This is a genomic window from Halopseudomonas salina (assembly GCF_008641105.1).
In genome coordinates this window covers 56,954-97,525 of sequence record NZ_VTTI01000012.1, presented here as the reverse complement: position 1 = coordinate 97,525, position 40,572 = coordinate 56,954, and the positions used below count along the sequence as shown (strand labels likewise).

Sequence of the window (40,572 nt, the reverse complement as noted above, 5' to 3'; positions counted from 1 at the left end):
TCACGCCGATCGTCAAGTCCTGGCCGTCCGAGTTCTGCCTCAAGGCTAACGAACACGCTATCCAGATTCTCGGTGGTGCCGGCTATACACGTGAATATCCGGTCGAGCAGTATTACCGCGACAACCGTCTCAATCCGATTCACGAGGGCACCCACGGCATCCAGTCTCTGGATCTGCTGGGCCGCAAGGTGGCCATGAACAAGGGCGCCGCACTTAAGCAACTGTCCAGCCTGATCCAGGATACCTGCAGCAAGGCCCGTGAGTACGATTCGCTGAACGCACTCCGCGAACCGCTGGAGAAGCTGCATGCCCATCTCGGCAAGGTCACCCAGGCGCTGCTCGGCGACATGATGCAGGGCAAGGTCAACGAGGCGCTGGCAAACTCGGCCCTGTATCTGAATACCTTTGGCCACATGGTTATCGGCTGGCGTTGGCTGGAGCAGGCAGTGCATGCCCAACGTGGCCTGGATTCGGGCAAGGCAGCAGATGCCGACTTTTACCAGGGTAAGTTGCAGGCCGCGCGGTTCTTCCTGACCTGGGAAATCCCAGGCTGCCACCACGCACTGCAGATTCTCGAGAGTCGTGATGTGACCTGCCTGGAAATGCAGGACGGCTGGTTCTGAACCGAACCCAGTTGTGGCCCAAGGGCCCGGATCGTCCAACACCAATGTGACCTGACTCACGTTGTCAGCATCAGAAAAGGCCGCCATATGTGCGGCCTTTTCTGTGGTTGCTTCACAAGCCTCGACAGGAAGGCTACGCTGCTCCCAGCTCCCCTCCGGAAAAAGCCCCATGCTGCGCTACTTTAGCCCTTTGCTGATTTTCATTCTGATCACCCAATTTTTTCTTGCAGGGGCGACTGCAGCCGCGGATGAGCTGACTGACGCGCTGAAAGAAGCCGAAGCAAAACTTGAAACCCTTGCCACCAGCAGCACGCCAGATGCTGAAAAACAGGAACTGCAGGAGATATATCAGAATACGATCGATTATTTACGCAAGAGCAAGGCCAAGGCTGCGGAGCTAAAGGAGCTACAGGATTTGCTGGCAAGCGCTCCCGAAGAAATTCGGCGGCTCCGCCAGCGCGTGGACACTATCAAGCCCCGGGAAATCGACAGCATTCGCACCGCGTTCGAGAGCCAGAGCCTTGAAGTGCTCGAAACAAGATTGACCGAGAAAGTCACCACCATGTTCGACTGGCAGAACCAACTGACAGCGATCAACAGCAACCTGATTGCTTCCCAGACCCGCCCGGAGCGAACTCAAGCCGAAGTGACCGCCAACCAGGCACGTAATCAGGCTATAGCCGAGGAATTGCGCAATCTACAGCGGCAGACCGACGGCCCTCAGAAAGCCGCTCGCATGGCCATGCTGAAAGCCGAACAACGGAGTCTGAAAGACACCAGCGACCTGTTACGTCAGGAGTTGGCGGTGAACAGTGTGCTGCAGGACTTGTCCAGCCAGCGCCGTGCCCTGATGAGCCAGCAGATTGCCGATATTGAACTCGAGATCCAGGCATTGCAGGATGTCATCAATGACAAACGTTTGAGTCAGTCTGAGCAAACTGTCAGTGATACCACCGCACAGGCCCTGCGCGGCGCGACAAACCATGACTTGCTCAAGACACAGGGCAGCCTGAACCGCCGCCTTAGTGAGGAACTGCTTGCCGCGACGACCGAAATGGGTGAATTGACCCGCAAGAACATCATTACCAAGCAGCAAATCGACAGTGCGACGCAAATCGAAAACGCCCTTGAGCAGCAGATCAATGTGCTGGAAGGCAGTGCCCTGCTTTCCCGTATCCTCCATCAGCAGAAACAGGCTCTGCCAACGGTGCGACTGGATACACGTATCGCCGATCGGGTAGCTGATCTGCGTCTGCGCGAGTTCGAGCTCAATCAACTCCGCGAACAGTTGGCCACGCCGGAGGCCTATCTGGAAAAGCTCCTTTCACCGATCCCCACAGAGCAGCGTGAGTTGCTGCGCGATGACATACGCGAAGTGATCGCCAGTCGCTCGCTTCTGACCGAGCAACTGAGCAACAACATCAGCACGCTGCTCAGCCTGGCAATCACACTGCAGATCAACCAGCGCCAGCTACAGCAACTGAGTCGTCAGTTGAGCCGGACCATCGATGATCAACTCTTCTGGGTCGCCAGCAGCCGTCCGATAGACAAGCCCTGGATGCAGGCCTTGCCCGGGCAATTGAGCAATCAATTCGATGATCTGAAACTCAAAGAGCAGGCAGGCACCCTGGCATCGACTGTGAGCGCTCGCTGGCCAGGTCCGGCGCTTCTGGCGTTGCTCCTGGTGGTGTATGCCTGGCGCCGCCGCCGGTGGCGCGCGCAATTACGTGACATCAATGCAGATGTGGGACATTTCCGTCACGATAGTGCCAAACATACACCCAGGGCCCTGGGCCTGATCGCTCTCATTGTGCTACCAATACCCGTTATATTCTGTGGTATCGGCATTTTGCTGACCCTTGGCGATCCGGCGCCCTTGCCGGCGGTGGGCACCGCCCTGATGAAGCTTGCGGTAGCCTGGTTTGTACTGCATTTTCTATACCGTGTACTTGAGCCCAAGGGTATCGCTATCCGGCATTTTCGCTGGGATAGCCAACTCGTAACACGTCTGCATCACCTCATCCGCAACGTATCCTGGGTACTGCTGCCGCTGGTACTGGTCATCGCGCTGAATGCAGCAGCACCCGGGCACCTGGGTAATGATGTCATCGGCCGATTGACCATGGTGATCGGCATGTTGCTCCTGAGCTTGCTGCTGGGGCGGGTCATGTGGAAAACAGAGCCGCTTTACCATTCAAGGGTTTTGCACCTCGGCGCCACGCTGCTTCTGGTGCTGGCACCCCTTGCTTTGGCCGGCATGTCGTTCTGGGGGTATCACTACACCGCCACGCGACTGGCTGACCGCTTCTTTATCACCCTGTACCTGATTGCCGGATGGATGGTTGTACAGGGCACCGTGTCCCGCAATTTGAACGTCGCGGGCCGGCGACTGGCCTACCAACGCGCCCTGAACAAACGGCAAGCAGCGCAGCCGCGCGAACCCCAGGACGCGGAAATGGGCGTCGAAGTGCCCGAAATGGATATTCGCCAGATCAACCAGCAATCCTTGCGCCTGGCGCGCCTGATTCTGTCGATCATCTTTGCAGTGCTGGTTTACCTGACCTGGGCTGATCTGCTGAGCGCGACCTCCTACCTTGAGTCGGTCACCCTTTGGGAATACAACAAGGGCACCTCGGACAATCCGATGATGGCTCCGATCAGTGCCGGCGATGTACTGGGCGCCCTGGTGATAGTAGTCCTGACCGTGACCCTTGCACGCAACCTGCCTGGGCTGCTGGAAATACTCGTGCTGTCACGATTGAATTTGCGTCAGGGCAGCAGCTATGCGATCACCACTCTGCTCAGCTACGTGATTGTCAGCGTTGGCGTGGTGTATGGATTGTCTGCACTGGGGGTGAGCTGGAACAAGCTGCAATGGCTGGTGGCGGCCCTGAGTGTGGGGCTGGGCTTTGGTCTCCAGGAGATTTTTGCCAACTTCGTGTCAGGTCTGATCATTCTGTTCGAGCGACCGATCCGCATTGGTGACGTGGTGACCATCGGTGAACTGTCAGGCACGGTGAACCGCATACGCATTCGCGCCACTACCATCACCGATTTTGACCGCAAGGAAATCATCGTTCCGAACAAGACGTTCGTGACCAGCCACCTGATCAACTGGTCCCTTTCAGATACCGTGACACGGGTAATCATCAAGGTCGGGGTGGCCTACGGATCAGACCTGGCAAAAACGCGTGAACTGCTGATGCAGGCCGCGAGAAACAACGCCCGGGTACTGGATGACCCTGAGCCTCTGGTGCTGTTCCTGGCTTATAACGAGAGCACCCTTGACCACGAACTGCGGGTCCATGTACGCGAACTGATAGATCGCAATCTCGCCATCGACGAGATCAATCGGGATATCGACAAACTCTTTGCGGAGAACGGTATCGAAATCGCCTTCCGCCAGCTGGACGTCAATCTGCGTACCAGTGCAGGACTGGAAAAACTGATCTTCAGTCAGCGCGAGGACAGGAGCCCTGCGCACCCCGACCAGGATCCGGAAGATTCGCCGCGGAGCACCAACGACGGCAGGCCCGGTGCCGCGTCGCAGCCAAAGCCGGCGTCGCCAGACAGTGAGTCGGTGTTAGGCGCCGGCCCGGACAGTCCTACAGTCTGAACGCATGCAGGTTCAGGCCTGTTAGCGCGGATCCATGCTTGAAGCTTTCATGGCCTAACAAGCACAATAGCCGCCTTTCCTCTATCGAGTGTGTTGCGTCATGCCCAGAGCCGCAGAACTGAAAAAAGGCCAGATCGTCCAGATCAACGGTCAACCTTACATCGTGTCGCAGATCGACGTGAAAAGTCCCTCCTCGCGCAGCGGAACCACACTGTACAAGGTGCGCTTCAACCACGTGCAGACCAAGCAGAAGCTCGATCAGAGCCTGACCGGCGATGACATGCTCGCACCCATCGACTTCCAGAAGCGCGCCATTCAGTATCTTTATCAGGACGTCGACGGCTACACCTTCATGGATAACGAGGACTTCGCCCAGTTCACACTCAGCGCCGATCAGATCGAAGACCAGATCGAATATATTCACGACGGTGTTGCCGGTCTCTACGGCCTGATTGTCGAGGGCAATCTGGTCGGAGTCGAACTACCCGCTGTAGTGGAAATGCCCATCGAGGAAACGCCCCCGGCGATCAAGGGTTCTTCCGCCAGCGCCCGTACCAAGACTGCACGCTTTGCCACCGGCCTGGAAATTCAGATACCCGAGTACCTGGAAACCGGCGAAGTGGTGCGTATCAATACCGAATCCGGAAAATTCATGTCCCGCGCCTGACGCGGCAACAGGAGCTACCTAATGAGTCAATCACCACTGGTTATCGATCCGCCCGGCCAGGCAGATGCCTGCATTATCTGGCTGCACGGCCTGGGCGCTGACCGCTACGACTTCGTACCGGTCGTCGATGCACTGAATCTGCCTGCCGGCCACGGCTTGCGGTTCATTTTCCCCCAGGCGCCAACGCGCCCCGTTACCATCAATGGCGGCATGCCGATGCCCAGCTGGTACGACATTATCGGCATGTCTCCGGCACGTGCAATCAGCCAGGAACAACTACAGGAATCAGCCGATACAGTGCGCGCAATTGTGGACGAGCAGATCGCCAAGGGGATCAAGGTCGAACGTATTATCCTTGCCGGCTTTTCCCAGGGCGGCGCTGTGGTACTGCACTCTGCCCTGCAATCGGGGCTACCTTTGGCCGGCGTCATGGCGCTTTCTACCTATGGCCCAACGATCGAAGACCTTTTGGAAAAGACTGACAAAAAGCTCGACATGTTCTTTGCCCACGGCCGTCAGGACGCAATGGTGCCCCACGCAATGGGCCGGCTGGCCCACGATCTTGTGGAGAAAGCCGGACATCGCCCACAGTGGCACGATTACAACATGGGCCACGAGGTCTGCCCGCAGGAGATCGCGGATATCAATGGCTGGCTGCGTCAACGCCTGAGCTTATAAGCAAAACGCTCTAAGCACCCTGACAGATATTGATCAAAAAATAACCTGTCAGGGCTTCGCTAGAGAGCCCCCTTGCTTTACACTGGCCGGTGATCATTCAAACGCCATGTAGAGAGACGCCTGTGCTGAAAGCACTGAAAAAGCTGTTTGGGGCCACAGATGCCTCCGTCGATAAAAACCAGCAAGCCACCCGCAAGGATTCCAGCACCACTGCCACCAACCAGGCCGGCGCACAGCCAAAACCGGCACGCAGTGCTCCACATTCACGCCAGCCGCAAGCCAGCCAGGCACGTAAGGAATCCAGGCCGCCCCAGAACACCCAGCCCGAGAGACAGAACCCGCCGCGGGCCGAAGCCAGGCCAGACCCCAAACCGGCAGCAAAACCCTGGTCCCGCTCCGATTTTGTCGTCGAGCCCGCCGAAGGCAAGACCCGCTTCCATGACTTCCCGCTTCCCGACAGCCTGATGCAGGCCATTCAGGCCCAGGGATTCAGCTACTGCACCCCTATTCAGGCACAGGTTCTGGGCAATACGCTCAAGGGTCACGATGCAATCGGACGAGCCCAGACAGGTACCGGCAAAACCGCAGCCTTTCTGATTTCTACCATTACCCAGTTGCTTGAGACGCCACCACCGGATGAGCGCTTCATGGGTGAACCCAGGGCCCTGATAATTGCACCGACCCGCGAACTGGTGATGCAGATCGCCAATGATGCGATAGGTCTGACAAAGCACTGCAATCTGAACGTGATGTCCTTTGTCGGCGGGATGGATCTGGACAAACAGATCAAGCAACTGGAAAAACGCCATTGCGACATCCTGGTTGCTACCCCCGGTCGCCTGCTGGACTTCTGCAACCGAGGAGAAGTGCACCTGGATTTGATCGAGGTATTGATCCTCGATGAGGCCGATCGCATGCTGGACATGGGCTTTATCCCACAGGTGCGTCAGATTATTCGTCAGACCCCGCGCAAGGGTGATCGGCAGACCCTGCTGTTCTCGGCGACATTCAGTGACGACGTCATGAACCTGTCCCAACAGTGGACGCAGGACCCGGCAATTGTCGAGATCGAGCCGGAACGTGCCGCCTCGGCCAACGTCGACCAACAGGTGTATGCAGTCAGCAGCAGTGACAAGTACACCCTGCTCTACAACCTGATTACCCAGCTGGATCTGACCCGGGTCATGGTGTTTGCCAATCGCAAGGATCAGGTCAGACGCATACAGGAACGTCTGGTACGCGACGGCATCAACGCAGCACAACTGTCCGGCGACGTCCCGCAGAACAAGCGTGTCCGGACCCTGGACAACTTCCGTGACGGCACATTACGAGTACTGGTGGCCACCGATGTGGCGGGGCGCGGCATTCATGTCGACGGTATCAGCCATGTGATCAACTACACGCTGCCCGACGATCCCGAAGATTATATCCACCGTATCGGCCGTACGGGTCGCGCTGGCGCCAAGGGCACCTCGATCAGCTTCGCCTGCGAGGATGATGCTTTCCAGATTCAGCCAATCGAGGAACTGCTGGGCAACAAGCTGGTATGCATCCCGCCGGAAACCCACATGCTGCAGAAGGTTCCTGCTCGCAACCAGACGGATGACGAAAGAGCCGCTAGCGATGCAAATGAGGCGGAACAGGCCGCAGCTGCGGCAGCCAATCGCAAACGAGCGAACGGCGGTGACAGGCAGCGACGTCGCTAGGCCGGGCAATATCCTGCAGCAAAAGCATACGCCTTCAATTCTGGCTGCATCTTGCTGCGTAACCTGGTCTATCAATATAACGGGATTTTCAGCCCCCTGAATATGCCCGCTGGTCTGTTCGCAAAATTTCACCAAATTGCCCTCACCACGCTTGTGAATGTCATCCCAAATGCGCTATATGTTTTTTAACCGGCCGATTACTGCAGGTGATCCCTTGATACCTGCAGCTCTATCGAGCCGGTCCTGCGGACTGCCAGACGCTGCCAGCAGCGACTGATACAGTTTCGGATATACCGCTCCTGCGAGGTGCCAGCTTATGGAAGCGTGCGGACCAACCCGACACACCTTCTACGTCCTCGATACCAACGTCCTGATCCACGACCCAAACGCCATCCTCAACTTCGAAGAACATCACGTCATCATCCCAATGACTGTTCTTGAAGAACTCGACAAGCTCAAATCCGGAAAAACCAGCATCGCTGCAGATTGCCGTCAGGCCATTCGCCTGATTGACCTCACCCTTGCCGACGCACCACCGGAGCTAGTGGAACAAGGGGTGCCCATTCAGCGTGGCAAGCTGGGCACCAATGGCAGTCTGGCCATTCTCATGGATCGTAATATTATCCCCGCTCATTGCCTGCCCAATGACCTTAACGACAACAAGATCATCAATCAGCTCTGTCATTTACAGAGTCGTCATCCCGAAGTTCGCGTCGCGTTGGTGTCCAAGGACATCAACATGCGACTCAAGGCGCGGGGCTGTGGGATTGATGCCGAGGACTATCACACTGATCAGTTGGTCGACGACATAGCACTGCTGGCGCGTGGTTACCATGAGATACCCGGTTCATTCTGGGATTCGGTCACCCGTGTTGAAACCCACCAGCGCCTGGGCAAGACGGTTCATGAAGTCCAATTGACGGAAAAAATGCCGGGCTTGCATATCAACGACTTCATTATCGATGGTCAGGGGTTCATTGGCTGGGTGTCTTCTATTGACGGAGACAGGGTAGTGCTGCGTGATCTGCATCAGGAACCCTTGCTGCACCAGGAGGCCTGGGGGTTGAGGCCCAGGGATATCTTCCAGGCTCTGGCGATGTATGCGCTACTCGATCCAGACATCCATCTGGTCAACCTGACCGGCGCCGCCGGCTCGGGCAAAACCATCCTGGCGCTGGCCGCGGCAATCGAACAAACCATGGTCAGCAAAACCTATCGCCGGATCATCGCGACTCGCAGCACCCAAGGGCTGGATGAGGATATTGGATTTCTACCCGGTACCGAAGCAGAGAAGATGGAGCCGTGGCTGGGCGCCATTACCGATAATCTGGAAGCCCTGCACATGGACGATGAAAGCACCCATGGTAGCGTGGAATACATACTCGATCGTGTACCGCTGCAGTTCAAATCACTGAACTACATCCGCGGCCGCAGCTTCCAGCAGAGCTTTATTCTAATTGATGAGAGCCAGAACCTGACTCCACATCAGATCAAAACCATCATCACCCGCGCCGGAGCCGGCTCCAAGGTGGTTTGCCTGGGCAACCTCGCCCAGATCGATACGCCCTATCTTAACGCCACCAGCTCGGGACTCACCTACCTTACCGAATGCTTCAAGGACTTCCCCCACGGCGTCCACATCCACCTGCAGGGCGTACCGCGATCTGTACTGGCCGAGTACGCTGAAACGCATCTCTGAATCGGAGCCACAAGCTTCAAGCTTCAAGCTTCAAGCGGCATGAAGTGTACTTCTGGTTCCTCGGACTGAGCTCGGCTCCGAGGAACCAGCAACTTCTGGTTCAATTCTTTCAGCTTTCAGCTTGTAGCTTGTAGCTTGCCGCTTGCCGCTTGCCGCTTGCCGCTATTAACCCCTCCTATCACTCCGATACAGAGCACAGCCCAGCTCAATCCGGCATAATGAACCCAATCATTCAAGGAGGTTTATATGCTGTTGGTCATTTCGCCTGCCAAAACCCTAGACTACGAAACGCCCCCGGTTACCAGCACCCATAGCAAACCGCGCTTCCTTGAACACAGCCGCGAGCTGATCGACATACTTCAGGAAAAGTCACCGCAGGATATTGCCGAATTGATGTCCCTGTCCGACAAACTCGCCAGTCTCAACGTTGCGCGCTATGGCAGTTGGAGTGATAGCTTCACGAAAGCCAACAGCAAACAGGCACTGCTTGCCTTCAAGGGCGATGTTTACACCGGCCTGGCCGCCGAGGATTTTACCGAGGACGATTTTGCCTTTGCCCAGGATCACCTGCGCATGCTATCGGGACTTTATGGTCTTTTGCGCCCACTGGACCTGATGCAGCCCTATCGGCTGGAGATGGGCACCAAACTGGCAAATTCTCGCGGCAAGGACCTTTATAGCTTCTGGGGTGAGCACATCAGTGAATGGCTGAACAAGGACCTGAAAAAGCAAGGCGACGATATTCTGGTGAACTTGGCCTCACAGGAGTATTTCGGTGCAGTTAAGCCCAAGGCGTTGAAAGCACGGGTGATCGACACTGTATTCAAGGATCAGAAAAACGGTGAGTACAAGATCATCAGCTTCTACGCCAAGAAGGCACGCGGGCTGATGGCCCGTTACGTGATCAAGGAGCGGCTGGAGGATCCGGAAAAACTGAAAGAATTCGACCTGGATGGCTACTATTTTGATGCAACCAGTTCGACCCCGGACAAACTGGTCTTCCTGCGCGACGAGCAGCATTGATGTAATGTCTGGATCATAAATCCAGACGGCCGCGAACACTGCCCTGTGAGCACCATTAACTGCTGCTTGGTTGACGCCCCTGGTCAATCAGACATCCAGGGGGAATTCAAACTGTAGCTAGCAGCGGTTAGTGGTCGAAACCGGGGTTAACCCGCTGCAGCTTGCGCAGCAGCGCAGGCCAGGCAATATTGCCACCGGCGCCACGCGTTACCTTGCGCATGCTTTCCTTGGCACCATCAAGAATGGCTTGAGGAATGGTGATCAGCTCACCACTGCCCGCCTGGGCCGCAATCTGAATCTCGCAGCAACGCTGCAGCGTATACATCCCCAGGAAGGCTTCAGCCACAGACTTGCCGCACGTCATCAGGCCGTGGTTACGCAATACCATGGCATTGGTCTTACCCAGGTCAGCCTGCAGACGAGCCTTTTCCTCTTCGTTCAGAGCCACACCCTCATAGTCGTGGTACGACAAGTTGCTCAGTACGAAGATTGACTGCTGGGAGATCGGCAGGATGCCCTCTTTTTGTGCCGACACGCCGACACCGGCGGCGGTATGCGTGTGCAACACACAGGCCGCATCGTGGCGTACTTCATGCACAGCGCTGTGAATGGTAAAGCCTGCCGGATTGATATCGTAGGGCGTATCCATCAATTTGTTGCCCTGCAGGTCGATCTTGACCAGATTGGATGCAGTCATTTCCTCGAACATCAGGCCGTACGGATTGATCAAAAAGTGCTCGGTACCTGGAATTTTTGCCGAGACATGGGTAAACACCACATCATCCCAACCGTACATTGCTATCAGGCGATAGCAGGCCGCAAGATCAACACGGGTCTGCCACTCATCGGCACTGACCTGATCTTTCACGTCCACTACCGGGAGGGGTTGTATTGCATTCATCGTGTCAATCCTCATTCTGTTGGGTTTGGGCTACGCACATAGTGACCAACTTGCGGCATACTTGCGCAAATCAATAGGAAGGAGTGTAAGGCGTGACAGAGAAAAGGACTGTCAAGCACTTTACAGTGTCCCCAGCGCCAGACGCCTCGATGTTCCGCGAGCTGTTGCTACGTAATCGCTGGCTGCGCGATCTTCCGAGTGAGTCCCTGGACGATATGGCCAATATGGCCCGCTTGCTGCGGCTTGACGATGGGCAGTTGCTGCATGCCAAGGATGATCCTGCAGATGGTCTATACGGCGTAGCCAGTGGCGCCATAAAGGTTAGCAGCACTGGACTGGATGGCCGCGAAGCTGTGCTGACAGTGCTCAGCCCGGGCAGCTGGTTTGGTGAAATCTCGTTGTTTGACGGCCTGCCGCGAACACACGACGCCCATGCGATGGGGCTTACCGAACTGATCATGATTCCACGCCGGGGGTTTCAGGACTTGCTGAACCGCCGGCCGGAGTTGTATCCGCATTTCATGCAACTGCTTTGCCGCCGCATCCGGTTGTCGTTCGCGATGCTAGAGGACAGCGCGCTGCTGCCCTTGTCATCGCGGCTGGCGAAACGACTGCTGATGCATGCTCACAATTACGAGAACACTGATCAGGGCACAAACCAGGCTACCATTCAGTTATCCCAGGAGTCTCTGGGGCTTATGCTCAACAGCTCCCGGCAAAGCGTCAACAAGCTTTTGAAACGCCTGGAACTGGCCGGCTGGTTGCGCGTCCACTACGGCCAGATCGTGATCCTGGACGAAACTGCGTTGGCGCGCCTGGCCCGTGGAGAGGTGGCGGCAGACATCTAGGCAGAGTGAGTAAGTGACTCGATGAACTGGTCAAGCCAGGGCTCGGCATCAAGCTCGGGGGACACCGTTTCGCTGGCATCCAGACGCAGCATTGGCAGTGATTCCAGGGCCTGCAACTCGAGAAGCAGCTCCCTGAGCTGCTCGCCTCCCTGGCAGAACGTATCTCCGTAAGCCGAATCACCCAGGCCGATGACTGCAAAGTGCTTGCCGGTAAACAACGGAAAGCGATCTTGCAATTCGGTAAAAAAAGGCACGAAGGAGTCCGGCAGCTCACCCATGCCGGTAGTTGAAACGCAGCCCAGGATAATATCTGGAGCAGCTTCAAGCAGGGCGTCCACACTGGCTGGCTTGATTCTGGAAACTTCCAGACCCGCTGCACGGCACCGCTGCGCAGCCTCATCTGCAACAAGATCTGCAGTGCCGTAAACTGAACCGCTGATTACAACTAAATGCATGCCAACCTCGACGCTACCAATGTAAAGGCCCCTATTATGCCGCAGTCTTTGCCCATTGGTGCGGTGGACAGCGCCGGATGTTGCTATAGAATGTGAACACACTTACGGAGAACGCTGTTGCAATGATCAATGCCAAACTACTGCAGCTCGTGGTTGATGCGTCCAATGATGGAATTGTCGTTGCCGAACAGGAAGGCGATGACAATATCCTGATTTACGTCAACAAAGCTTTCGAGCGACTGACCGGATACGGAACTGATGAGATTCTCTATCAGGATTGCCGTTTTCTGCAGATGGAAGACCGCGATCAGGAAGGTCTGCGTGCCATACGCGACGCCGTAAAGAAAGGCGAGCCCTCTCGGCAGATCCTGCGCAATTATCGCAAGGACGGCACTATGTTCTGGAATGAGCTATCAATTACCCCGGTTTACAATCAGGCCGATCAACTCACCTACTTTATCGGCATTCAGAAAGATGTGACCGGCCAAGTGCAGGCAGAGCAGCGGGTAGCGGAGCTGGAGAAGGAAGTTGCGGAACTGCGGGCCAACTTGAAGTAACTGCCAGATCTGGCGGTTGAGTTGTGAAGGATTCAAAAAACCCCGGTAGCCCGAAAGGGGAAGATGGCTACCGGAGTGCGCAGCTTTGAAGAGGACCTCCGCATCTCTGCAGGGGTTGTACATAAGTTATACATTAATAACATTTTTGTACAGCCCCGTACGTAACCAGATATTCCAAACGATGCCGTCAATTGGGCGGCGGATCAAAACGCCCCATCAGCAGCCCTCGCACCTGGGTGATGACTTCCTGCCCCTGCACTGCAAGAACCCTTATTCCAGCCCTCTCCAACTCGGCAGGTTGCACTGCGCAAACAGGGCCAGCGACTGCAACCTGACAGGCAAGTGACTGCTCCAGGCGAGGCAGGCTCTTGCTGAGCGCCTCGGGATCCAGAGCGTGATTGCCGTAAAGCAGCAAAAGGTCACAGCCAGACTGTTCCGCCATTGCAGTCAGTTCTGCATAGGAAGAAATGCCAGGCACCAGGGTGACGTTCGCGTCAGCTTCTGCAACAACGGCAGCAGCACTCAAAAACTCGAACTCATGACCATATCCGGGTAGGGCCGCCATTAATACCGTCGGCAAGCCAGGACGCAGGTAGCTTATGCGCTGGAACAGACGACCCCGCACAAAGGCATCAAGGAATGACCACTGGCCGGAAATCCCGTTCGGGTCAGCGTTATCGCGGAACATCTGCCAAACAGGCAGTACGATGTCGCGCAGGACTGTAACAACTGGAAAGGTGGAATATACCTGGCCGTAGACACTGTCGAGTCGACCCAGATCGACACTGTTGACCGCGTCTACCAGCTTCGCCTGCCATTCCCTCAATCCGGCAGCACCATCAGCCCTCGATGACTCATGTTCAACGACTGAGGCCTGACTGACCGCTACTTCCCGGTCAATAATTGAAGCGACCTTGCTCACCGCCACGCCACGATCAATCCAGGCCGTGACTTTGCGTACGCGCTCTATGTCGGCCATGGAATACAATCGGTGCCCGCTATCAGTACGGTGAGGAACCAACAATCCGTAGCGACGCTCCCAGGCACGGAGTGTGACCGGATTGACGCCGGTCAGGCGCGAAACTTCTCGTATCGGGTAAAGATCTTCGCCCTCCAGTTCCGCATCAAGGGCTGCATACATCGGATCGTTGGTTTTGGTCATATCTGTTTACAGAGGAAGTCGGTATCAAGGCCTTTAGCGTTTGCGGAAACCGCATCTGGCCCGTTAGATTGCTTGCCTATTGTACAGAACTTGCGCAGCAGCAAAAGCATGTACACACGCAGTCTTACGCCGAACGGAGCAATCCTGTGCGAATCAACAACCCAGAGTGGCCTCTGACACTGTATTACGATGGTGAGTGTCCATTGTGTCTGCGCGAAATACGCATGTTTCAGGGACGAAATCATAAGGGTCGACTTGAGTTGGTGGACATAACGCAGCCATCCGTCATGCCCTTGCCCGGCCTCACCCGCGCAGACATGCTCGACTGCCTGCATGCACAGTTCAGGGATGGAAAACTGGTCACCGGAATTGACGCGACGTACTGGAGTTACATGTCCGTGGGGCTGGACTGGCTGGTGATGCCGCTCAACTGGTCTTGGGCGCGCCCATTCTGGCTGTGGGCATACCGTCAATTCTGTCGCCTACGCCCCACTCTGGCCCGCATCATACCCATGCCGGGAGCTGATTCTGACACCATCTGCGAGAGCGATCGATGCGCGCCAAAGAAGAAGCGCAACTAGCGTCCTATGACCTCATCCTGCGCAACTGTCACCTGCAGTACAGGAGACGTTACCCCATGGCGGCGCAGTTCCCTCTGCAACTGCATCACGGATAACCAGTATATCGGGCTGCGATCGCTCCCCGTCACCATCACAGTTCCAGCTTCCCGCGTAACTACCCTAACCGCATAACGATTCAATCCACTATGCGTGATAATATTGATATTCAGTACGTTGCCTTCACGCCACGCAGTACGGAGTTGTCTGAGATTCACTGGAGTCTTCCTGCCTTGATCGTACCGGGAATGCCTCTTGCTCGGTTTGTGCAACACAAGAAGCAAATGGCAATACTAATATACTGTACAGATTACTAATCTCGTATAAGTTTAGCAAAGGATTTGGCCGTTTGGTCCGTTGCCGCTGTACCCCCGGACTGAACGGCCGAGTCCTAACCCTGAACAAGAGAAGCCTATGACGATCAGCGAAACCATACTGATTACAGGTGGTGCACAACGTGTGGGACTTCACTGTGCCCGGCGTCTGGTTGAGGATGGTTACAGGGTAATCATCACCTGCCGTACCATGCGGCCCGAATGGCAGGACCAGCCACTGAATGGTATTGAAGTCATGCTGGCGGACTTTTCAACCCTGGCAGGGATTGAAGACTTTATACGTCGTTTACACCAACGCGCACCTGTTCTAAGGGCGATCGTCCATAACGCGTCTTTGTGGCTGGATGATCACCAGGGTGCGCAGGCCATGCAGCAGATGTACATGGTGCATGTACAGGCGCCCTACCTCATCAACAGAGCTGCAGAAGCCTTGCTGGACCCCCAACAGGTAACCGATATCATCCACCTTACCGATCACGTGGCCCAGCGTGGAAGCAAGAAGCATATGGCCTACTGTGCGAGCAAGGCGGCTTTGGAAAATCTCACCCTGTCCTTCGCCGCACAGTTCGCGCCACGCGTCAAAGTCAACTCGATCGCCCCCGCGTTGATCATGTTCAACACTGACGATAACGACGAATACCGCCGCAAAACGCTTGAAAAATCGGCGCTGGGCATTGAGCCCGGTCCGGAAGTGGTTTACCAGTCCATCCGCTATCTGATGGATAACACCTACGTAACCGGTACCAGTCTGACCCTGAATGGCGGCAGGCACCTGAAATGACCCTGAAGAGACTCCTCAGATGAGCCTAGAAAACCTCACCCGCAATTACCACGACATCATCTCCAACCTCGGCGAAGACCCCGAGCGAGATGGGCTCAAGGGCACACCACAGCGAGCGGCAAAAGCAATGCAGTTTCTGTGCAGGGGGTATGACCAATCCCTGGAAGAGATCGTCAACGGCGCATTGTTTGCCTCGACCAATGACGAGATGGTCATCGTCAAGGACATCGAGCTTTACTCTCTGTGCGAACACCACATGCTGCCATTTATCGGCAAGGCTCACGTGGCCTACATACCAACAGGCAAGGTTATAGGGCTTTCCAAGGTGGCACGCATCGTAGACATGTACGCGCGGCGCCTGCAGATTCAGGAAAACCTCACGCGCGAGATAGCCGACGCTCTGCAGTCGGTGACGAATGCCAAGGGCGTGGCCGTGGTCATCGAGGCCAAGCACATGTGCATGATGATGCGCGGCGTGGAAAAGCAGAATTCCTCCATGCACAGCTCGGTGATGCTGGGCGCCTTCCGCGAGTCCTTCAACACCCGGCAGGAATTTCTGCAACTGATCGGACGGTGAACATGAGCAAGCTGACACCCGGCATGGCGCGCATTCGAGTCAAGGATCTGCGGTTGCGCACCTATATAGGCATCAAGGAGGAAGAAATCCTCAATCGCCAGGATGTGGTGATCAACCTGACCATCCTGTATCCGGCGGCCGAGGCAGTGGAAGTCAATCAGATCGACCAGGCTCTCAACTACCGGACTATTACCAAGGCCGTCATCAGCCACGTCGAGGAAAACCGGTTTGCCCTCCTCGAACGTCTCACCCAGGAAATTCTTGACCTGGTTATGGCTCATACTCAGGTGAGGTACGCCGAGGTTGAAGTCGACAAGCCCCACGCACTGCGCTTCGCCGAATCTGTTTCTATTGCACTGAGCGCCGAGCGGGAAGCCTGAAAGGCAAATTATTGCTGCCAATGCGCGGTGTCAGTATGATCGCAGCCAGCGCCCAATTGCCGTTTCAACCCGCGGAGCCGAACATGACCAAGCAAGAGCGTATCGAACTGGAAGCTGCAGCATTTCGTGATCTGCTAGCCCACCTGAACAGCCGTAAGGACGTTCAGAATATAGAGTTGATGACCCTGGCCGGCTTCTGTCGCAACTGCTTGTCCAAATGGTACAAGGCCGCCGCCGATGACATGGAGATCGAGCTGAGCATGGATGAGGCCAGAGAAGCCATTTACGGTATGCCCTACGCGCAATGGAAAGCTCATCACCAGAAAGAAGCGAGTCCGGCGCAGCAGGCTGCATTCGAGAAAGCTCAGCGCGGAGCGGATAAAGGGTGAAACGCCAACAATTGCTCGACACGCTCGGGACACCGGATCATCGTTTCAGCGATACCCTTGGTTTTATTGATGCGCATTATCTGTATCAACCGAGCGGCTTCGATAATGGCCCGGTCCGCAATAACGCAGGGGAGAATCAGGGCTCGTGCAAGGTACTGGCGATGGCTCTGGACCTTGGGCTCGATGACCTTCAAGCATTGCAATGCTTTGCCGAACATTATCAATCCGTATTGGCAAACCCGGATGGCCAAGACCACGCCAACATCCGTGCGCTGCGCGACCATGGTCTCGCAGCGGTCAAGTTTGACTCATCCCCCCTGACCCGGCGTTAAGCGCCGTTCGCCACAGATGCTGCGGAGCCTCGATGCCCACTAGACAACTTGATCCTGCCGGCGCTTTTCCGGCTACCTCCCTGGGACGACGACTGATGGTCGCCGGCTATGACCTGTTTCTTCTGATCGCGGCCTGGATGGTTATCACCTTTGCCTATCTGGGCATCCATATTTTCTTCACGGGTGAGCAGGTCGCACAGCAACAGGCAGAGGCGGGGGGGTTTATCGGGGACTACCTGCTGACGCTGATCATTTTCGGGGTGAGCCTGCTGTTCTATCTGATTTTCTGGACGCTCAAGGGGCAGACCCTGGGAATGCAGGTGTGGCGTATTCGGGTCCAGCAACCCGGCGGTATGGCTATCACTCGGCGGCAGGCGGTCATCCGGTTTCTGGTCGCCCAAGTTGCCTGGCTCTCTCTGGGACTCGGCTTTGCCTGGTCGATATGGGATTCGAAATCCCGGACCTGGCACGATATGGCATCGGGCACCGAACTGGTCACCTTGCCCAAGGGCACGTTCAAAAAGTGAGCGCGCCCGAGCGCGTTTGCGCTTAACCAGCCCGCTTCAGCAACACGCCACCAAGCACGAAGAGCACCAGAATTGGCGCCATGACTGCCATCAGGGGTGAGAAGCCGAAAACCAGACTCGAAGGCCCAAGCAGGTCCTGGATAATGCGAAAACTGAACCCAACCAGCACCCCGGTAAAAACTCTCTGTCCCAGAGTCACCGAGCGCAGCGGGCCGAATACGAAGGAAATGGCGACAAACACCAGGGCAAGCGTCGCCAGAGGTTGCAGCAGTTTTTTCCAGAAGGCCAGCCGGTACTGTGCATTGCTCAGGTTCTGCTCGGCCAGATAACTCTGATAGTGCCAGATCCCGGAAAGAGAGAGCACTTCGGGATCGAGCACCACCACACTGAGCAAATCCGCCGACAGTAATACATTCCAGCGCTCCTGTGCGCTGGCTACGACTTCCGTACGATCAGACTCGGGGAAGCGCGTGGTCTGCACGTCCGTCATCAACCAGGTCTCTTCCTCGACAACGGCACGACTGGCAAAACTGGCCTCAAGCAATTGACGCTCGCCATCAAAGCGGTAGCGAGTAATGCCCCGCAGCGCACCATCGGGCTGCACCGCATTGATATGCAGAAAATCATTCCCTTCACGATGCCAGAAACCCCGCGACTTGAAAGCCTGTTCCGTACCCTGAGCGATAGCACGTCGGCTTTCGGCAATATTCTCGCTGTAAGGTGCCGCGTATTCACCCAGCAGCACGCCAGCCAGCAAGATCACCAGCAATGGCTTGAAGACGGCTGCAACAATACGCGGAATCGATACGCCAGCGGCACGCATGATCGTCAGCTCGGAATTGCTCGCCAGGGTACCCAGGCCTATCAGACAACCGATCAGGGCCGCCAGAGGCAGCATCTCGTACAACCGTCGTGGCAGGGTGAAAAGCGTATATACAAGCGCATCCAGTGCGCCGTAGCTGCCCTCGACGTCGTCCAGTTCGCCGATAAAGGCAAAGAGCAGGTCCAGCCCCAGCACAATCAGCGCCACAACCAGAATACTGAACAGCACAGTGGAACCGATATGCCGATCAAGAATGCGCATGGCTGACCTCCCGTGGGGCAGGCTGGCGCATCAGAGCCTGCCGATTGAGAGCAACGCCTATGAGTAGAAACAACACGTGCACCCACCACAGCCCCAGTGCAGGTGGCAACTTCCCGGATTCCATCCAGCCGCGAGCACTGATCAGCATCGCCAGATAGGCCATATACAGCATGACCGCAGGCAGCAATTTCAAAAAACGCCCTTGCCGCGGATTGACCCTGGACAAGGGCACCGCAAAGAAGGCGACCACAAATACCAGCAAGGGTATGGCAAGTCGCCATTGCAGCTCGGCCTGCAAATCGACATCCGTCTGTCCGAACAACGCCAGTGTTGGCATTGCCTCGTGATCTGTTACTTCGGTGGCAAGTTCAGGCTTGGGTAACAATACGCCGTAGGTGTCATAGCTGATGACCCTGAAGTCCGCTGTTCCGGGAGTACCGTCATAGCGATATCCGTCGTATAGCACCAGATAACGGCTACCGTCGGCATTCATCTGTTGGCGCCCAGTTTCCGCTACCAACACGCCTACCCGGGTGTCATCCATACCGCCAGCGCGTTCGGTAATGAAAAGATCCTGCAACTGCGTGCGATCTTCCGACAGCCCACCCGCGTAGGTCACACGCTGGCCGCTGCCCAGAGACTGAAAGCGACCGGCAGCCAGCGTGTCGAACTCAGTCATGGCTGCCTGTTCGTTGAATAGCTGTTGCGTCTTGAGCACGCCTGCCGGCGCTACCCATAAACTCAACAGCGCCACAATCGCAGCCACGACCAGCGCCGAGCCCTGGGTATACCAGAGAATACGTCGGTCGCTGAACCCGTTGGCCGACAGCACTGTCATTTCGCTGTCCAGATACATACGCCCGTAGGCCAGCAAAATACCCAGAAACATGCCCAGCGGAAGAATAAGCACCACGAAGCCCGGCAGCCGGTAACCCATGATCAGAAACAGCACACCGGGATCGAGCTGACCTGCTGCTGCCTGCGCCAGATACTTGATGAAACGACCGCTCATGATGATAAGCAGCAGCACGCCGCTGACGGCAGTCAGGGTTATCAGGACTTCACGGCTTAGATAACGAAAAACAATCACAATAACTTCCTTGGCCCCAGGCCCACGAATGAGCCAGAATGAGGGGATATCGAGTCTGGTTGCAAGCGCAACTCCGGTCATGGCGCATGGCAGTCCGGCTCGCGGACTGTATTATCAGTCAATCAACATCATTTGTCTTGGGGAGTACCAATGGACTTCAACGTCAAGCACGGCACACTGGAAACCATCAAGAGCGGCTGTCTGGTCGTAGCCATCAGCGAGGGAGCGGATCTTGATGGCCCTGCTGCCGAACTCGACCGCGCCTGTAGCGGCCAGATCAGCGCCGCGATCAAGCATGGCGACATCACCGGCAAGAGCGGTCAAACGCTGCTGCTATTCGGCTTGCCGGGCGTGACAGCCCAGCGGGTGCTGCTGGTAGGTCGCGGCAAGGAAGCTGAACTCAACGATAGACAGTTCCGCAAGCTGGTGCAAAAAGTCATAAACACGCTGAAAGATGGCGGAGCCACTGACGCCTTGATCACGCTCGCCGAGTTGCCGGTGACCGGTCGGGATCTGTATTCAAGAGCCCGCCTGATGCTGGAAACCGTACGCGAGAATCTGTACCAGTTTGACCAGTTCAAGACGCAGAAGGCCATCAAGCCGCGCCTGAAAAAATGCCTGGTCTGGTCGGCTGACAAGGCTGACGCGGAAGTGCTCAAGCGTGCCGTAACACACGCGCAGGCCATCGGCGACGGCATCGACCTGACCCGGACGCTGGGCAACCTGCCTGGCAATGTCTGCACGCCATCCTATCTGGCCAGCCAGGCCAAAGAGCTGGGCAAGGCCTACAAGGAACTGGACGTCGAGATTCTCGAGGAAAAGGACATGAAGGCCCTCGGCATGGGCGCCCTGTTATCAGTCAGCGCTGGTAGCGCCGAGCCAGCCAAGCTGATTCGCATGAGCTATCAGGGCGGCAAACCCAAGGACAAACCCCATGTTCTGGTCGGCAAGGGCATAACCTTTGACACAGGCGGCATCAGCATAAAGCCGTCGCCCAACATGGACGAAATGAAGTACGACATGTGCGGTGCAGCTACGGTCTTTGGCGTCATGAAAGCAGCCGTGGTCCTGCAGTTGCCGATTAACATTGTCTGCCTGGTAGCTGCGGCGGAAAACATGCCCAGTGGCACTGCTACCAAGCCTGGCGATATTGTGACCAGCATGTCCGGACAGACTATCGAAATCCTCAATACCGACGCCGAAGGCCGCCTGGTGCTCTGCGATGCGCTGACCTACGCCGAGAAGTTCAAGCCAGCCAGCGTGGTCGACATTGCCACCCTGACAGGCGCGTGCATTGTGGCGCTGGGCAGCAATGCTTCGGCTGTCATGGGTAACAATGACGAACTGGTGCAGCAACTGCTCAGCGCCGGCAAGCAGGCCGATGACCGGGCTTGGGAATTGCCTCTGTTCGATGAATATCAGGAGCAGCTGGACAGCCCCTTCGCCGACATGGCCAACATCGGTGGGCCCAAGGCGGGCAGCATTACCGCTGGCTGCTTCCTGTCGCGCTATGCCAAGGCCTATCCGTGGGCGCACCTGGATATTGCCGGTACAGCCTGGACCAGCGGCGGCAAGGATAAAGGCGCCTCCGGCCGCCCCGTACCCCTGCTGATGCAATATCTGCTCAACCAGGCCGGCTAAATAAAACAGCGGCAAGCGACAAGCTTCAAGCGGCAAGTTGGCCGTGCGAGCTGAACCATCGGCGCAGGAGCTGGAAGCCAACAGTTTGGGGTTGGCTTTTGGCTTTTGGCTTGAGGCTTGAGGCTTGAGGCTTGTAGCTTGTAGCTTGTAGCTTGTAGCTTGTAGCTTGCCGCTTGCCGCTTGCCGCTTGTAGCTTGTAGCTTGTAGCTGAGGGTTCTATGACGCGTATTGATTTCTACCTGCTGACCAGCGCCAATCCGGAGCTGCGACTGGATTATGCCTGCCGACTGGCCCACAAGGCCTGGAGCAAGGGACACCGCGTTTACATCAACTGCAACGATGAAGCACAGGCAGAAACGCTTGATCGGCTTTTATGGAGTTTTCGCGCCGATACTTTCCTACCCCACGCATTGGCTTCAGACGACGCTCAACAAGCCGTGGTCTGCGGTTGCGGCGAACCGCCCGCGGCGCACAACGATCTGCTGATCAACCTGGCGGACACTACTGCAGACTCGTTCAGCCGCTTCAGTCGGATGGCCGAGATCGTTATCGAACACGATCCCGTGCGCTTGCCAGCACGCGAGCGATTTCGCTTTTACCGCGAACGGGGCTATCCTCACCAGACCCATCAGATACGGATAGCGGGATGAATCATGGCGCAGCGCGACCCTTCAGAACCATCACGTCTGCTCAAGGATCTGGAGTCCATTCGCACTCTGCTGGACGAGCCTGCTGAAGCGCAGAACGCTTCAGCCTCCCACCTTGACTCAGGCTTGCAGAAAGCGACTACCAGTGAAGACGCCCAGCTTGATATTCCGCTGCTGCAAGACATTATTAGCGATGCACCAGGCCTGGATCTCAGTCAGCCGCTGACCCCTGTGGTAATCGATAAGCCCCATTCGCCGGCCTCCGCTCCCTTGCCGTCGTTACCCGCAAGACCCACCGCACCCAAGCCCAACCCATTTTTGCCATATGACCAACTGGCCAGACTGGCCGAGGAACGTGTGCAGCTGGATCGCCTGATGGCCGGCCACATACCACCTCCCCCGACGCACCCCGCGACCAGGCAAAGCACCAGGCGCGACAGCGCCCACACCGGCGCCCGGGAAGTTCGCATGGAAGCCCGCCTCCAGGCCGAAGCCCAGTTGATCCTACAGGAAGTCATCGACGACCTGATGCCGACCATTGAGGCCGAACTGCGCAATCGCCTGCAGGACAAGCTGCAACAGATGGTGCGCGAACAACTTAAATAAGTACCTGCGGGCTGGGCCTTGATGCTCCGTGCCCGCTATAATGCCCGTTTTTCGCGACGATTCCGGCCCCGCCCACGGCGCAACCGGCCTGCACGTCGCCGACTGACCAACCGGATACCCAGCATACCCATGGAAAAGACCTACCAGCCCCACGCCATCGAATCTTCCTGGTACCAGAACTGGGAGCAGAACAACTACTTCGCACCCCAGGGCTCGGGCGAGTCCTACACCATTGCGCTGCCGCCACCCAACGTGACCGGCAGCCTGCACATGGGCCATGGTTTCAACAACGCGATCATGGACGCCTTGATCCGCTTCCGCCGCATGCAGGGCCGCAACACCCTGTGGCAGCCTGGTACCGACCACGCCGGCATTGCGACGCAGATGGTGGTAGAACGTCAACTCGGCGCCCAGGGTCAGTCGCGTCACGACCTGGGCCGTGAACAGTTTCTGGAAAAGGTCTGGGAATGGAAGGAAGAGTCCGGCGGCAACATCACCCGCCAGATCCGTCGCCTGGGCAGCTCGGTGGACTGGAGCCGCGAACGCTTCACTATGGACCCAAGCATGTGCGAAGCGGTCAAGGAAGCCTTCGTGCGTTTGCACGAGGACGGCCTGATCTATCGCGGTAAGCGCCTGGTGAACTGGGACCCGGCGCTGCATACAGCCATATCTGATCTGGAAGTCGAGAACCACGACGAGACCGGCTCACTGTGGAACCTGCGTTATCCTCTGGCTGACGGCGCCATTACCGCCGATGGCAAGAACTATCTGATCGTCGCCACGACCAGGCCCGAGACCATGCTCGGCGATACCGCGGTAGCGGTGAATCCGCAAGACGAGCGTTATCAGGCACTGATCGGCAAATTCGTCGAATTGCCGCTGGTGGGCCGACGCATCCCGATCGTTGCCGACGACTACTGCGATCCCGAGTTCGGTACCGGTTGCGTGAAGATCACCCCAGCCCACGACTTCAACGACTATGAAGTCGGCAAGCGCCACGCCATGCCGCTGATCAACATACTCGACAAGGACGCGGCCATCCTGCCCCGCGCCCAGATCTTCAATATCGATGGCAGCGTCAATACCACTGTCGATTCGAGCCTGCCCGAAGCCTATGCCGGGCTCGATCGTTTCGAAGCGCGCAAACGCATCGTCGCCGACTTCGACGCCGCCGGCCTGCTCGAGAAGATCGAACCCCACGCCCTCAAGGTGCCCAAGGGCGACCGTTCGGGCGTGGTCATCGAGCCCTGGCTGACCGACCAGTGGTATGTCTCAACCAAACCGCTGGCCGAGCCGGCCATCGCCGCCGTAGAGGACGGTCGCATACAGTTCGTACCCAAGCAGTACGAGAATATGTATTTCAGCTGGATGCGCGACATCCAGGACTGGTGCATCTCCCGCCAACTGTGGTGGGGCCACCGCATCCCGGCCTGGTATGACGAGGCAGGCAATGTCTATGTCGGCCGCGACGAAGCAGAAGTGCGCGCCAAGCACAATCTGGGCGACGCTGTGCTGCGTCAGGATGAAGACGTACTCGATACCTGGTTCAGCTCAGGCCTCTGGACCTTCTCTACCCTCGGCTGGCCCGAGCAGACCCAGGCACTGAAGACTTTCCACCCGACCGACGTGCTGGTGACCGGCTTCGACATCATCTTCTTCTGGGTCGCGCGCATGATCATGCTGACCATGCACCTGATGAAGCATGAGGACGGCAGCGCCCAGGTACCCTTCAAGACGGTCTACGTACACGGCCTGGTACGGGATGGCCAGGGCCAGAAGATGTCCAAGTCCAAGGGCAACGTGCTCGACCCGCTGGATATCATCGACGGCATCGACCTGGAGTCCCTGGTGTCCAAGCGCACCAGCGGCATGATGCAGCCAAAGATGGCGGCGAAGATCGAGAAGCAGACCCGGGATGAATTCCCCGACGGCATCGCCGCCTACGGCACCGACGCCCTGCGCTTCACCAACTGTTCACTGGCCTCCACCGGACGCGACATCAAGTTCGATATGGGCCGGGTGGAAGGCTATCGCAACTTCTGCAACAAGATCTGGAACGCCGCGCGCTACGTGATGATGCAGTGCGAAGACAAGGACACAGGTATCGATGGCAGTGCCGTGGAGCTGACCCTCGCCGATCGCTGGATCATCTCGGAGCTGCAACGCACTGAGACCGAAGTGACCCGCCAGCTCGACCAGTTCCGTTTCGACCTGGCCGCGCAGGCGCTTTACGAATTTATCTGGAACCAGTACTGCGACTGGTACCTGGAACTATCCAAGCCGGTGCTGTGGGACGAGAATGCACCTGCCGAGCGCCAGCGCGGCACTCGCCGGACACTGGTGCGGGTGCTCGAAGCCGCCCTGCGACTGGCGCACCCGTTCATGCCCTTCATCACCGAAGAGATCTGGCAACGCATTGCACCGATGGCGGGCAAAAGCGGCCCGACCATCATGCTGCAGCCCTGGCCTCAGGCCGATGAAAGTCGTCTGGATGAAACCGCCGAGCAGGACATCGAATGGCTCAAGGGTCTGATCCTGGGTGTGCGTAACATTCGCGGTGAAATGAATGTGGCCCCCGGCAAGGAACTCGAATTGCTGCTGCGCAATGCCGGTGACGAAGATCGCCGCCGCCTGCAGGAAAACGAGGCATTCCTGAAGAAGCTGGCCAAGCTATCGTCAGTGATCGTGCTGGCAGCAGGCGACGAAGCTCCCCTGTCGGCCACCGCCCTGGTAGGCGAGCTGGAAGTGCTGGTACCCATGGCCGGACTGATCGACAAGGCCGCCGAACTGGCTCGCCTGGACAAGGAAATCCAGCGTCTCGAAGGAGAAACCAAGCGCATCGGCGGCAAGCTGAGCAACGCCGGCTTCGTCGACAAGGCGCCGCCAGCAGTCATCGACAAGGAGCGCGGCAAGCTCGCCGACGCCGAAAAGGCCATTGCCCAGCTCAGCGAACAACGTAGCCATATCGCCAGCCTCTAGGCTTGAAGCGGGCCGGATCAGAATCCGGCCCGCCCGGCCCCTGCAACAGAAGAGATACCATGCCCATCGACAACAGTATCGTTCATCAGATTCACAAGAAGCCTGACGGCCAGCCCGCCAGCCTCAGCCTGCGCGATAGCGAGCTGGCCAACTCCGAAGCGCTTGAGCAACTGCTCGCCGGTCTGATCGAGGCCTACAACAGCAAACCGAACAAGGCCTGGGGTTACTTTCAACCGGAAAGTGGCGCCTACCCCTTCAGTGGCTGGCTGCAGCAACTCATCGATGGCGAGCAGGATTTCATTGGCTTCTCGCGCCAGGCTAGCGAGCAGCTGAAGACCCTGATGGAAGGCTCCAACCTGGCACTGGGCGGCCACGTGCTTTACATCCGCTACCGCCAGGGCATGACTGCCTTTCTGATTATTGCGCTGCTGCACCATACCGAAGGCGTTACCGTCACCGACAACCTAGAGGTCGCCCAGGCTCGGCACTTGGATCTGTCCAGCCTGAACATGGCCGCGCGCATCAACCTGACCGAGTGGAAGCAGAACGCCCAGTCGACCAAATACATCTCGTTTATTCGTGGGCGCAGTGGCAAGCGGGTCTCGGACTACTTCCGTGATTTCATCGGCTGTATCGAAGGGGCCAATCCGGAGGAAGAGACCACTACCCTGCTCCAGGCCTTCAGCGACTATGTCGGCGAAGCGGATTTTCAGCCCGATACCCTGCGCGACAAGACCAAGGCCATGAGCGGCTACGTCAACAGCCAGGCCCGCCAGGGCGAACAGGTCGCGCTTGAAGAGCTTTCCGGGGTAATCGATGAAGAACAGCCGCGCGCCTTCTACGATTACATCCGCAACAAGGATTACGGCTTGTCTCCGGAGATACCGGCGGACAAGCGCACCCTGAGCAATTTCATGCGCTTCTACGGCAAGGCCAATGGCCTCTCCATCAGCTTCGAAGCGCATCTGCTGGGTGAGCAGGTAGAGTATGACGAAGGCCAGGATTCACTGGTGATCAAGCATCCGCCCAAGGGGCTAGTGCAGCAATTGCGCAACAAGAAAGGCCGCTAGAACAGGCCAGGGTTTAGCTGATTGTGAGGCAGGTCGCAGACAACGCTGCGTAAATCGAGCACCATAGCCTGATGATCAGACAAACCCTGTTGGATACCTTCGGTTTCGACCAATTTCGCCCCGGCCAGGAGCCGGCCATCAGGTCGGTGCTGGCCGGCCGTTCCGCCGCGGCGATATTCCCCACCGGCTCCGGCAAATCCCTGTGCTATCAGCTCCCGGCGCTACACCTGCCGCACCTGACTCTGGTCGTTTCGCCTCTTTTGGCGTTGATGCAGGATCAGTTGGCGTTCCTCGAGCGCCACGGTATCGCCGCCGGCAGTATCGATTCAGCCCAGGGGCGCGATGAGGCCAACAGCGTTATGGCGCGGGCACGCAATGGCGAACTGAAAATCCTGATGATCTCGGTCGAACGCCTGAAGAACGAGCGTTTTCGCAATTTCATCCAGCAAGTCCCCATCTCTCTGCTGGTGATCGACGAGGCCCACTGCATCTCCGAATGGGGTCATAACTTTCGCCCCGACTACCTGAAACTGCCAACCTACCAGCGGGAACTGAACATACCCCAGGTATTGCTGTTGACCGCCACCGCCACGCCGCCAGTGATCGCCGATATGCAGGCCCGATTCGCTATTGCCGCGGAGGATGTGGTGACCACGGGGTTCTACCGGCCCAACCTGCATCTGGGCGTGGAACCCGTAGCGGCCACTGCCAAACCCGCCCGGTTGGTGCAATGGCTCGTAGCCAAGCCGGGCGAAGCGTCCATCGTCTACGTCACCCAGCAGAAAACCGCCGAGGATGTGGCGCGCCAGCTAAGCACTCAGGGTATCGAGGCCAGCGCCTACCATGCGGGTCTTGCGCACGAGCGCCGGGAAGCGATCCAGCAGCAGTTCATGGCCGGGCAGATCAATTGCATTGTCGCCACCATTGCCTTCGGCATGGGCATCGACAAGAGCGACATCCGCAATGTGGTGCACTACGATCTGCCAAAATCGATCGAGAACTACAGCCAGGAAATCGGCCGCGCCGGACGCGATGGTCAGCCGTCGCGCTGCCTGATTCTCGCCAATCGCGACAATCTCAATGTGCTGGAGAACTTTGTTTATGGCGACACACCCGAGTTAAGCGGGATTCGCGCGGTGCTTGATGACCTGCTGGCCATCCCGGAAACGGGACCAGGCGGACAAGGTCAGTGGGAGATCATGCTCAATGCCCTCTCCTCCCAAAGCAATATTCGCCAATTACCGCTCAAGACCTTGCTGGTGCAACTCGAACTGCGCGCAATCATCGCGCCGCGTTATGCCTATTTTGCCGAATACCGCTTCAAATACCTGCTGACACCGGAGCAGATCCTCGGGCGTTTTCAGGGCGAGCGCCAGCAGTTCGTTCAGGCGATTATCAGTACCTCTACACTGGCGCGCACCTGGTGCACGGTCGATTTCGACGCACTGTGGCAACAGCACGGTGCAGAACGCAGTCGGGCGATCAAGGCGCTGGATTATTTTCAGGAGCAGGGCTGGATCGAGATGGAGAGCAAGCAGATGACCGAGGTCTATGCGCTGCTCGACCGGACATTCAATCCGCAGGCGCTGGCGGAAGAGCTACATGGTTATTTCCAGGCCCAGGAGCAGAGCGAGATACGTCGCATCCACGCGATGATCGAACTGTTCGCGGCCAACCAATGCCTGAGCCACAGCCTCGCGCTGCATTTCGGCGATGATAAGGCTCCGGAGCACTGTGGGCATTGCTCGGTATGCGAGGGCCAATACGCGCCACTACCCGGGCCACCGCAGCTGTCGCCACCGGACACAGTTGGGCTAACCACAATCGCCGGCGCCTTCATCGAACGACACAGCGCATTGACTGGAAGTCCGCCCGGCCCGGAAAGCATCACACGGTTTCTCTGTGGTATCACTACGCCCCTGTTCACCCGTATGAAAGCACGGCAGATTTCCGGCTTTGGCGAACTACAGGCCTACCCCTATGCGAAGATCAGAAGCCAGCTAGTCACGGTTTGAGGCGATAGCCCGTCTTGAAAATCCACCAGACAATGCCGATGCAGGTAATCAGAAACACACTGGTCATCGCCAGGCTGACTGCTATGTGTACATCAGCTACACCGTAGAAACTCCAGCGAAATCCGCTGATCAGATAGACCACCGGATTGAACAGCGTCACGGTCTGCCACAGCGGTGGAAGCATGTTGATCGAGTAGAAGCTGCCGCCAAGAAAGGCAAGCGGCGTGACAATCATCAGCGGAATGATCTGCAGCTTCTCGAAACCGTCCGCCCAGATCCCGATGATGAAACCGAACAGACTGAAGGTAAGGGCCGTCAAGACCAGGAATCCAAACATCCAGACCGGATGCTGGACCTCGTAGGGAACGAATATTTTCGCTGTGAGCAGAATCAGCAGACCCAGAATGACCGACTTGGTAGCCGCGGCGCCCACATAACCAATAACGATCTCGGTCGGTGATACCGGTGCGGAAAGTACTTCGTAAATAGTGCCGGTGAACTTGGGCATATAGATGCCGAACGATGCATTGGAAATGCTTTCGTTGAGCAGCATCAACATGATCAGGCCGGGAATGATGAACGCGCCATAACTCACGCCATCGATCTCGGTCATGCGCGAGCCTATCGCGGCACCAAACACGACGAAATACAGGGAAGTCGAGATAACTGGCGACACCAGGCTCTGCAGAAGAGTGCGGCGCATTCGGTTCATCTCAAACTGATAAATCGCCTTGATCGCGTATAGATTCATGAAGCTTCCCCTGCCCGTTGCGGTGCGGAAACCGACTCGCCCGCGTTATGCACCAGCCCAACGAAGATATCCTCAAGCGAACTCTGGCTTGAATGCAGATCCTTGAACTCGATGCCTTCGCGCGCCAGGGTACGGAGCAATTCGGCGATACCGGTCTGCTCCTTCAGCGCATCGAAGGTGTAAACCAGAATATGACCCTCCTGTTCGAGCGCCAATTGATAGTCCGCAACGGCAACCGGGATCTGTTCAAGGGGTTGTTGTAGATGGATGCTCAGCTGCTTGGTACCCATTTTGCGCATCAGCGCCGCTTTTTCTTCGACCAGTATCAGCTTGCCACCGTTGATTACGCCGATGCGGTCTGCCATCTCCTCGGCCTCCTCGATGTAGTGGGTAGTCAGGATAATCGTTACCCCGCTGGCCCGCAGCTTGCGCACCATTTCCCACATATCACGACGCAACTCGACGTCCACACCAGCGGTCGGCTCGTCCAGAAAAAGGATGTCCGGCTCGTGTGACAGCGCCTTGGCAATGAGGACCCTTCGCTTCATGCCACCGGACAGGCTCATGATCTTCTCGTTGCGCTTGTCCCAAAGCGAAAGGTCTCGTAGCACCTTTTCCAGATGCGCGGCATCCGCCGGCTTGCCAAACAGGCCCCGACTGAGTTTCAGCGTCGCCCAGACAGTATCGAACATGTTGTTGGTCAGTTCCTGGGGCACCAGACCTATGGCGGTGCGCGCTGCACGATAGTCGCGAACGATATCGTGACCATCGACCACTACCCGCCCCGCCGTCGGATTGACAATCCCGCAAATGATACTGATAAGCGTGGTTTTGCCTGCGCCATTGGGCCCGAGCAAGGCAAATATTTCACCCCGCCGGATATTCAGGTCGACTTTATCGAGCGCCTGGAATCCCGAAGCGTAGGTTTTCGTCAGGCCGGTGACCTGAATAATGTCGTTCACGTTTTCTCCATTCACGCATGGGTGATGCAGCCGCCAGCGCCGCAAAAGCCCGTTATCATCGCACGCGTACCGGTCCACCGGGCTATTCACCCGACGCTATTGGATGTGGGGATATGTCCGGCCGATGTCGTTTTTAAAGGGGTGCTGATCGAATGGTGCTATTCGCTCTTCCTCACAGATGCCATGGCGCAGAAGGAACAGCCCGTTTACCGCCCGCACCAGCGCCGCGCCGGCCTGCAGAAAGAAATCCGCTGCCACCTCGCGCTCCTCTTCGCTCTCCAGGGGCAACTGCTGCGCCCGCGCTGCGGCGATGTCGAAAAGATCCTCTGATTCGGTAAATTCCCTGCGCACCGAATGGCAATAGGCGCCGGCTGGCAGATCGGTAAAATCATCGGCCAGTCGCTTCAGGTGGTATCGGTAGACGGTTCTGCACTGCTCGAGATCCTGCAGGAACTGGTCGCGTAGCGGCTCATTCACACCCTGGTTTGGATCGGTCTGTTCCAGCGCCAGCGCAAACGCCTGCACAGGTCCCGCGCAATAGGTCTGCGCGTCCTCGGGTTGACCCACTGCAGTGGCTGAATCGGCCAGCACGGCGCACGGCATAGCAAGCAACATGACTGCTGCGACAAGAGACCGGTAATGCAAGAGTGTGTTCGTAGTTGCAACCATTGCGCCTGAGGGGCCTGCTGACGGGTTCGGTTACCGCTGGGCGGATGCCGTGGCGGGGCGATACATGTTGACCAGTGACAGCCCAATGATCAAGCCTGCCAAGTATAAACCAGCCAGTCAGACCGGCGTTGCGCCGGTCCGTTCGATCTGGATGCCCTGTAATTAAATCGCCTGAATGCGGAATCCGTAACGCGGGAAATGCACCTGAACGCGTCCGGCCCGATCATCTTCGCGGGCCACGACGATCTCTTCCGCATCCTCATAGACCAGCTCACCGGTGACCGGGTCGGTTCCGTAGTCCACAGCGTTGACCTGCACTGCCTGACCCACCTGCAGACCATCGGGACTGACAAAGTCGCTTGCCGAATAAGTCCGGGGCGTCGCTTCGTTAGCTATCTGCACGGCATCGGACGGATCCAGATCGGCATGCGATCCGTGACCAAAATCAGCTATGCGAGCCATCCACTCGCCGACCGCCGGATAACCCTCGAGCATGTTCGCCACTGCCTTGTTGCTGGCCACGAACCACAACGGATGATAGTAGGCAAAGTCAGCAATACAAGCCTGGCTGCCAAGCAGGTATTCACCGTCGCGCTGCAACTGGGTTTCCAGACGGCTCAACAGCGTTGGCCATTGTGAGAGGGCCACCGAAGCGTCGAGACGACTGGCACTACCACCCTGAAAAAGCTTCTGCCGGTCAGCCATGAAACCCTTGACCATGGCCTCGGGAGCGCCGGCAAAGCGGGCAGCCAGACCGTGAGGCTGAAAATTGATGGCAACTGCGTGCTGGAACAGTACCTGATCGGCGAACTGCGCCAAGGCAGTAGCTGCTGCCTCGCGACCTTCGGGGATCAGTGCCGGGGTGCTCTTGGTCTCCTCCAGCAAACGGGCGATCAGGGCCGTATCGCAGTAGATATCAGCACCAACCTGCATCACTGGTGTGCGCCGATAGCCGCCAGTCAAAGCAGTCAGATCCGGTTTTGGCATTGCCGCAGGAATCATCACGGACTGCCATGCAAGCCCCTTGAAGCCCAGCATCAGACGGGCTTTTTCGGCAAATGGGGATTGTGGATAATGGTGCAGAATCAGTTCACTCATGGGTATTCTCCAGTCAGGGTGAACCCAGCTTAGCTGGTGTGTCAGGCACTGCACAGTCACTCGCCATACCTGATGATGCGCCATTGAACTGACTGATCAGTCGCTCCTTGGCCCGCTTGTTCAGTGACTTGATGGCAATCTCGCGGCGAAGTGCTATTGAGTGATCGGTACAGACTTCGGTCCAGACCAGGGCGCTGGCGGGACTGCGGTTGAAAAATCTGGCGCCCTTGCCACGCTGGTGCTGAGCAAAGCGACGCCGCGGATCAGTGCTGATGCCGGTATAGAGGTGACCGTTCTCGGCTCGCACCATGTATACCCACCAGGCTCTCTCCTCAGCGGGCTCCGGGCTGTGTTCGGTGCTGTTTTCAGGCCCATCAACAGGCATACTGATATCCATCACTGTTGGAGTGAACCCATGTTTATACAGATTTTCGGTACTGGCGGCACCCTCGACAAGCTCTATCATGATGCGCTTAGCGATTACCAGATCGGTGAACCCATGGCGGGCGAATTGCTGGAGCAGGGCCGGGTGTCAATAGGATATGCAGTGGAATCGCTGATCCGCAAGGACAGCCTGGAGCTCGACGACGCAGATCGGCAGTTGATTCACGACAAAGTCGCTGCGTGCCCCTATGAGCATGTACTGATCACCCATGGCACCGATACCATGACGGTTACCGGTGCCTGTCTCGAAGATATTCAGGGTAAAGTGATTGTGCTGACCGGGGCCATGCAGCCGGCCCGTTTCAGGGACTCGGACGCACTGTTCAACCTGGGACTGGCCGTCGGTGCGCTCAATACCCTGGGCCACGGCGTGTATATCGCCATGAGCGGCCGAGTATTTCCGGCCGATCAAGTGAAAAAGAACCGCCTGGCTGGGCGCTTCGAAAGCACCTGAAAATCTGACTGTGGTCCGGCCAGCCGGCCGAAGAGGGTTACTTTCTAGCCCGTGCCGCCCACAGTGATCTGATCAATTTTCACGGTGGGCTGGCCCACGCCCACCGGCAGTGACTGGCCGTCCTTGCCGCAGGTACCTACACCGCTATCCAGCGCCAGGTCGTGGCCGACCATGGAGACACGATTCATCACCTCCGGGCCGTTACCGATCAGCGTTGCGCCCTTGACCGGAGCGGTGATCTTGCCGTCCTCGATCAGATAGGCTTCGCTGGTGGAGAACACAAACTTGCCGCTGGTAATGTCAACCTGACCACCGCCCAGATTCGCGCAGTAAATACCCTTCTTCACCGACTTGATGATGTCCGCAGGATCACTCTCGCCTGCCAGCATGTAGGTGTTGGTCATGCGCGGCATCGGCAGGTGCGCGTAAGACTCACGTCGACCGTTACCCGTTGCAGGCACGCCCATCAGGCGGGCGTTGAGCTTGTCCTGCATGTAGCCCTTGAGAATGCCGTTCTCGATCAACGTGGTGCAGTTGGTCTGGTTACCCTCGTCATCCATGCTCAGTGACCCGCGACGGCCCGGAAGCGTTCCATCGTCAACTATGGTGCACAGGCTGGACGCTACCTTCTCACCTACCCGGCCGCTATAGGCGGAGCTGCCCTTGCGGTTGAAGTCACCCTCCAGGCCATGGCCGACGGCCTCGTGCAGCAGAACCCCGGACCAGCCAGGCGCCATTACCACGGGCATGCTGCCGGCCGGAGCTGGAATGGCTTCCAGATTCACTATCGCCTGACGCACCGCTTCACGGGCATAACCCATGGCGCGCTCTTCGGCTTCAAAGAAGCGGTAGTCGGTGCGTCCGCCACCACCGGAGCTGCCACGCTCACGACGCCCCTTGTTCTCGATAATGACACTGACGTTCAGCCGCACCAACGGGCGTATATCACCAGCCCAGGTGCCGTCGCTGGAAGCAACCAGTACGGTATCGTGCACGCCGCCCATGCTTACCGACACCTGCGTGATACGCGAGTCCAGGCTTCGTGTATAAGCGTCCAGGCGTTGCAGGAAAGCGACCTTTTCAGCCTGGGCCATGACATCCAGCGGATTGTCAGCGGCATACAGGGCGGTGCTGTTACCGCGATCCCAGGCCTTAACGCTGCCGGTCTGGCCGGAACGGGCAATCGAACGCGCCGCCCCTACCGCCTGACTCAACGCAGGCAGGCGCACGTCGTTGCTGTAAGCAAAACCGGTTTTCTCGCCCGACTGGGCCCGCACACCAACACCCTGATCGACGTTGAAGCTGCCATCTTTGACAATGCCGTCTTCCAGTACCCAGGACTCGCTGATCTGGTGCTGGAAATACAGATCGGCAGCATCCACGCCCGGGGCCGAAACCAGTTGACCGAGCACAGCTGCAACGCTGTCTGGACTCAGATCGGCCGGCATCAGCAGGCGGTTTTCCACTTGGGCTAGTACATTACTCATTCAGTCTGACTCCTTGGCGGCTGCGACAATGGCTTGCGCAGGCACTAGGCGACGATGCCGGTCAACCGGCATCCGCGCGCGAATAGTATTGAGATGATCATGATCGATGCTCTGGCAGAGCACCCCTTCCCCAGTGGTCAGCGAATCCATGACTTCGCCCCAGGGATCGACCAGGCAACTGCGGCCAAAGGTCTCACGGCCGCCCGGGTGCAGCCCACCCTGATTGGCGGCCAGAATGTAACACTGGGTTTCGATAGCCCGTGCCCTTAGCAGAACCTCCCAGTGGGCAGCGCCGGTGACCGCGGTAAATGCCGAAGGGACGACAATGAGTTCGGCGCCTGCCTGGCGTAAAGCCACATAGAGCTCCGGGAAGCGCACATCATAACAGATGCTCAGCCCAACCCGACCGACCGGTGTATCGACGCAAACGATGGCATCGCCGTAACCGTAATCCTTGGATTCGCGATAGCTACGATGATTATCCTCGACCTCCACATCGAACAGATGCAACTTGTCATAGCGCGCAACCTGCTGCCCCTGGTCGTCAAAGACCAGGCAACAGGCCATGGGCTTTTTCCCCGCAGCCCGCGGAAGGGGGATGCTGCCACCGATCAACCAGATCCCATGTTTGCTGGCCTGTCTGGACAGAAAGCGGGTGATCGGTTGTTGACCGGAACATTCCGCTTCGCCGATTTCTTTCAAACTACGATTACCAAAGGCCGCAAAGCACTCCGGAAGCAACACCAACTTGGCCCCGGCCTGCGCTGCCTGTGCAATGAGTGGCGCCGCCTGGTCCAGATTGGCCTGAACATCAGGACCGCTGATCATCTGTATCGCTGCTACAAGATGCATATGAATCACTCCTCCAGGGCTGCCTCGTTATCAAAGGCCCGCTCGAAATCGACGGTAGGCTGCTGCCAATCACCGCTGACGCGATATTTAACCGACGCAAAGCGAGCGACTCGGTCGCCGAGTATCTTGTCAGCGAGAAACAACGCCCCGCCAATATAGGGTGCGCCGGCAATAATGGCCGCCAGCGGTAGATTGTTGGTTACCGGTAAGGTTACCAGCATCCCCATATCGATGCTGCGGGCCGGCAGGTCGATGTGGCCATCAAGCTGCATTTTCGCCCCGGGTCCATCCATTACCAAGGGGCTGCGGGTGCGCATCACGCCGTCGGTCAGGGCCAGGTCGGCGGTCAAGGTATCGTAGGCTGTACCCCGCCCGAACAGATCACTGAAATCCAGGCGCAAGCGGCGTGTCAGGGCGTTGAAATTGAGCAGACCGAAGACCCGCAAGGCGTCCGCAGACCCTTCACCACTTTGCAACGTGCCATTGCGCGCATCGAGCAAAATGCTCCCGGTGCTGCGGCTCAAGGCGAAGAATGCCGGTGATCCAGACCAGGTCAGATCCGCTGTGGTCGAAAATTGTCCACTGGTCACTGTCGGAGCATAGCCCCACGCCTTCAGCACCCCGCCTATGTCACCTGCCTGCAGGCCCCCACTGAACTGGCTTGACATGCCCCCGGCATGCCATTGCAGGTCTCCCGCCAGCTGCAATCCACGCAAGTCCATCGACAGACTGCTGATCTGCGCACCATGGTCGGATGGGCGCATCTGAAAACGCACCGGCCCGACCGGGTCGTTGCCCCGCGACAGCATATCTATGTTTACATCCATGGCAGGTAGCGTTCGCGGATCCACATCCCGCAGGGGGTCTTCAGGGATCAGCGGACTAGCCAATGCATCCACCCGTGGCTCGCTGTCGCCACTGGCGAGAGAAAGTCGCTGCATATTGAACGCCACAGGTTCGGAGCGCAGGTCCGGCAAGGTAATCTGCCCCCTCACTCGTGCCTGATCGAGATTGAACATCCAACCCTGATCACTGCGTACACCACTGATCGCCAGATCATTCAGACGTTGGCCCAGGCCGCTAAACTCGCCTGCGCGCAGATCCAGCGTTCTGACCCTTTTAATCGCTGCACTGGGCCTTAGCCCTGAAACAGCACCAGATTGACCCACTAGCGACGGTAAAGCTCCCTGGCGCTCGACCCAATTGCGCCAATCAGCCAGCTCAACGTGTTCGAATCGGGCCCCGACACTAAGCCCCGGCTCTCGACCCAATGACGGCTCGCCACTTCGGTAGCGCAGATCTCCCCGCAAGGCAGTCGCCCCTGTCTGCACCACTCCCGCCAGATCCGGCCCCAGATTGAATCGCCAGTTGTAGTGGTCCCCATCCTGGGCCAAGGTCAGGCGGCTTGGCAGCAAGCGCTCTGCCGACTTTGCCAGCGGGCCCGGCAGATCCAACTCCACGCCCTCAAGATCGCTGTCAACCTGCAGCCACGCAGCACCTGCTTGCAACGCGCCCCGGGCCTCCCATGACAATTCACCAGCCATCAGATCTGCGGGAAGCTTTGCAAGCAACGGCCACGACTTGAGCTGGCCGATGCTGTGCTGCCCATTGAATGTCGCTTCCTGCCTACCCGCCTGACTGCTTATGTCACCTGCTATGGCGCGACCCAGAAAGCTCGCCTTTATCTCACTCGCTTGCAAACCCGCATCAGAGGTAAAGGCAAACTGTCCGGACAGCTCGCCCAGAGAAGCCTGCAGTAACGGAATTGAGAGACTCTCGGCTTCCAGCTGCCAACGGGCATCCACCACCGTTGCCCGCTCCCTTTGCAACGGGAGCTCAAGCCCGAATTGCCCTTGAACCTGCCCCTGCCCTTCCCAGCCTCGCAGTGCGTTACTGGTTGCTGCGGCAAGAGGGGTGTCCTGCAAGAGCCGCAGAGCATCACCCAGCGGGCCAGTGAAATCACTGCCGATGCGCAGTTGCAACGCATCGGCAGGTTGCTGGCGGTATGTGTTCACCCGGATACCAGTGAGAGCCGTATCCCACAACCGTGCGGAGGCATCTTCTATTACTACCTGCTGATCCTTGAGTCGCAAAATAGCGCTGATCTTCTCAAGCCGCGGCCAATCGGGCTGAAAAAGCAGACTGCCCGAATCCAGTTGGGCATGCAGTGACAGGGACCGCTCACCGGGCTCAGCATCGCGTCTCAGCGACCCCTGATACTCAAAAATAGCCAGTGGCACGCTACCTTCAATCTGTGCCTGGCTCAGCCACTCCCCCAGTTGCGGATTGAAGGCAGGCGACAGGGTCGGCAAGTAATGCTCACTGGAGGTCGCCTGGGAGTCGGTCAGAGATACCCTGAGCGCCATTGTCGGGGTCTGGCCTTGCGGTGGCAGATGAAGTTGCAAGGCGACAGCTGCGACACCATCAACACCCTGCGCGCGCATACCCGGTGCTGTCAGACGCAATCCCTCGGCGTCGGACCATTGCCAGTCCATCTGTCCAACGAGTTGCTGATATGACCATGACTGGGGAAACAGCCGGGGCAGGTGCATCGACCAATCATCGCTCCTTACCCTCAGTTGACCCTGAAAGGGGCTGCCTGCCAGGCTCCCGCTGATACCCTGTACTTCCGGCGCGCCCTGCCAGGCTCCAACACCCGCGTCCTCAAGCATCGCGCTGATGCTCAGGCTGCGCCAGTCTACCGGCAGACCAGCACCCTGCAGAGACAGCGCGTTCAAGGTGCCGACAGGCTGCAAAGCCTCTAGTGCGGTTGCAGCCCGATCGGACAAGACACTGGCAGGCACCAGCTGCGCGAGTATCTCCAGCGGCACAGTATCTGCCTGCATTTGCCAGTCGCTGCTTGCTGTATCCTGCCACAGCGATAGCCGGCTGCGTGGCCAATGCTGATCGCCAAGATCAAACTCCAGCCCCTGTATACGCAGCCGCTGGCGCTCGCCCTGCCTGAACGCAAATTCGGCCTCCAGCGCAGTCAGCTCAGGTACATTCTGCGCTTGTTCCAGGCGCAGCCGAGGCATCTCGAGCCGTCCACGAAAATACTCTAGCTGCTGCTTCTCCCAACCACCCCAGAAGCGCCCGCCGACCACCATCTGATCGATCGGAGCCATCTCCAGCCATGCCGGGGGCAATTGCTCGACCCAGTCAATGGGCGGCAGATCGAGGAAGAATCCCACTGACATGTCCTGCCAAGCACTACCCTCCTGCAATGCACTGACCTGCCAGCGCACCTGTTGCCCTTCCGGCAAACGCACTCTGCCATCCAGACGGTGCCAACCAGGGCCGTTCAGGAGCGTTATTTCGCCATCCTGGAAGACCCACTGTGGTCGCTCATGGGGACTGACCAGAATACGGGTATTCAGCAAGGTAATGCGACGCTGCTCAAACACCATGTCCAGCGTCGTATCCAGATCAAAATTGCCCGCAAGCCGCTCACCCAGACCGTGCAGGCGCCAGCGTCCATCCGCATCCTCGACCAGCTCGAGCGCGAGCCCCTCTATCTGCAGCGCATCCATGACCAGCCTGCGCTCCCAGAGACTCGCCCAGATATCCACCCGAGCTGTCACATTATCCAGCGCCAGCAGGGTCGGACTGTCCGGATCCAGCTGCTCGTGCACACGCAGACCCTGCATCTTCAGCACCGGCTGCGAACCCTGCATCTCACCACGCAGACTTTCCAGCGATATGGCTCTTCCTGTAGTTTCCTCCGCCCAGGCCAGCAACTCAACGCGATAATCAGCTATGGCCGGCACAAACTGGCGACCCAGACTGACGTAGGCAGCCGCTGCCAGCAGCCAGACCACCAACAAGACGATCAACCCATCGAGGGCACGGATCAACCAGCGTTGAATTTGCATCGGGTCAGTCCGGCATCACATGAGTACCACGTCATACTGTTCCTGGGTGTAGACCGTCTCTACCTGAAAGCGGATTGGGCGCTCGATGAAAATTTCCAGATCGGCGACATTGCCCGACTCTTCATCCAGCAGGCGATCGATTACCGCCTGCGAAGCCAGCACCGTGTATGCCCCGGCCTGATAGGCACGCGCCTCACGGAGAATCTCCCGGAAGATTTCATAACAGACACTTTCAGGCGTTTTCTGGATGCCCCTGCCCGTGCAGCAGGGGCACGGCTCGCAGAGTATCTGTTCGAGGCTTTCCCGGGTGCGCTTGCGGGTCATCTGCACCAGGCCAAGCTCGGTGATACCGATAATGTTGGTTTTGGCGTGATCGCGTTCCAGCTGTTTTTCCAGTGTGCGCAGCACCTGGCGCTGGTGATCTTCGTCAACCATATCGATAAAATCGATAATGATGATACCGCCCAGGTTGCGCAGTCTCAGCTGCCGGGCAATCGCCATCGCCGACTCAAGATTCGTCTTGAAAATGGTTTCCTCAAGATTGCGATGACCGACAAAGGCGCCCGTATTCACGTCGATGGTGGTCATGGCTTCAGTCTGGTCGATAACCAGGTGCCCACCCGACTTGAGCATTACCCGGCGCTCAAGCGCCTTGTGGATCTCATCCTCGATGCCATAGAGATCGAAAATCGGTCTTTCCCCGGGGTAATGCTCCAACAAACTCTGCACTGCGGGCATCAACTCCTGCACGAAAATCTCGACCTTCTGGAAAGTCTCCCGGGAATCCACGCGGATCTTTTCCGTACGCGGGCAGACCAGGTCCCTCAGGGTGCGCAGGGCAAGGGGCAAGTCTTCGTAAATCACCGAGGGGGCCGGTGCCGCCTGGGTCTGCTGCGAGATTTGCGACCAGAGACGACGCACGTAACGGATATCCGCGCGTATTTCCTCTTCACGGGCTGCTTCGGCTGCGGTCCGCAG

The 40,572-nt window shown here is 57.7% G+C and carries 36 protein-coding genes and 1 pseudogene (1 of these 37 running past the window's edge); 23 read left to right on the top strand and 14 right to left on the bottom strand.

Going from position 1 to position 40,572, the window contains the following annotated elements:
* From FZF01_RS19650 to yaaA, 7 genes and pseudogenes are all read left to right on the top strand, one after another.
* A partial coding sequence (locus FZF01_RS19650; protein ID WP_223825548.1) for an acyl-CoA dehydrogenase C-terminal domain-containing protein occupies nt 1-623 on the top strand: 623 nt, incomplete at its 5' end.
* A gap of 169 nt (nt 624-792) precedes the next feature.
* Complete coding sequence (mscK, locus tag FZF01_RS16745) at nt 793-4,239, top strand: mechanosensitive channel MscK (protein ID WP_150279222.1); 3,447 nt, start codon at nt 793-795, stop codon at nt 4,237-4,239.
* 100 nt (nt 4,240-4,339) lie between these two features.
* A complete protein-coding gene (efpL, locus tag FZF01_RS16740) occupies nt 4,340-4,906 on the top strand; it encodes an elongation factor P-like protein EfpL (RefSeq protein ID WP_150279221.1) in 567 nt (188 codons plus the stop codon).
* 21 nt (nt 4,907-4,927) lie between these two features.
* Nucleotides 4,928-5,584, top strand: a complete 657-nt coding sequence (locus FZF01_RS16735; protein WP_150279220.1) for an alpha/beta hydrolase — start codon at nt 4,928-4,930, stop codon at nt 5,582-5,584.
* 122 nt (nt 5,585-5,706) lie between these two features.
* Nucleotides 5,707-7,179 (top strand): annotated as a pseudogene (gene rhlB, locus FZF01_RS16730) (ATP-dependent RNA helicase RhlB); the annotation flags it as partial.
* 427 nt (nt 7,180-7,606) lie between these two features.
* Nucleotides 7,607-8,989: a PhoH family protein gene (locus FZF01_RS16725; protein WP_150279218.1), complete on the top strand. Its 1,383-nt coding sequence runs from the start codon at nt 7,607-7,609 to the stop codon at nt 8,987-8,989.
* A 246-nt stretch (nt 8,990-9,235) separates the two neighbouring features.
* Nucleotides 9,236-10,012: a peroxide stress protein YaaA gene (gene yaaA, locus FZF01_RS16720; protein WP_150279217.1), complete on the top strand. Its 777-nt coding sequence runs from the start codon at nt 9,236-9,238 to the stop codon at nt 10,010-10,012.
* Between the two features lie 127 nt (nt 10,013-10,139).
* Here the strand turns inward: yaaA and FZF01_RS16715 are convergent, their stop codons facing one another.
* Entirely contained in the window at nt 10,140-10,913 is a 774-nt protein-coding gene (locus FZF01_RS16715; RefSeq protein ID WP_150279216.1) for a class II aldolase/adducin family protein, read from the bottom strand.
* A gap of 92 nt (nt 10,914-11,005) precedes the next feature.
* Between FZF01_RS16715 and FZF01_RS16710 the strand changes: the two genes are divergently transcribed.
* The gene (locus FZF01_RS16710; RefSeq protein WP_150279215.1) at nt 11,006-11,761 is read left to right on the top strand and encodes a Crp/Fnr family transcriptional regulator; all 756 of its coding nucleotides are present in this window, start codon (nt 11,006-11,008) and stop codon (nt 11,759-11,761) included.
* Here the strand turns inward: FZF01_RS16710 and FZF01_RS16705 are convergent.
* Complete coding sequence (locus FZF01_RS16705) at nt 11,758-12,216, bottom strand: flavodoxin domain-containing protein (protein ID WP_150279214.1); 459 nt, start codon at nt 12,214-12,216, stop codon at nt 11,758-11,760. The two genes, FZF01_RS16710 and FZF01_RS16705, sit on opposite strands and share 4 nt — an antisense overlap.
* Nucleotides 12,217-12,338: 122 nt before the next feature.
* Here FZF01_RS16705 and FZF01_RS16700 point away from each other — a divergent pair, with 122 nt between their 5' ends.
* Nucleotides 12,339-12,773: a PAS domain-containing protein gene (locus FZF01_RS16700; protein WP_150279213.1), complete on the top strand. Its 435-nt coding sequence runs from the start codon at nt 12,339-12,341 to the stop codon at nt 12,771-12,773.
* 187 nt (nt 12,774-12,960) lie between these two features.
* Here the strand turns inward: FZF01_RS16700 and FZF01_RS16695 are convergent, their stop codons facing one another.
* Entirely contained in the window at nt 12,961-13,935 is a 975-nt protein-coding gene (locus tag FZF01_RS16695) for a MerR family transcriptional regulator (protein WP_150279212.1), read from the bottom strand.
* A 146-nt stretch (nt 13,936-14,081) separates the two neighbouring features.
* Between FZF01_RS16695 and FZF01_RS16690 the strand changes: the two genes are divergently transcribed.
* From FZF01_RS16690 to FZF01_RS16660, 7 genes are all read left to right on the top strand, one after another.
* Nucleotides 14,082-14,516 carry a thiol-disulfide oxidoreductase DCC family protein gene (locus FZF01_RS16690; protein WP_150279211.1) on the top strand — a complete coding sequence of 145 codons (435 nt, stop codon included), beginning with the start codon at nt 14,082-14,084 and terminating at the stop codon, nt 14,514-14,516.
* Between the two features lie 450 nt (nt 14,517-14,966).
* Nucleotides 14,967-15,668, top strand: a complete 702-nt coding sequence (gene folM, locus FZF01_RS16685) for a dihydromonapterin reductase (RefSeq protein ID WP_150279210.1) — start codon at nt 14,967-14,969, stop codon at nt 15,666-15,668.
* A 19-nt stretch (nt 15,669-15,687) separates the two neighbouring features.
* The gene (gene folE / locus FZF01_RS16680) at nt 15,688-16,245 is read left to right on the top strand and encodes a GTP cyclohydrolase I FolE (RefSeq protein WP_150279209.1); all 558 of its coding nucleotides are present in this window, start codon (nt 15,688-15,690) and stop codon (nt 16,243-16,245) included.
* Between the two features lie 2 nt (nt 16,246-16,247).
* A complete protein-coding gene (gene folX / locus FZF01_RS16675; RefSeq protein WP_150279208.1) occupies nt 16,248-16,625 on the top strand; it encodes a dihydroneopterin triphosphate 2'-epimerase in 378 nt (125 codons plus the stop codon).
* Nucleotides 16,626-16,708: 83 nt separating this feature from the next.
* Complete coding sequence (locus FZF01_RS16670) at nt 16,709-17,014, top strand: DUF1244 domain-containing protein (RefSeq protein ID WP_150279207.1); 306 nt, start codon at nt 16,709-16,711, stop codon at nt 17,012-17,014.
* Nucleotides 17,011-17,346, top strand: a complete 336-nt coding sequence (locus FZF01_RS16665; RefSeq protein ID WP_150279206.1) for a HopJ type III effector protein — start codon at nt 17,011-17,013, stop codon at nt 17,344-17,346. The genes FZF01_RS16670 and FZF01_RS16665 overlap by 4 nt, the downstream gene beginning before the upstream one ends.
* Before the next feature lie 32 nt (nt 17,347-17,378).
* The gene (locus FZF01_RS16660) at nt 17,379-17,873 is read left to right on the top strand and encodes an RDD family protein (RefSeq protein WP_150279205.1); all 495 of its coding nucleotides are present in this window, start codon (nt 17,379-17,381) and stop codon (nt 17,871-17,873) included.
* A gap of 22 nt (nt 17,874-17,895) precedes the next feature.
* Here the strand turns inward: FZF01_RS16660 and lptG are convergent, their stop codons facing one another.
* Nucleotides 17,896-18,957, bottom strand: coding sequence for an LPS export ABC transporter permease LptG (gene lptG / locus FZF01_RS16655; RefSeq protein ID WP_150279204.1), 1,062 nt, complete (start codon nt 18,955-18,957; stop codon nt 17,896-17,898).
* Nucleotides 18,944-20,047: an LPS export ABC transporter permease LptF gene (lptF, locus tag FZF01_RS16650; RefSeq protein ID WP_150279203.1), complete on the bottom strand. Its 1,104-nt coding sequence runs from the start codon at nt 20,045-20,047 to the stop codon at nt 18,944-18,946. Before lptF ends, lptG begins: the two co-directional genes overlap by 14 nt.
* 150 nt (nt 20,048-20,197) lie before the next feature.
* Here lptF and FZF01_RS16645 point away from each other — a divergent pair, with 150 nt between their 5' ends.
* The 6 genes from FZF01_RS16645 to FZF01_RS16620 all read left to right on the top strand — a co-directional run bounded on the left by FZF01_RS16645 (nt 20,198) and on the right by FZF01_RS16620 (nt 29,005).
* A complete protein-coding gene (locus FZF01_RS16645; protein ID WP_150279202.1) occupies nt 20,198-21,688 on the top strand; it encodes a leucyl aminopeptidase in 1,491 nt (496 codons plus the stop codon).
* 218 nt (nt 21,689-21,906) lie between these two features.
* Nucleotides 21,907-22,338: a DNA polymerase III subunit chi gene (locus FZF01_RS16640; RefSeq protein ID WP_150279201.1), complete on the top strand. Its 432-nt coding sequence runs from the start codon at nt 21,907-21,909 to the stop codon at nt 22,336-22,338.
* 3 nt (nt 22,339-22,341) lie between these two features.
* Complete coding sequence (locus tag FZF01_RS16635) at nt 22,342-22,941, top strand: hypothetical protein (protein ID WP_150279200.1); 600 nt, start codon at nt 22,342-22,344, stop codon at nt 22,939-22,941.
* Between the two features lie 129 nt (nt 22,942-23,070).
* Nucleotides 23,071-25,920 (top strand): valine--tRNA ligase, encoded by a 2,850-nt coding sequence (locus FZF01_RS16630; protein WP_150279199.1) that lies wholly within the window; start codon nt 23,071-23,073, stop codon nt 25,918-25,920.
* A gap of 59 nt (nt 25,921-25,979) precedes the next feature.
* Nucleotides 25,980-26,990, top strand: a complete 1,011-nt coding sequence (yejK, locus tag FZF01_RS16625) for a nucleoid-associated protein YejK (protein WP_150279198.1) — start codon at nt 25,980-25,982, stop codon at nt 26,988-26,990.
* Between the two features lie 71 nt (nt 26,991-27,061).
* Entirely contained in the window at nt 27,062-29,005 is a 1,944-nt protein-coding gene (locus tag FZF01_RS16620) for a RecQ family ATP-dependent DNA helicase (protein ID WP_150279197.1), read from the top strand.
* Here FZF01_RS16620 and FZF01_RS16615 read toward each other — a convergent pair.
* The 5 genes from FZF01_RS16615 to FZF01_RS16595 form a co-directional block, all read right to left on the bottom strand.
* Entirely contained in the window at nt 28,995-29,756 is a 762-nt protein-coding gene (locus FZF01_RS16615) for an ABC transporter permease (RefSeq protein ID WP_150279196.1), read from the bottom strand. The two genes, FZF01_RS16620 and FZF01_RS16615, sit on opposite strands and share 11 nt — an antisense overlap.
* Nucleotides 29,753-30,718 carry an ABC transporter ATP-binding protein gene (locus tag FZF01_RS16610; protein ID WP_150279195.1) on the bottom strand — a complete coding sequence of 322 codons (966 nt, stop codon included), beginning with the start codon at nt 30,716-30,718 and terminating at the stop codon, nt 29,753-29,755. The genes FZF01_RS16615 and FZF01_RS16610 overlap by 4 nt, the downstream gene beginning before the upstream one ends.
* A gap of 96 nt (nt 30,719-30,814) precedes the next feature.
* Nucleotides 30,815-31,333 (bottom strand): hypothetical protein, encoded by a 519-nt coding sequence (locus tag FZF01_RS16605; protein ID WP_150279194.1) that lies wholly within the window; start codon nt 31,331-31,333, stop codon nt 30,815-30,817.
* A 216-nt stretch (nt 31,334-31,549) separates the two neighbouring features.
* Nucleotides 31,550-32,485: a glutathione S-transferase family protein gene (locus FZF01_RS16600; protein ID WP_150279193.1), complete on the bottom strand. Its 936-nt coding sequence runs from the start codon at nt 32,483-32,485 to the stop codon at nt 31,550-31,552.
* 13 nt (nt 32,486-32,498) lie between these two features.
* Nucleotides 32,499-32,870, bottom strand: a complete 372-nt coding sequence (locus FZF01_RS16595) for a GIY-YIG nuclease family protein (protein ID WP_150279192.1) — start codon at nt 32,868-32,870, stop codon at nt 32,499-32,501.
* Nucleotides 32,871-32,900: 30 nt separating this feature from the next.
* On the opposite strand from FZF01_RS16595, the gene FZF01_RS16590 reads away from it, so the two are divergent.
* On the top strand, nt 32,901-33,383 hold the full coding sequence (locus tag FZF01_RS16590) for an asparaginase domain-containing protein (protein ID WP_150279191.1): 483 nt from the start codon (nt 32,901-32,903) through the stop codon (nt 33,381-33,383).
* A gap of 44 nt (nt 33,384-33,427) precedes the next feature.
* Here the strand turns inward: FZF01_RS16590 and tldD are convergent, their stop codons facing one another.
* The 4 genes in view from tldD to rng are tightly spaced (at most 15 nt apart) and all read right to left on the bottom strand, a layout consistent with a single transcriptional unit that may run on beyond the window.
* Nucleotides 33,428-34,870, bottom strand: a complete 1,443-nt coding sequence (tldD, locus tag FZF01_RS16585; protein WP_150279190.1) for a metalloprotease TldD — start codon at nt 34,868-34,870, stop codon at nt 33,428-33,430.
* Nucleotides 34,871-35,722, bottom strand: coding sequence for a carbon-nitrogen hydrolase family protein (locus FZF01_RS16580; RefSeq protein ID WP_150279189.1), 852 nt, complete (start codon nt 35,720-35,722; stop codon nt 34,871-34,873). It abuts the gene before it with no gap.
* Nucleotides 35,723-35,727: 5 nt separating this feature from the next.
* Nucleotides 35,728-39,594 carry a YhdP family protein gene (locus tag FZF01_RS16575; RefSeq protein WP_150279188.1) on the bottom strand — a complete coding sequence of 1,289 codons (3,867 nt, stop codon included), beginning with the start codon at nt 39,592-39,594 and terminating at the stop codon, nt 35,728-35,730.
* Nucleotides 39,595-39,609: 15 nt separating this feature from the next.
* Nucleotides 39,610-40,572, bottom strand: partial view of a ribonuclease G gene (gene rng / locus FZF01_RS16570; protein WP_150279187.1) — the 3' portion only. Its footprint extends 495 nt past the window's final position; the window shows 963 of its 1,458 coding nt (coding positions 496-1,458); its start codon lies beyond the right edge, outside the window — the gene reads right to left on this strand; it ends in the stop codon at nt 39,610-39,612.

Bases quoted from the DNA above. Each gene is read 5' to 3' on its own strand.
- lptG (WP_150279204.1), bottom strand. From the start codon at position 18,957: ATGCGCATTCTTGATCGGCATATCGGTTCCACTGTGCTGTTCAGTATT.
- FZF01_RS16695 (WP_150279212.1), bottom strand. From the start codon at position 13,935: ATGACCAAAACCAACGATCCGATGTATGCAGCCCTTGATGCGGAACTG.
- FZF01_RS16630 (WP_150279199.1), top strand. From the start codon at position 23,071: ATGGAAAAGACCTACCAGCCCCACGCCATCGAATCTTCCTGGTACCAG.
- efpL (WP_150279221.1), top strand. From the start codon at position 4,340: ATGCCCAGAGCCGCAGAACTGAAAAAAGGCCAGATCGTCCAGATCAAC.
- FZF01_RS16590 (WP_150279191.1), top strand. From the start codon at position 32,901: ATGTTTATACAGATTTTCGGTACTGGCGGCACCCTCGACAAGCTCTAT.
- FZF01_RS16580 (WP_150279189.1), bottom strand. From the start codon at position 35,722: ATGCATCTTGTAGCAGCGATACAGATGATCAGCGGTCCTGATGTTCAG.
- FZF01_RS16615 (WP_150279196.1), bottom strand. From the start codon at position 29,756: ATGAATCTATACGCGATCAAGGCGATTTATCAGTTTGAGATGAACCGA.
- FZF01_RS16595 (WP_150279192.1), bottom strand. From the start codon at position 32,870: ATGCCTGTTGATGGGCCTGAAAACAGCACCGAACACAGCCCGGAGCCC.
- FZF01_RS16640 (WP_150279201.1), top strand. From the start codon at position 21,907: ATGACGCGTATTGATTTCTACCTGCTGACCAGCGCCAATCCGGAGCTG.
- FZF01_RS16700 (WP_150279213.1), top strand. From the start codon at position 12,339: ATGATCAATGCCAAACTACTGCAGCTCGTGGTTGATGCGTCCAATGAT.
- FZF01_RS16600 (WP_150279193.1), bottom strand. From the start codon at position 32,485: ATGAGTGAACTGATTCTGCACCATTATCCACAATCCCCATTTGCCGAA.
- folX (WP_150279208.1), top strand. From the start codon at position 16,248: ATGAGCAAGCTGACACCCGGCATGGCGCGCATTCGAGTCAAGGATCTG.
- FZF01_RS16670 (WP_150279207.1), top strand. From the start codon at position 16,709: ATGACCAAGCAAGAGCGTATCGAACTGGAAGCTGCAGCATTTCGTGAT.
- FZF01_RS16725 (WP_150279218.1), top strand. From the start codon at position 7,607: ATGGAAGCGTGCGGACCAACCCGACACACCTTCTACGTCCTCGATACC.
- folM (WP_150279210.1), top strand. From the start codon at position 14,967: ATGACGATCAGCGAAACCATACTGATTACAGGTGGTGCACAACGTGTG.
- tldD (WP_150279190.1), bottom strand. From the start codon at position 34,870: ATGAGTAATGTACTAGCCCAAGTGGAAAACCGCCTGCTGATGCCGGCC.
- FZF01_RS16575 (WP_150279188.1), bottom strand. From the start codon at position 39,594: ATGCAAATTCAACGCTGGTTGATCCGTGCCCTCGATGGGTTGATCGTC.
- FZF01_RS16715 (WP_150279216.1), bottom strand. From the start codon at position 10,913: ATGAATGCAATACAACCCCTCCCGGTAGTGGACGTGAAAGATCAGGTC.
- FZF01_RS16635 (WP_150279200.1), top strand. From the start codon at position 22,342: ATGGCGCAGCGCGACCCTTCAGAACCATCACGTCTGCTCAAGGATCTG.
- yaaA (WP_150279217.1), top strand. From the start codon at position 9,236: ATGCTGTTGGTCATTTCGCCTGCCAAAACCCTAGACTACGAAACGCCC.
- FZF01_RS16735 (WP_150279220.1), top strand. From the start codon at position 4,928: ATGAGTCAATCACCACTGGTTATCGATCCGCCCGGCCAGGCAGATGCC.
- FZF01_RS16620 (WP_150279197.1), top strand. From the start codon at position 27,062: ATGATCAGACAAACCCTGTTGGATACCTTCGGTTTCGACCAATTTCGC.
- FZF01_RS16705 (WP_150279214.1), bottom strand. From the start codon at position 12,216: ATGCATTTAGTTGTAATCAGCGGTTCAGTTTACGGCACTGCAGATCTT.
- FZF01_RS16660 (WP_150279205.1), top strand. From the start codon at position 17,379: ATGCCCACTAGACAACTTGATCCTGCCGGCGCTTTTCCGGCTACCTCC.
- mscK (WP_150279222.1), top strand. From the start codon at position 793: ATGCTGCGCTACTTTAGCCCTTTGCTGATTTTCATTCTGATCACCCAA.
- folE (WP_150279209.1), top strand. From the start codon at position 15,688: ATGAGCCTAGAAAACCTCACCCGCAATTACCACGACATCATCTCCAAC.
- FZF01_RS16605 (WP_150279194.1), bottom strand. From the start codon at position 31,333: ATGTTGCTTGCTATGCCGTGCGCCGTGCTGGCCGATTCAGCCACTGCA.
- FZF01_RS16645 (WP_150279202.1), top strand. From the start codon at position 20,198: ATGGACTTCAACGTCAAGCACGGCACACTGGAAACCATCAAGAGCGGC.
- yejK (WP_150279198.1), top strand. From the start codon at position 25,980: ATGCCCATCGACAACAGTATCGTTCATCAGATTCACAAGAAGCCTGAC.